Source organism: Mesorhizobium sp. M0106 (assembly GCF_040322715.1).
GTDB lineage: Bacteria > Pseudomonadota > Alphaproteobacteria > Rhizobiales > Rhizobiaceae > Mesorhizobium.
In genome coordinates, this window is sequence record NZ_JAMYUA010000004.1 from 224,973 (window position 1) to 282,643 (window position 57,671).

The following is a 57,671-nucleotide window of genomic DNA, read 5'->3' on the forward strand; positions in this document are numbered from 1 at the left end:
AAATCGATCGTTCCAGGAGTTGCTCTGCGTTCTTGGCTGGGGAGTCTTCGCCTTCCTTGCCGGACGGGGCCGTCTTGTCGGCGCGATCCTGCATGGCGGCCGTTTCAGCACTTGGGGAAGCGTTAGCCTGGCCAAGAGCCTTCTGGACCTGCTGCATGGTTCCTTCCAGCGACTTAACGGCAGAACCGAAAAGGGCCGATGGTTCCGTGAACACCCCACCTGCAGCGTTCTCCGTCTCGGCCATGTAGTCGAAGAGTTTGTGTTCGACGATCGGCTCGGTCTTCTCCGGTTTGGAAGTCTGTCCGCCGATTGCCGGATTGGCGCCGGGCGTCTGCGCCACCTGCTGACCAGCCGGCATCGCGACATCACTGCGCTCAGGCATATTGACCTTCGCGGCATCGTGCTTTTCTTGCTTGGCGCCCACCATTCGGTTACCGGGCTGCGCTGCCGCGGCGGCGGTGATTTGCTGTTGCGAACTTATGCTGGTGGTCAAGTTTGCAAGCGTAGCCTCTAGGGCTCCAATCGGCGCGATTTGCATGAATGTGCCCTCCAGTTCTTAGTTCGGTTTGGCGGAGGGGACAGTCTGCGCCTCCGCCTGCTTTCCGCGGAAAACGCGGACCGACACAGCTTTGCCGGTCTCCTGCTTCGTGCTCGGCGTGGCAGGAACCCCGAGCGTTTTCCTGACGAGTTCGATGTAGGATGGCGGCCCCGATACCGAGATGACATCGTCTTGCTTGGAAACCTTTATTGGAAACTTCGGGTCGTTGACGCCCAGCCGTGAAAGCCTGTCTTCGGCGTCAGCAGCCATGTTGGCATCAAGCGGGATCATTTCCGTCTGGACTTCCGCTTCGGTCGCGACGTTCATGACGATACCGTCGAAATGCCAGACCAGCCCGTATCGATTGCATATCTCTTCGAGGAACTCGCGGGCCGTTCCAACCGGCATGCCGGCGCTCAGGCGCCCCTTTACCAGCTTGCTGACACGCATGGGCACCCGCATGTTGCGGCCGAGCTCAACCAGCGCGTCTGTCACGGACTGATCGATCGTGATGTATTTGTAAGGGCCAGGGGGCCAGCGCGGTTCGGCAGCGGACGCACGCTGCCAATCAAAGCCGAGCGCCAGGATGACGGCAAGGCCGCAGGCGACAACGGTAGCCCTGCCTCCCGACAACCGATCCGCATGGTAGATACCGCGTCCCGTCACATTGGTCCTATCGCAAGCGACCCACGAGTGATGACCCGCCTCGCTTACTTCATAGCTTGTCCGCCGATGTCATCCTATCGCGCACACTCGAAAATTGGAAGTCCAATTGGATTATATATCAACGACCTGTGCCAAATGTTGCGAACGATCCGCAAGGCGATATGGTGCCGCGTTGGAATCGGTTACCACGGGGTTCGCAATCGTCGGTTCAATGTGGAAGGGAGTGGTCTCGGTGACGGCAAACAACAGGCTGCTCGCGAACTTGGACCTGCCCGCAGGCGTTGCTCGAAGCAAGAGGTTTGTGGCAACGCGTCTTGTCGAGGGATTGAGTGCATCGGTTCTGGTCGCCGTGGCGTCGCTTGCCGCCATCGCTTCGGCGCAGGCCCAATCGAACAGCGGTTATGACCCTAGAAGCTGGACATACGATCGGGCGAGAAATGTACTGGTCTCCCCTAGCGCTTCCGGCCTGACGTCGGACGGAGAAATCGTGCCCGGGCGGTCAGTGATTCCCAGGCAGGTCGTGACATTCAACGAGGCTCAGCCGAAGGGGTCGATCGTGATCAACACCACGGAGCGGAGCCTCTATTACATCCTGGGGGGCGGCAAAGCGCTGCGATACGCGGTGGGGGTTGGCAAGGAGGGGCTGGAGTGGTCCGGTCGCGACACGATTTCGAAAAAGAAGGACTGGCCAGATTGGCGGCCGCCGGCCGAAATGCGATCCAGAGAAGCATCAAAAGGCCGTATCTTGCCTGCGCACGTGGCCGGAGGACCGAACAATCCATTGGGCGCGCGCGCATTGTATATCGGCAACACGCTCTATCGCGTCCACGGCACCAACCAGCCATGGACCGTCGGACAGGCCAACTCCTCCGGTTGCATTCGCATGACCAACGAAGATGTGATCGATCTTTACGACCGAGTGAAGATCGGTACCCAGATCATTGTACGGCATTGATGGTTCGACGCCCCCTCCCCGGAAAGCCGCAGATGAGCGATCGACCGTAATGATACCTTTCAACATCAAGCAGCTCGAAACCTTTCTCCTGGTGGCGACTCTCGGAAGTTTTCGAAAGGCGGCGGAACGCCTGAATACCACGCAGCCGGCGGTATCCACACGAATTGCCGGGTTGGAGGAAGCGCTGGGTGCCAAGCTGTTCGAGCGGCAGAGCAGCACAGTCAGGCTGACCGCCGAAGGACAACGGCTGCTACCACCTGCCCAACGGGTCCTGCGCGTAGCGGAGCGGCTGCAACTGATGGCCAGCTCTCTTTCAGAGACTTCAGAGACGACGAGGGTGCTGAGGCTTGGGGTTGCCGAAACGATCGTGCACACCTGGCTCCCGGATTTCCTCAAGGCACTGAAGGCAAACTATCCGCTTGTCGAGACGGATATCGTCGTCGATGCAACGACGACCCTTCGCAATGAACTCATGTCACACCGGCTCGATCTTGCGGTGCTGATGGGCCCTGTCCTGGAGTACAGCATCGAGAATATCGGGATGCCGTCCTTTCCGCTTGTTTGGGTCTGCTCGCCGCAATTGGAATTGCCCAATCGACGCAAGGTGACGCTGAACGACTTGATGCAGTTTCCGATCATCAGCTACGCGCGAACCACGCGCCCCTATAGCGAACTCTACCGCAAGCTCAGCGGTGAATTCGAAGAGACGCCGCGCATATTTCCGGCCAATTCGCTGGCCGCTTCCATCAAGATGACACTCAACGGAATCGGAATAGCTTCCCTGCCCGCGGGAGTCGTCCAAGACTATATCGCAAACGGTAAACTGCGCATCGTCGAATGCGAATGGCACCCGTCCGACTTGCAGTTTACCGCCTCCTATTCTTCCGAACCATCCAATCCGATAGCGGAGCGGGCGGCAAAGCTGGCCGCCTCCGTAGCAAACGCCTATGCCGCGAGAACCGGCAAGGCGCAGGACCCAACGGACGACAGGCTTGGCCCCGCGGTTTCTCAGCCGGTCGAGGTGACCGGCAGATAGATACGGTCGCCTGAGAAGATCAGGTCCGGGCTCAGGATATGATCCATGTTGAGCACAACCGTGTCCGCCACATCCGCAGAATGGGTCTTGGCGATCAGGCGAATGCTGTCGCCGTCCTTGACCTCGACCCACTGATAGCCGTCTTTCTCCAGCGTTGGGTTCGTGCGGCCCTCAGGGTTGCTGCTGCCCTCGGCATGAGCCTCGACATAGTCGCCGGAAACCCAGCCGCTATGCGTTTCGCCGTCCGGTCCGAAACCTTGGACAGGTATCCAGGTCTCCCCTGACGGATCGGGCGACGGCTTCGCGGTCTGTTGGACGAATGTGCCGGATTGCAGAACGGTTCCCACGGTCGAATCCCCGTCGGGCCGGGTCCGCAAATTCAGGCCATCATCGGTGACCACGACCAGTTGCGGGAAATCTTCCACCGGGGTCTGCGGCCCACCTGGAACATCCGAAGGATCATCGGGTTGCTGGGACGAGGCATCGCCATCCGGTTTTTTCGGATCGGGTGGAGGGGGCGTCTTCGCGCCCTCCCAAGGCTCCGCGAGCAGGGCGTCCAGCGAGAAGAGAAGCATTCCAACGCCGAAGGTGATGCCCAGAGTCCACCGATCCCATGCAGCCCATCTCTTGTCGGACTTTTCCGCCGCCGCGATATCAGCATCGGTTCGCGGCACTGAACGGCGATTCATCCGGTCCGTCCTTATGGCCGACGCCCAGAATTCCGCGCAGCCGAAGGTGAACATGGTGCCGGCGACTGTGGCGATCGGCGCCGGCCAGGAGTGCACCGTGTAGACAGCGCAGCCAAGCACATAGCCGGGTCCAGCCAGATATTCGGCCAGGTTTCGGATCACCGGTCTGCCGGTGAACGACTGCAGCATCGACTTCGTGCCATAGACGATGTTGCCGAGCGTGAACGTGCTGTTGACGACAAGATCCTTACCCTGGATCATCCCGGTCGCGGCACCTGGTGCTGCGGCAATGAATGTGGCTCCGCCGAGCGCGTTGAGGAATCGCCCGAACGGCTTGTGACTTGCGGTTGCGTTGGGGAAGAGCGCCTGCGCGCCGAAAACCATGCCTCGCACGCCAAATGCCACCGATCCGGCGGTGGCGGTCCAGGTTGGCGGCAACGAACTCCACAACATGTAGGAGGTGGTCGACATGCCGCCAAAGGTGGCGAGCGCCTGAGCGTTTTCCCGCATCCTGGCATGGCTGAGGGCCAGATCGACGCTGGTGCCCTGATCCGGCGTCATCGCCTTTTTATGGGTCGCCCGATAGGTCGTTATCTGCAGCACGGAAAGCGCGTTTGTTTGCTCCGTCGACATCCAGGCAAACTGCTTGGGCGTGAACTTGCGCAACTGGCCGGGGCTTAGCTCGCCAAGCTGCTTCGGCGTCAGCGCCGCTATCTGTTGCTTCGTCAGCGCCTCGATCTGATGAATGGTCAGAGCGCCAAGCTGCTCCCGCATAAGCGCCGAGATGTGGTCCGGCGACAGCTTTGCCGTTGTCGCGGGATCGCGTGCTGCGACGAGATCAGGGTCCAACGCCGCGAACTGGGTCGCATCGAGATGGCCGAATTGGGCAGGTCTCATGGCGGCGACTTGTTCCGACGTAAGCGCATTGCGCTGCTCATCACTGAGCTTGGCGATCTGGTCGGGTGTCAGCTTGCGCACTTGCTCAATGGTCAAGGCAGCAAGCTGCTCGGGTGAAAAGGCAGCGACCTGATCCGGTCGCAAACCGCTGATACGGCCAGGGGCAACGGCCTGCAATCTGCTTGGCCTGATCGCCTGGAGCTGTTCGGCACTCAGCGCCCGCAACTGCTTCGGTCGAAGCGCCGCAAGTTGATCAAACGTCAGCTGCCCGATCTGCTCGGGGCTCAGTGCAGCAACCTGCTCGGGCGCCAGCTTGGCGATGTGCTCCGGCTTGATGGCGTGCAATTGCGTGCCGGTCAGTTCGGAAATCTGATCGGCTGAAAGCGCCCTGACCTCCGGCCCGGTCGGCGCTCGCACCGGTTCCGCATATCCTGGTTCCGCGGCGGAGCTCACCGGAAGCTCAAGGCTGACGATCTTTCCGCTGGCAGGGTCAAAAACCGCCCTGCCCCGGTCGGGCACCGGCGGCCATGTAGCGGCTGTCGGCGTTTCGGCAGCAATATTCACCGCCTGCGGCGTTTCGCCAGTCACAGCCGGGGCTTCGTTGCTGACCACCTCGGCCACTGGGGGCGGCGGCGCTTCGGTCGGCGCTGGCGTATTGACATCCCAGAACTCGTCGGCCGGCCGCAAGATGACCTGCGGGCGTTTTTGTGTCGAGGTGCCGGGCGCGACGGCATCTTCATTGCGCGTGAATTCACCGACGAAATTCCCGTCCGGATCCATGGTCCGCCAGCCATAGACCTCGCTCCATGGTATGCTGCCGTCGATTGCGGTCTCGTCTACGCGGGCCATCCTGTCGCCGACGGGTCGGCCCATTGCCTCGAATTCAGTCGGGACGTGGAGGCGCGGTCTGCTCGGATTCAGCGTGTAGAGATAAGTGTAACCTTGCTGCCGCGCGGCTCGTGACTCTTCCGAAACGAAAGCCTTGGCTCCCGAGATCGACTGGCTCGTGCCGACGAAACGGCCATGGGTATTGCCCATGACATAGCTGCTCAGGGCGATGCCTTGCGGATTGTCCACCCAGATTCCTGTCGGGGGCGGTGGTGAGAAGCCTCCCGCGTCCCTAATCTCGGTTGGCGAGCGGGTATCGGCCCGGAACACAAACGGGCCGACATTGCCGCGCAACGGTCTTGTAGGGTCGCCCGCGCCTTCGACAGGCTGATTGCCCTCATCGGGATGCCCAAGGCTCCCCGGCACATGGTCGTCAGAAGCACCACGTATCCATGGCAGAACATAGGGCTCTCCGGTTTCCGGATCCCGGAACAGGATATGCGATCTATGCACCAACTCCGGTTCGTCGCCATGCGCCCTGGACCCGTCGGCCGGCGGCACATAGATGTTCTCCACACTCTTTGGCAGCGGTCCGTAACGGGTTGCCGTCACGGACTGCCCGTTCTCGTCCCTTATCTGGATCGGTCCGCTTCGGCGGCTGCCCACCTGCGAGGAGAGGAACGTCAGCACGCCGTCGGCAACGTTCTGGCGCACGAAGCCGCCATCGACGATCGACGGGCCGAATTCCGTCCGGAATTGCTCTATCGCCGCGCGCTGGTCGGGTCTCGCCTTCTTTTCCAGTTCGCCGAGGAACTGCTCCAGGGAGGCCTTGCCACCCTTCGGAATGGCTGTCGCCGCGCCGTCACGCGAGGTTTCTAAGGCATGAGCAAGCCAGGCCGGGACCGTCAGCGTTTCATTCTGTCCATCGGCTCGATCGAAGGTCAGCGTCGCTGTTTCATCCTTGGCGATTGAAGGAGCGATCTTGGCAGCCTTGGACTTGTACTGGATTCTCACTTCAGCACTGAAAGCCACCGCCCCGGCAGGCAGAGGAGGTGTCGACAGTGAAAGCGTGTAGCGTGTCGCCGGCGTGCCGTGCGAACCGTACAGGTTCTGATAGATGTTGCCGGCGCTCGGCATATAACGGGGCTGCGGCGTCTCGTCGGGACTGAAGCGCGCCGGCAGCCATGACTGTACCGTCGATTTCACCTTATAGGCCGCGGAAGTTATCGTCAGGTCGGGATTGAAACCCAGCACACCGGGAAGCCTGTTGCGGTCGTTGAAGATGATGTCGACCAGCATCGCCTCGGGATTGACGACGCGTGCCTTCTCCCCGGTCAGCAAAACGATGTCTGCCGTGGGCGCCTTGCCCGGTACGGCCGAAAGCCGCAACCCGCTTAGCGTCGGTTCATCAACAAACGAAACTGTGTTCGACGGATCGATCTGACCAGATTTGACGAGGTCGCGGATCGACCGGATGCCATCACCCTGTCCGATCGCTGCGATGAGTTCGGACGCCTTCGCCGGATCCTCGACCGCGAACTGGATCTTCAGGCTTGTCGAGCCGAGAGCGGACTGGATCTGGTCGTAGGTCTGCTTCGACACGATGTCACCCGGCTGGAGCGTGTCCTTGACGGGCACTTCCGGGCGCTTCTCGAAGCCGACGCGTGGCATCTGGTCGACCGCCCCGACATGATTGGCCACGATCGGCAGCCGCAGTCCGACCTTTGTTTCGGTCATGACACGGTCGAACGGAAGCGCACCTTCCAGCTTGACGTGGCCAGCGCTGTTTTCCGCCGGCACGCCAAGGAAATCGTGCTGGCCGGGGGCGAGCGTGACCTCCTCGCCCTTGAGCGAAGGCGTATAGGTCATCTCGATCACGGTGCCTTCGCCGTCTGGCGTCACGCCGACGATGGCAGCATCCAGCGGCTTGGCGTTGTGGCCAGTCGCATCGCTGAATATCGCCTTGGTTGCCGCCGCCGAAAGATCGCTGCTGCGAACCGGGAAAGCCGTCTGATTGGACACCGGCCAGACACCGGCCTGAAGGCCGGTGATGTTCCTGTATTCCCGTGCCCGGTAGGATACGACGCCTTGAGTGCCGAGCGCATCCGTGAATGGTGTCAGGCTGCGCTGGCTGATGCTGTCGACGACCGACCACCCGATCATGCCGACATCGGTCTTTGTCCCAATACCGAAGCCCACGGCCGCGACCGTCGGCGAGCCGATGTCGAAGCCCTGGCCCGTATTCAAGCGCGTCCGGAATGTGACGCCGATGCGGAAGTCGGGCAGTATGTCGCGGAGCGGCGTGCGCGGTATCTGAACGCCATCCGGGCCGTAGCGCTCGGCCAACTCGCGGTTCGAATAATAGCTCTTTTCTGCCTCGTATCGCGCTACAAGCTGCTCGACGCTCAGCCCGTCAAGATAGGCTGAGGGAGTCTTGGCATCCTTGCCACTGGTGTAGATGTGCCCGCTTGTGTCGGGTTCCGGCATGCCGGTGAAGCTGCGCGTCTCCGGATCCCAGACGAGGCGCATCGTGTCGTCTTTTCCTGCCGGCTTGTTCGGCACAATGATGGGATCGCTATCAGCGGGATGCCCTGAATTGCGCCCGGTCGATCCATGCGGATCGCGGCCCGGCAGCATCGTCGGACCGTCACCGCTGGCATCGCTGGTCTTGATCACTTCTCCGGGTATGACAGGATGGTTGGGATCCTGGAAGACCCGCTCCCCCGTCGGCCTGTAAACGCCGTCGGCGCCAATTTCATAGACATTCATCGGACGTCCGGAGGGGCCGGGTTCCAGCGCCGGAGGCGGCTGGCGTGGTCCTCTGCCGTCGGACCATGGCGGCGGCTGGTGCGGTCCGCCGCTGCCCGGTGGCTGGTTGGCGCCGGGACCATTGGCGCTTGCCTGCGTGCCCGTTCCAGGTCGCAGTGTCCGCAGACCGTGAATGCCGAGGCCCGTGCCGGCAATGCCGGTGCCAAGGCCCGTAAGCGCGTTGGCAAGCTGAAGACCGTTCATCTGGTCTCCGTTGACGGCGAGATCGTAGGCCGATGTCGCCAGCAAAGGTGCACCGACAATCACGGAGCCGACATCCGCTCCCCACGCCAGCTTGTTCAGGCCGGCGGTCGACTGCATGTAGGTTCGGGTTTCGAGCGCCAGGGGCGAGCTGGACCGTGTTGCGCCTATGCTGCCACGGAAGGCCTGCAGGGCCGTCATTTCCTTTCCCGCCAATCCGGCGGCCGTCATTTCCCTTCCTGCTAATCCAATGGTGCGCAGACCGCTGGAAGCCATCGGCAGAACCGTGGTTGCCACGCTGGCGACATTCATCAGCGACTCGGTATCGTCCCACTCGCCGCCATGTTCCAGATGGTTGACCTGGTTTATGACCGCTCGGGTGCCGAGATAGGCAGCGCCCGTATAGGCCAAGGGTGCTGCAATCGGCGCGGCCGGCGTGAACGACAGAATGGTGGCTATACCCGTCCCGATGCCAACCAGCGGATCGACGACCTTGTCCCAAGCAGAAACATTGCGCGACTTGACGACTTCCAGTTCGATCCTGCCGTCATCGCCGGCCTTCATCTCCAGACCCTTGGGGACGACGAGCTTGCCATCTTCGCCGAACTGGTTGTTGTTGTCCTGGAAATCTCCGAGGTCGTCGAACTTTTTGCCGGTCACATCGACATAGCGAGTGTTGCCGTCTCCGTCACGCACAGCAAACAGCGCGACCTGCTGTGTCCCGACCTCATCGTCAACATAGAAAATCGGCACGCTGCGCACATAAGGATTGTCGCCGCCGATGTCGCGGATCTCTTCCGTCACATTCTCGATCGCCTCGCGACCTTCCTCGGTCGAACGATCTATGCCGAGCGTTCTGGCGACCGTCTCCTCAAGGACCGTGCCGCGCTGTTCACGGAACTCGTTGTCGTAGCCGCTGTCGAGCAGTTGCTGGAACTTCGGCTGATAGATGCCGTCAAGCGTCTGCTGCTCATGCTCGTCTAGATAGGTCTTATCCACCGTGCTGTTGCGGTCAACCAGCAACGAGGGATCGGTGGACCGAAGCTCATGATAGTCGCTGAAGCCTTGCACCAGCCCGCGCAGCTCCTCGGCCTGCGTTATCTGAAGCCTTGTCGCGTCCAGCTTGAGTTTGGCGACCGCTAGTTCGGGATCAACCCAGCGTCCACTGGCATCGTCATCTTTTGTATCCAGGTCGATCCAGACTGCCTTCCCGCTCTGGGTCAACGCATCGATCCCTATCTCGTTGTATGTCTGGGCAACCTCCGGCGCCACCTTGATTGTCTGTCCGCCGACGTTGATCTCGACAGGCTGCACGCCATTGGGCAGGGTGCCTTCAGGAGCATCGACTGTTCCTGGCCCGTGCTCCGTCAACGCATTGTTGAAGTTGGTCTGCAGCGTTGACAGCTCGGAGTTCAGGTCTTCAATGCTGTCGCCGAGCTGCCGATCCAGGACATCGTTGAGATTCTGCGCCGCCTGCGCCTCGCTGGCCCTCACCGCTTCCAGGCCATTTGCCGTGCACACCGGCCCGGTGGAACTGCTGCCGCCCAAAAGCTGCTGCCAGTCCTTGTTGAGTTGCCGATCGCGGTACTCATCCCTGATGTTCGTTTCGCTCAGATTGTAGGTGAGCTGCTGCTCGGTCGTGCCCTCTTCGAACTGGTTGACCACCCACAGCTGGCCGTCGCGGACCTCAAGTCTTTGCGATTGGAAGAGACCCAGATAATCGCCACTGACCCTTTGATGTTTCTTTCCCTGTTCGAACAGAAACTGGTGCTCGCTATTATATTCGGCGAGCAGTCTCTGCTCGAGGTCCGTCTGCTGCGCACCCACTTGCGTAGCATCGGCATGGGCGTTGAAGTAGCTTTGATAGGCTTCCGCCAATTCGAGCTGATTGCCTGCTGTCGTCTGCAGCGCCTTGAGGTCCTGATATTCCTTCGAGTCGGTCGGAATGCCGTCAAGCTCGGCTTGCCCCACCAGGAAGTCGATGGTGAGCTTGTCGCCCTTGCTCAGATGCAGGCCGACTTCGGAGAACAGCTGATCGACAGCCGCATGATCCGCGAGGCCTTGCGCGTACTGCGTTTGCCGATTGGGACCTGGCTGCCCTTGCGCGGATGCAACGTCTGCATTGGGATCAATCAGCGGGGCTAGTTCGCTCTGCTGGGTGATGGCGTCGGCGAGAATGCGCCCGGCAGTCTCATATTCGCCACGGGCATCCTGCGCGTTCTGCTGCAAGGTGTTGGCCTTGGTAAGCCGCTCCTGCGCATCGGCAAGCGTGCCTTCCGGTTTCTGCGGGGTCCATTGCAGACCATGGGGTGCCAACGCCTCGTTTATAACTGTCTGCGCCCCATCAACAGCATCCTTGTAGGCGGAGTCGAGCATATAGACGTTGAACTGTTCCTGCCGCTGACCGGCCAGAGCTCGCGTCTCTGTAATTTGGGACAGCGCGATGTTCTCAGCAATGATGGCCTGGGCCACCTCGGGATCGACCCAGGTCCAGACGCCATCGATCTTCATCGGCGTCCACTTTCCGCCGGAGGGTGCATTACCCTGCGGCGGATCGCCGAATGGATTGACAACCCTGTTCTCACCGTCCAGCTCGGGCGTGGCGACGGTACCTAGACCATATCTCTCGATCAGGTCCTGTTTGTTTTGTCCGGCTTCTTCTGCCGCGTCGATGAGACTGGGCAAGGCTTCACCCGCCAGCAGCCCTTCGACGAAGGTCTTTACGACCTCGCCCTCTTTTGCCTCCGTGGCATCACTGCTGTTTGGGTTCACCGCCAACAGCGTCCTGGCCAACGCCTCCTGCGTACTTCCTGCTTCGATCTTCAGGTCGGTCCCGGTGGTGTTGTTGTGCAGCGTCATGCTGCCATCAGGGCTCGTGGTCAGCGTATAACCGTTGAAGGTGACTTCCACGGTCGTGCGGGTACCGTTTTCGATGGTAACCTTTTCGCCCGGGTGAATGATGTCGGGGTCACGAGGGGAATTGAAGAGCTCGGGGTTCGTTCTCCTCAGATCGTCCAGCGACACGCCATATTGCTGCGCTATCAGGGTCAGGTTGTCGCCTGGCTTGACCTCGTACTCGACGGGCTCGCCGTCATTGATCTCCTCGGTAGTCGTTGTCGTCACCCGACCGTTCTTCTCGGTGACGATCGTGGTTTCAGTTCCGGCCTTCGGATCGACCATTGTGGTTGTGGTCTCGCCCGTTTCGGTGTTGCGAACACTGTTGCGCGTCCTGCCGTTCCCGTCCTCCGACACCGTCGTTTCCTTGCCGTCAGACGTCGTCACGACGGTGCGCTCATCATGCTGGTAGTCGTGATAGTAGACGGTCTTGTCGCCGGTGTGCGGATCGACGACTTCAACCGACTGCACGTCACCATTGTCGCTCGTCGGTTCGCGCGTCGTGACCTGATAGCCGGCGGCCTGCAGCTCGGCGATCACCTGCTCGTTGGTCAGACCCCTTTCCTGCGCGATTTGCTCGATGCTCTTGCCGTCCGCGAGATCATCCTTGATGCCCTGGGTGGGTGCCCCGCCCGGATCCTGAGATGCAGCGAGGACGGTCTTGCCACCATCTGGACCGTTGACGGTGGTGACCGGCAAGGCCGGCCCGTTCCCGGGTGTAACGGTTTCCACCGAAGCGCCGTTCGGCAAGGTGGTCCGCTCGGTGACGGTTCCGGTGCGCAGATCGTCTTCGTAACGCGTCGTGATGGCACCGGTGTCGGGATTATGGCTGCTGGTTTCCTTGCGCCCGAGCCCATCCCGGATCGGCGTAGTGGTTGCCGTGCCGTTGGGTTGCTCCACGCTCGTGTAGTAGCTGTCGTGCTGGTAGTCGTAATATTGCGTGATGGTGCGGCCGCTGGCATCCGTGATCTTCGTCGTCAGCACGTCGCCATTGCCGCTCGGGTCAGCGGTCGAAACGGTCATCCCGCCGGACCTGAGCGCGGCGATAACCTGTTCGCGCGTCACGCCCCGGGCAGATGCAATCTGGTCGATGCTTTTGCCGCCGGTAACGTCGCTGACAATGTTGCGCGCAGCCGTCGCTTCCGCGCCGTTGTCTTCGGGCGTGCTGCCATCCAGTTTCACCGGTGTCGCGGCCAGCGCGAGATCGGTCTGCGTGTAGAGAGCCGGCGTCACCGTCCTGCCATTGACGGATGTGCCGTTGCTGGCGTTGACGACGTTGACACTCGGCGCTGCCGAAGCCGCAACCGGCGGCGACTGAAGCGAATCCAGTTGCGTGCTCACATGGGCCAGTTCCTGGCGGGCCTGTGCCGCCCAATCACGCTCGCCCATCCTGTTGGCAAGCCTGATCTGCTCCCGCAGCTTGGCAGCCTGGGCCTCCAGCCGCGCTATCTGCGCGGCGTTTGCCTTGGCATTGACCTTTTGCGGCTGGACCGGCGGCTTGGTGGGCGTTATCGGGCGAACCATGAGGAAGATCTCCGGAAATTAACGTTGCCGGCAGCCTGGCTGCCGTCACGCCCGCCCGATCGCAACCTTTCGGATGTTATCGAGGGGGCTTCCAATAAATGCCGAAAGCAGCAAGCTGCTCTTCCGACTGTTTTACCCGTTCTGCGGCGTTCGTTTCAGACTGCGCTGCCGCCAGCGCCGCCAGAATCTCGACGGCGGCGAACGCCGGCGCCATGCTTCGGAAGAACGACTGCGAATTTGACGTAACGATAATTGTTTCCCGCGCGATCTGTGTCAGCGGCGACACGCTGCTGTCGGTGATCGCCACCACGCCGATGCCCTGCCGAGCCGACTGGCGCGCAACGTCGATCGTCGTGCGCTCGTAGGGCGATAGGCCCACCGCAAGAAGTACCGCGCCGCGTCCCGCGTGCTGGAGGGCATCCAGGCCCGGTCCGGCCATCTCGCCGACAAGCGTCACCTTGCAGTCGGTGCCAGCCAGCAAGGACATGATGTGAACGAAGTGGCTCGCGACCGGATAGGCGGCGCGCGAGCCGACAGCGAACAGATCGCGTGACCGGGCGAGCAGACCGGCTGCCGCGATGAACTGCATGGCGTTGCCGTATTCGCCAAGGCTTGAGATCTGGGCGGCGAGCGTGTCGGCAACGACGCCGGCAGTCGAATATCCCGGATCGCCATGCTGTCCGATACCCTGTCGCGCCGGCTCGCCCGCGATGGTCTCGCGCAGCGCGCGCGCATAAAGGCTGCGCATATCTTCGTAGCCTTCAAGGCCAATCCATCGCGCCAGCCGCATCATCGTGCTGTGCGAAACGCCGGCCTGGTGCGCCTGCTCGCGCATCGACATCAGTGCGACATCCTTGGGATGATCCAGCACGAAACGTGCGGCGACCCGCAACTGCGGTGGCATAGTCTCGAACCGTTCGACCAAAAGCTCGGCCAAAGGACCTTTTTCCATTCTGAAACCCCATTCACCCACCTGCCAAGGTACTCCTTGAACACAGGCGACGCAACAGTTGGAACCGAAGTGTCTCAAATATTCCAACTGGACTTTCATTTTCGGCCATGCTGCCTTAAGCTGCCTTCGCAACCCTCCGGACTGCAGCGATGTGAGTCCGGAGTTTGCAACTTGGATAGTCCCTCAAGGAGACAATGATGGCTGCTACCCCTCCCATTACCTCCGGCTCAGCAGGGTCGCCGGAACAGAACCTGGACAAGATGATCAAGCACCAGGAGCGCATGTTTGGCCTGGAGATCACGAAAGAGATCGCGAAATCCCAGCATGACATGCTGATGAGCACCGCCAGGACGCTCGGCCAGTCGGCTGAAAAGGCCTAAGGCGGCGGATTCCCGAACCATGCGCCGCCGCAAGCACCCGGCGGCGTACTTTGCACGGCGCAATTTTTTCAGCGCCGTCATCAGGCCGCATTTGAAATGGTCATCGGCGGGAGATGAAGTGGCATGACCGCTCGTCCTATCACCAAACATCTGGAACCAGCAGCGCCGGCGCGCCGACTCGGATCGATCATCGCCCCCTCTCCGGAAACCGGACATTCCATTGCGCTGAGCGTGACCCACGGATTTCACGCCGGCGCCGAAGTCAGTCTGGTCGAGCCACAATATACGATCGGCTCCAGCACTGAGTCGGACATTGTCCTGCGCGATGCCGGCATCGCACCGATTCACGCAAGGCTGCGGCGCAAGGGCAGCCAAGTTGAAATCGAAGCCGTCGGCGGCGATATCACGTTGGCCACGGGCGAGACCATCCATGAGGGACATGGCAGCCGCTGCAGGCTGCCGCTCACCATAAGTGTTGGCGAGGCGCGCATCAAGCTGGTCAGCCTGCAACGCGTACCCAATCGATGGTCCTTTGCCAATCGCCCGCTGCTGGTCGCGAGCAGCGTTCTCTGTGCGGTTCTCGCAATTTCCGTTGCCGCGAACGGGTTTTCTTTCGCCAAGCAAGAGATTGGCGCAAAGGCGTCCTCTCAAGACGGGCAACCAGTCAGAGTGGCTTTCGTCGGCCAGGCAGGGGAAAAAATCCTGGACGATTCATCGCCAGCGCAAATCCACACTGCCGCCGAAGCGGAAAGCCAGCTCAAGCTGCGCCTCGAGCAATCCGGCATAAGCACATTAACGGTTCTGCAATCGGAGGGACGCCTCGTGGTCTCGGGTATGATCCCGAATGACAAGAGTGATGTCTGGGCACAAACGCAATCCTGGTTCGATCAGTCGTTCGGCGCTTACCTTCCCCTCATCTCAAACGTCATGGTTGGCAATGCGCAGCAGGCCCCGCGCCTGAGGCTGCAGGCGATCTGGTATGGCGAGCGGCCCTACGTCATCGCAGCCGATGGGGCGCGCTATCACGAAGGTGCATTCACCGATGACGGCTGGGCCGTCAAACACATCGGCGAAACCGAACTTTTCCTGACCAAGGGCGGCGCCACGGTCGCGCTGAAATATCCGTGAACCGGCGGCTTGAAGCGGCACGATTCGACACGGCACGGGTTGACACGGCGGGCCGCGAGGGGCGGCAGGCGGAAGGTGTGCGGGGCCAGGCCATCAGCCGGCGGCGGATGAATGGGGTCGACAAAGCAGCAAACCGTGCTCAGGGGACGAAATCAGCCGCCGGTGCAGAAAGGCCGGAAACGGCGGAATTCCAGGCTTCTCAAGGTGCGGCCGGCGAGTCGCTCGACGAGATACTCGCCAATTTCGTCATGCCCAATATTCCCGAACCAGCCATCCTGCGTCGCTCCGTGCCTATTCTCCAGCATCTTGTAACGCACCTGGTCCCAAGCCTGGAGGGCGGGGAGCAACTCAAGACGCTCGCCAGAACGCTGATGGAGGATGAAATCGAGCGTCATCGCGATCTGCTTGGTCGCATGCAGGAAGGATAGAACTCTGACCGAGCCGCGTGACACCGTGCATCTTTTGCATGTCCTAGGCTATCTCTACGGGTGTCACGGGCAGGCAAAGCGGGGCGCGGCCTACCTGCTTATTGCTGCACAGCTCTCGCCGGGAAATGCCGGCGTCCTCAGAACGTTGGCGCACCTTCTCATACTCGATGGCGAGGCGGAAAAGGCGCTTGCCACGATTGCCAGGCTGGAGACCTTGGAAGGAATGGATCACCCGGTGCTTACATTGCTGAAGAGCCGCGCCTTGCTCGTGGCGGGGCGCAAGACGGAGGCGCGCAGTGCCTTGCTTAACTTCCTGTCGCAACGAGGCGTCGGATGACCGTCTCGGAACGACTGATGCAATTTCTTGCCAGGCTGTCACGCCGCAGCGATCTGGTCATTGCCATCCTGATGCTCGTCGCGGTGGTGATGATGCTCATTCCATTGCCGACGTTTCTCGTCGACATTCTCATCACCGCAAACATCGCCATCAGCGTGCTTATCCTGCTGGCCTCGTTCTACGTTTCTCATCCACTCCAGTTTTCGTCACTGCCGTCGGTCATCCTCATCGCCACTTTGTTCCGGCTGGCGATCACGATCACGACCACGCGACTCATCCTGCTCCAGGCCGACGCAGGCGAGATCATTGCCGCCTTCGGCACCTTCGTCGTCGGTGGCAGCATTGCGGTGGGCCTCGTCATCTTCCTGATCATCACTGTTGCGCAGTTCATCGTTGTTGCGCGGGGTGCCGAACGCGTCGCCGAGGTGGCCGCGCGCTTCACGCTCGATGCGCTGCCGGGCAAGCAGATGAGCATCGATGCCGAGTTGCGCAACGGCGACATCGATCAGGCGGAGGCACGCCAACTGCGCCAGCAGCTAGAGCGCGAGAGCCAGCTGTTTGGCGCAATGGATGGCGCCATGAAATTCGTCAAGGGGGACGTGATCGCAGGCATTGTGATCATTCTGGTCAACCTGATCGGTGGTTTCGCAGTCGGTACGCTGCAGCACGATATGTCGATCGGCGACGCGGCTGCGACCTACACGCTGCTCACCGTGGGCGACGGCCTGGTGGCGCAGATACCTGCACTGCTCGTCGCTCTGGCCGCCGGCACAATGGTGACGCGCGTCGGCAGCGCGGACGGAACGGGCGATCTTGGCCGGCAAATAACCAGCCAGCTGCTGCGCGACTCCCGCGCGCTCGCGCTCGCCGCGGTGATCATGGTCGGCCTTGCCATGGTGCCAGGCTTCCCCTCCATCGCCTTCCTAGTCCTTGGTGCCTGCTGCGGAGCCGGCGCCTATGCAATCAATCGCCGCACCGCCCAGGAATCCGAGGCTCAAGATATCGGCCATATCGCCGCGCCTGCACAGCGGGGGAATTCCGCGTCGCTTTCGGCAATCTCCACCGCAACACTGTCTCCGTCCTACCGCGTCGTCGTGCGCTTCGGAACCGAGCTCGGACGCTTGGTCCCGGAGCTCGAATTTGCCGCGCTCGCCGACGGCGTGCGCCGCGACCTCTTCGGTGATCTCGGTGTCGACGTTCCGGCCATCGGTATGCACGTCGACGAGATGCTTTCGCCACGAAGCGTCCGTGTCGATCTGGAAGGTGCGCCCATCTTGGATGCCGAAATTCGTGCCAACCGTGTTCTTGTCGAAGCGGACACGACGCATCTCGATCTGCTCGAAATACCCTACGAAAAAGGTTCTCCGATTGCCGGTCAGCGCAAATTCGTGTGGGCCAATGACAGCCACCTGTCGGCATTGAAGGAGGCCGGCTTCGTCTTCTCAACGCCGGTGCAAACAGCGGCCAAATGGACCGGCAATGCACTTCGTCTATATGCCGGCCATTTCGTCGGGATTCAGGAGACACGCAGGCTGCTCTCGGACATGGAACCGGACTATGCCGATCTGGTCAGGCAGGCGCAGGAGATCGTGCCGCTCCAGAAGATCGCGGAAGTGCTTCGCCGGCTCGTCGGCGAAAACGTGCCGATCCGCAATCTGCGCCTTATCCTCGAGGCCCTGATCGAATGGGGACAACGCGAACAGGACGTCGTCTTGCTGACGGAATATGTCCGCACATCCTTGAAGCGTCAGATCAGCTTCCGCTGCGCCGGCCGCAACAACATCATCGCCGCCTATGTGCTGCAGCGGTCGGCCGAGGATATCCTGCGAAACGCAGTGCAAAGCACATCGACCGGCACCTTCCTGAACCTTTCGGACGATGATGCGCAGGCTTTGATCACCGAAATCGAGCGAGCCCTGTCGCAGAACACCACCGACGTCTCGCCGGTCGTCCTCGCCGCGATGGATGTGCGCCGTCACATGCGCAGCCTGCTCACACACAATGCCATCGAGCTTCCGGTTCTGTCCTTCCAGGAGCTCGCACAGGAATTCAATGTCCAGCCGCTGGCCACGATCGCCGGCCGCTCCGGCAAAGCCAGCGCGCGCATCGTCTCCCAGCCGCTCCCGTCGGCTCAGGCGAAAGCCGCGCAGGAGGCACCCTCCTGACGCCAGCCGGACGGATGGGGACATCGGGGATTCAGGAGAGGAACGGCATGACATTCCACAGTACCGCGGCAGGCGTTGGATCAGCCGCTTTCGCCAGGCGGGCAGATTTAGGCCGGCTCGCTATCGCGACGATTGGCGTTCTGCTGGCGTTGTTGCTCATAGGGGCCGACGCGACAGCACAGAACATATCGCCCTTGCCGAGCAAACCAACGATCGGCTTGCCGGTCGGGCAAGGACGCCTGTTGCGGTTCAATGACCCGGTCGAATCCGTGCTGATCGCCGATACCACGATCGCGGACCTTCAGGTCGTGTCGCCGAGCATGGTCTATGTGTTCGGCCTCAAACCCGGCCTGACCAACCTCATTGCGGTCACGGCCGATGAGCGGATCGAGGCAACGGCCCAGTTCCGCGTCACCCCCGATGTCACGCCTGCTACCGAAGCCAAGCAAGCAATGCAGCCGAGCTCGGCGACAAATCTCCACATTTTTGGCACCCGCATCGTTGCCACAGGCGAGGCGCGAGGCGTCGATGAGGCAACGGATCTGGACAATGTCGCCCGGACCTTCTCGCCGCCGGAACAGCCGCCGCTGAACAACATGACCGTGCAGGGCTCACAGCAAGTCAACATCCGGGTTCGCTTCGCCGAAGTCTCGCGCACGGAGCTGCAGTCGTACGGCGTCGACTGGTCTGTCGGCTACAGGAGCGGCGGCTTCGAATTCAACATGTTCCAGGACAATGGCGTGCCCTCTGGGAACGGCAATTTCGGTTTGAACATGGACCAGGCGCATGGCCTCAACTTCGACATTCTGATCGAAGCCCTGCAACGCAACGGCATCGTCAAGATACTGGCCGAACCGAACCTGACGGCCATGACCGGTCAGACGGCAAGCTTTCTCGCCGGTGGCGAAATTCCGGTTCCGATCCCGCAAGGAACCGACGTCGTCACCGTCCAATACAAGCCCTTCGGCGTGTCCCTCGGCTTCACCCCGACGCTGATCGGCCGCAATCGCATCGCGCTCCATGTCCAGCCGGAAGTCAGTTCTCTATCTGAGACCGGATCCGTAAGCGCCAACGGTTTCGCCATGCCGAGTTTCGTCGTGCGCAAGGCCGACACCACGGTCGAAGTGGCGAGCGGTCAGACATTTGCGATCGCCGGCCTTTTCCAGCAGCGGACTTCGCGCAATCTGGAAAAGTTTCCGGTGCTGGGCGATGTACCGGTGCTTGGCCCGCTTTTTCAATCACAGCGTTTCCAGCACGAAGAGACCGAACTGGTCATTTTGATTACGCCCTATCTGGTGGAACCGGTGCGCGACAGCCTCGCCACGCCGCTTGATCGTCCGGCAGCCAAGCACCGCAGCCGCAAGCACGCCAATGACGCATCGGCGACGGGTCTGATCATCAAGTAACGAGGACCGGATATGACATCCCCCATCGCATTTTTCTGCGTTGTTCCAGCGCTGGTTCTGGCCGGCTGCGCGAGCAGCCCGCAACAGCGGCAGGATTATTCGCCTGGCTACAACTATGTTTCGACGGATGCAGGCGGCTCCGAGAAAGGTGTCGGCGGCTCAGTTCTTGCTCCCGATGCCTGTCTGGCCGAGCCAGCCGACGACGACAACTCTGCTGCCAAGACGAATCTGACGATCGTCTCCGGCGTCGGCTCCCATCTGCCGCCCGGTTGCGCCAATGCCTTCAATCTTCAGCGGATGTCCGAAAGCCAGCGTGACCTCGTAGAAGGCCGCCGCATGGGCCCGGCGGCGGCGGCACCGACCGCGCGCGCGGCCCGTCGCTACCTCGATGGCGAGGAGGCTCCGATAGGCGGCGCCAACAGCGCGCCGTCGGTGCCGCAAACAACGCTCCCAGTCGAGTGAGCCGGCGCGGTATTCGCCCGCGTAGTGTCACCCTACGCGTCGCGCTTGGCGGAAGATCGCTTCAGGCCCTCCGGCCCGATTCGCTAGCCGAGGATGGAGCCGAGCGCCTTCGCTTTGGCCTGAGTGCTGCCCTTCAGCCGAATGGTTCTTGCGCGGGCAAGCAGGGTGGCCACCTCCTTGGTCGTCAGCCCGATTGGCGGCGAGGCCTTGACCTGGTCGGCCTGGCCAAGAAGCCCGTACACCACCACAATGTTGCGCTTGTGGTGCAATTGCGCATTGGGAGCGGCGGCAATTTTCTGCACCAGCGGCAGCGCCGCAGCGGAATTGTCTTCGAGGGCTGCCGCCAATGCCATGTTGGTCTCGACGTCAAGATCGCCCGGCGCAAGTCTCAACGCCTGGGCGAAAGTCTCCTGCGCCTGCCCTGTCTGCCCGGCGAAAGTCTGCGCAACGCCCAATCGGTTGTAGGCGCCGCTGGTGTTGACCAGCGGCGCTGCCTGCGCAAGCGCGCGCATGCCTGCATCGATATCGCCTACCTCCATCATCGCCGAGCCAAGCCCAAGCATTGCTCCCCCGTCATTGGGAGCTTTGGCCAGCGCGGCCCGATAAGCTTTGGCGGCATCGGCAGGATAGCCTGCCCGCATGTAAGCGTCGCCTGTCTTGACGAACGCGCTCGCCTTGGCGCCCGGCATTGCTGCGGCGCGCTGGTAGAGCGCGATGGCGGTATCACTTTCTCCGCGCGCATCAATATCGTCGGCAAGCTTGATCAGGCGCTCGGATTGAGACGATGGGCCCTGCGCCTTGGCCTGCACGGAGCCGGTTTGGGTCGTCTGGCAACCGCTCAGCGCCAGCGCGACGACGACTGGCATGAATACGACACGCAACCGCAAATCCACCTCTCCGTATTCAAGCCTGTCCCACCTTACACAGGGCATCGGCCGACTGGAACCACGATAGTGCGGTAAGATTGCAACATGGCCGAAGAAGCTGAGGAAAAGAAATTACCGGCGTCCGACAAGAAGCTTCGTGACGCCCGCCGCAAGGGCCAGGTTTCGCAAAGCCGCGACCTGGTATCCGGCTTCACTCTTTTCGCAGCGCTTGGCTATCTCTATTTTTGCTGGCCGCTGCTCTTCAAATATCTTTCGGAACTCGTGCAGACTGTGACGGTGCCCGGCGGCTCTTTCGAGGAGGTCAGCCTGCGTGCCATCCACCACTCGTTCTCATTGCTGATGCTTGCCACATTGCCGCTAGTCGGCATCGTTGTGGTTCTCACCGTAGCCTTCGGCATGCTGGCCACGTTCGGGCCGGTCTTCTCGTTCGAGCCGCTCAAGCCGCAGTTCGATCGCATAAACCCGGCGAAGGGCCTTCAGAAGATCCTGTCGCTCCGCAATGTCATCGAGTTCGCCAAGGGCCTCGTCAAGGTGGTGTTCCTGGCAAGCCTTTTCGTATTCATCCTGATCGCCTGGCTACAGCCTCTCTTCGATGCGCCAGGCTGTGGTCAGACATGCCTGGAGCCGACCATCAAGGCGGTGATGACACCTCTCGGGACTGCCGCCGCCCTGGCCTTTATCGTCATCGGCTTGATCGATGTTCCTATTCAGCGCTGGCTGTTCCTACGGGACATGCGCATGACAACAACCGAATACAAGCGCGAACACAAAGATCTCGAAGGCGATCCATTGATCCGCCGTGAACAGCAGCGACAGCGGCGCGAAGCAGTGATGCAGCCTGCGAAGCTAGGTGTGAAAAACGCGGTCATCGTCTTGGTGTCAGGCGACCGCGCCGTGGCCTTGCGCTACGTCAAGGGCGAAACGCCTGTGCCGACAATTGTCGGCAAGGGTCAGGGCCGTGCGGCCGAAGATATGATGGCTCAGGCGCGCGAGGCAGGTATCCCCATAGTCGAGGATGCCGTTACCGCCCAAGCGATCTTCGAAAATGCGAACATCGGGTCTTATATCGGCCAGCAGATGTTTTCCCCGGTCGTTCGCCACCTCGTCCGGCACGGGCTCACTTGAGCCAAAATCCTGCGATTGTCGTTCTATGCCAGTTTAGCCCTGTCGGCTGGTGGAAGCGAAGCGGAAGTCCGCTGGTCGCGCATCCGTCAGTGTCAAGGCGGCACGGCGGAAGACCGACCAGGCCGATTCAATGAGGGCGTTTCGGAGGACCTGTCATGCCGCCCGATCCGCAGCTTGCGTTCATTCGCGTTGAATAACAATGCGTCCTCAGCCCCGGCTGGCCAGCAGCCTTGTCAGCCAATCCGGATCCATTTCCGGCACGGAGGATAAAAGCCGTTCGGTATAGGGGGCATGCGGCGGCGTGAGAATTTCGCTCTTTAATCCCTGCTCAACGACTTTCCCCTGGTGCATGACCACAATCTCGTCGGCGATCGCCCGCACGGTGGCAATGTCATGGGTGATGAAAATGTAGCTCATGCCGAGCTCGCGCTGAAGCCGCATTAACAGCTTGAGGATTTCCTCCTGCACAATCTGGTCGAGCGCAGACGTGATTTCGTCGCAGATGATCAGTTCCGGATCGGCGGCCAACGCTCGGGCGATGCAAACGCGCTGCTTCTGGCCCCCCGACAGTTCGGCCGGCACACGATCCAAGTACGTTTCGCTCATCTCGACCATGTGCATGAGTTCGCCGATCCGCCGATCCCGCTGCGCTCCCTTGAGGCCAAGATAGAATTCAAGCGGCCGAGCTATGACTTCTTCGACCGTCTGGCGCGGATTTAGCGCGTTGTCGGGCATTTGATAAATCATCTGTATGCGACGCAGAATCTCTTTTGGGCGGGTCTCCAGGGTCTTGGAAAGGGCCTGGCCGGCAAAGGAAATCGACCCCGAAAGCCGCGGCAACAGGCCGGTAACGACGCGAGCGAGCGTCGATTTCCCGGAACCGGATTCGCCGACCACAGCCACTGTTCGTCCACGTGGAACTTTGATGGAGACATCCTGGAGCACCTTGACCCTCCGCGCGTAAGCCGCGGTGACGTTGTCTATCGTAAGCAGATATTCATCGGCCGGAACTTCGGGCTTGGCGAGCTTGCGCACGGCCCAGAGCGTTTTGGTATATTCCTGGCTGGGCGAGGCGAGCATCTGGCGTGTTTCAGCCTCCTCCACGGTAAGTCCATCGCGCAAAACCATGATGCGGTCCGCCATTTGCGCCACCACCGCCAGATCATGCGTCACATAAATTGCAGCCGTGTTGAATTCCTCCACGACATTGCGAATGGAGGCGAGAACTTCGACCTGCGTCGTCACATCGAGCGCCGTCGTTGGCTCGTCGAAGACGATGAGGTCCGGACGACAGGCCATCGCCATCGCGGTCATTGCCCGTTGCAACTGTCCGCCGGAAACCTGATGAGGATAGCGAAAGCCGATGGTCTCCGGGTCTGGAAGCTGAAGACGCCGATAAAGATCGACGGCACTCCGGTTCGCTTTCTCTCGGCTGGCAATCCCATGCGCCACCACAGTTTCGACAGTCTGGTCGAGGAGCCGGTGGGCCGGATTGAAAGAGGCCGCGGCGCTTTGTGCGACATAGGCGATACGGGAGCCTCTGAGGCGACGCCGCCCTGTTTCGCTGAGTGCCAGAAGATCGAGCCCGTCGAACAGGATCGAGCCCTGTGTGATACGGCAGCCCGGCTTGGCGTAACCCATCGCGGCGAGGCCAATGGTGGATTTGCCGGCGCCTGACTCGCCGATCAGGCCAAGAACCTCCCCCCGCTTCAGCGCCAGATCGACCCCGCGGACAATGGGATGCCATCGCTCGTCCGAGAAGCCCTCCACATGGAGATTGCGGATCTGAAGTAGATCCTTACCTTTTTCGCGCGAGGCCGGACCGCTACCTTTCATCCCGCAACCCGCTTGTTGCGTGCAGGAACCAGTCGACGACGAAATTCACGGATACCGTGAGGAGGGCAATCGCGCCGGCCGGCAGCAGCGGCGTGACATCGCCGTAGGTGATCAGGGTTGCATTCTCGCGCACCATCGATCCCCAATCGGCGGTCGGCGGCTGAATGCCGACGCCCAGGAAGGACAGTGCCGCGATCGTGAGGAATACGAAGCAAAATCGCAAGCCGAACTCCGCGACCAGCGGCGGCATGACATTGGGAAGGATTTCCTTGGCGATGATCCATTTCGGGCCTTCGCCGCGCAATCGCGCCACCTCGACATATTCCATCACTGCTACGTTAAGCCCGACGGCGCGTGCGAGCCGAAAGACGCGGGTGGAATCGAGCAGCGCAATGATGATTATCAGGCTGGTGATCGACGACCCGAAGATCGAAAGCAGCACCAGGGCGAAGATCAGGCTTGGGATCGACATCAACACGTCCACCGCACGCGACAGTATCTGGTCGAGCCATCCCCTGTACAATGCGGCAAGAAGGCCGAGCGAGACGCCGACGGCGAAGGACAGCAGTGTGGTCGCGACGGCGATACCGATGGTGTTGCGCGCACCGTAAATCAAGCGTGTGAGCATATCGCGGCCGAGCTGGTCGGTTCCCAGTTTGAACTGCTGGCTCCACGGTGCGAAGGCTTCGCTGAAGACCTGCGTTTCGCCGTATGGGGCGATCCAGTGCGCGAACACCGCAACGATGACATAGCCGATGATGACGAGGATGCCGAACCAGGCACTGAAGGGTGCCTTCTTCAGCGCCGTTTTGGCCCGGGTGGCGCGCGAGCGCCTCAGCCTGTGAACCTGAGCGATGGGTTCGTAGCTGGTCATCGTGGATGCAAGAGCCTTGGATTGGTGGCGATCGAAATGATGTCGGCAGTCAGATTGAGCAGGATGTAGGTCGCCGCGAAAATCAGGGCGCAGGCCTGGACAACCGGAACATCCCTGGATTTGACCGCATCAACCATCAGCTGACCGATGCCGGGATAGACGAACACCACTTCGACAACGACCACTCCGACGACCAGATAAGCAAGATTGAACGCCACCACCGTGACGATCGGAGCCCATGCGTTGGGCAAGGCATGCCTGAGTACGATGGCCATGGGCGACATTCCCTTCAGCCGCGCCATGTCGATATAGGGGCTTGCCAGCATGTTGATGATCGCCGCTCGTGTCATGCGCATCATGTGGGCGACGATGACGAGCGTAAGCGTGGTTGCCGGCAAAGCTACTCTCCAGACGTGATTCCAGAATGGCGTCTGGTCGTTCACGTTGGACAAGGTCGGGAACTTGGGAACTGCGTTGAGTATCCAGTTCAGTGACACTGCGAGCCAGTGCGGCAGGGATTGTGCGAACTCGGATCCGATGAACGTGTCGCGCGAGATGACCAGGTAGGCAAGCATATAGGCGACGAAAAACTCCGGGAACGAAATGGTTGTCAGCGTCACTGCGTTCACCAGCCGGTCGAACCAGCCATTGCGGTAGAGCGCAGCGAGGATGCCAAGTCCCAGGGCCAGCGGAACTGCGATCAGCGCGGTCATCGACGCGAGGAACATCGTATTGTAGAGGCGCGGCGCGATGATCTCGGCCACGGTGCGCCGATACCCGGTGCGGCTCGCGAACGAAGAGCCGAAATCCCCGTGGAGCATCTGCCCGACCCAGACGAAGTAGCGCTCGACAGGCGGACGGTCGATGCCAATTTCTCGCTGGAAGGCGGCGACCGTTTCGGGTGTCGCGGATTGCCCGAGCGTCGCCTTGGCGAAGTCGCCCGGCAGCATTGCGATCGCCGAGAAGATAATGATGGACACGATGAACAGCGTGACCAGGCCGAGGCCAAGGCGCTGCAGAACCGTTCTTGCGACGGGGTTCATGGGTACGCATTTCCCGTTGCGGCCGCTGCCCTCCCACATCCGGCAGGGCACACCGGGGCCAACCGGACCCTCGCAACCATCGCGGGTCCGGCCCGCACTCTCACGCAGTGGCGATCCACCAGCGTTCGGCCATCTTCAGTCCATCGTTCTCCCAGTTCGGCGCCACTTCGCCATGTGCGAGCTTATTGGATTTGGCGCTGACGAAATTGTTGAAGACCAGTACGATGCTGCCGCCATCATCATGGGTCAGTTGCTGCATCTCAGCATACATTGCCGCCCGCTTGGCCTCGTCGGTCTCGGCGCGCGCCTGGACAAGCAACTCGTTGAAGCGGGGATTTTTCCAGAACGACTCGTTCCAGCTGGAGTCCGCGGCGAAGGCTTGCGTGAACATCCAGTCGGCCGTCGCGCGACCGCTCCAATAAGAAGCGCACCAAGGTTTCTTGAGCCAGACATTGTCCCAATAGGCGTCCTCGGCCTCGCGCACCACGTTTACGTCGATGCCGCACTGGGCGGCCGTTTCGCGGATGAGCGCAGCCGCGTCCACAGCGCCTGCAAAAGCGGCATCGGCGATCGAGAGGTCCACCTTCAGTTTTTCCATTCCGGCCTTTTTCAGATAATGCTTGGCTTTCTCCGGATCGAAACTGTGTTGCGGCTGCGGATTCGTGGCGAATTTGATTGCCGGCGCGATCGGGTTGTCGTTGGCCACGGTGGCGTGGCCGAGAAAAATCTTGTCGACGATCTCCTGACGGTTGATCGCCCATTTCAAGGCCATTAGGACGTCCGGATTGTCGAACGGCGCCATCGTGACATTCATCGGCAACGTATAATGGCCATAGCCGGTGACCTCGACGATCTCCACCTTGGGGTTGCGTTTCAACATGCCTAGGGTCTTGAGGTCGGCGCGGCCAATATAGTCCACCTCCCCTGTCGATAACGCGGCCATGCGAGCGGCGAGATCGGTGATGGCGATGAACTCCACCTCGTCGAGATAGGGCTTGCCGTTTTTGAAGTAGTTCGGATTGCGCTTGAGCTTGGCCGATACACCGGGCTGGAAATTCTCGAGCACGAAAGCACCGGTGCGAACGCCTGATCCCCAATCCGCCTTGCCGTCCTTGGCCGGCATGATGACCAGATGGTAGTCACTCATGATGTAGGGGAAGTCGGCGTTGCCGCTCTTGAGCGTGAAGACAACCGTCTCCGGGCCGTCCGCCTTGATGCTGGCTACGGGCTCAAGCAGCGGCTTCGCCGCCGATTTGGTTTCGTCGCCCATATGATAGCGCAGCGAAGCCACGACGTCGTCCGCCGTGACATTCTTGCCGTTGTGGAAGGTTGCGCCCTTGCGCAGCTTGAAGACCCAGGTTTTGGCCCCGTCCGATGATTCAAAGCTCTCGGCAAGGTCCGGCTGGACGTTGCCTTTCGCGTCGACCTCGGTGAGGCTGTTGGACATCGAGCCCGAGAACGCGGTTTGTGTGAATGTGTCCGGGTAGCCGGCTGGATCGATCGAATCCGTCGTCGCGCCATGTGCCATGCCGAGCTTGGCGAAGCCGCCCTGCAGCGGTTCGGCCCGGGCCGTGCTGACGAAGAGCTTGTCCGCAGCGGTGACCGTCAGCCCAGCGGCCAGCCCAAGATGAATGAAGTCGCGACGGGAAATCTTGCCGCGACCAATCAGGCTTTGAGCGATACCAAGCTTGTATTCAGATTCTGACATTTGACTCTCCCGTTGCGGATTTTCCGCGTTATTGTTCGTCAAGCACCTGTGAAGAAATCTGCTCGTCAGCCGCGATCACCCTTTCTTCTGACCGCTCAAAATCCGCACCTCGATCAGGCTGTCACATAGATGCTGCCCGCCTCGACGGTGACTGGAAATGTGCGCGCGCGAACGGACGGATCGACCAGGGCCGCGCCTGATTTGATGTCGAATTCCCAGCCATGCCAGGCGCAGCGCACGATCTCGTTTTCGCGGTGATAGATGAATTGCGCCCCTTCGACCGGTGCAGTTGTTCCGCATTGCGGCCCCTCGCAAAGCGGAGCGCCGCGGTGCGGACAAACATTCAGCAGGGCGTGGAATGAATCTCCGATGCGGAAAACGCCGACCGAAAGGCTGCGGATCTTAGCGATGAAGGGAGATCCGGTTTCGATCTCGTCGACGCGGCAGATGTATGTCTTCTCGGGCATCGTCTGCTTCCTCAGGCGGCATTCGCCGCTTGCGCGCGGGGAATGCGTTTGTAGACCTCCAACGCATTCAGCCCCATGATCTTGCTCTTCCAGGCGGGAGGGATTTGCAGCGTGTTGGCGTCGTCGTAATCCCAATGCGGATAATCGGAGGCAAACATCAGCGTATTTTCGCCGTCCATCGCCTCGAGAGTGGACCAGAGATGCTGAATATTTGCGGGCTGCTCCAGCGGCTGCGTGGAAAAGCGGATGTTGCGCCGGCAATATTCGGACGGCAGCATTTTCAGCCATGGCGTCTCTTTGCGTAGGGCTTTGTAGTCGGCGTCCAGGCGCCACAATACAGATGGCACCCAGGCGACGCCGCATTCGATGACGACGAAGTAGAGGTCCGGCCATTTTTCGAAGACGCCATGCGCAATCATGCTTGCGACATGCGAAATGGCCGACATGTGCAGGATGGCATGGGTCTCCCAGAAGAATGTCGTCGGGGCCGGAGCAATCGCGGTCGAGTTCACGCCGCCATGGCCGCCCAGATGAATGGCAAAGGGCAGCCCGACCTCGGCGCAAGCCTCATAAATTGGATGGTAAAACGGATCGCCATAGGGCTTGACGGAGCCTTGCGAGGCAAGAACCTGAACCATCCGCGGATGATTGCCCAAGCGGCGTATCTCGGTGGCCGCGAGCTTCGGATCCTGTGGCGCAATGATGATCGAGCCCACGAAGCGATCGTCCTTCGGCAGCCAGTGGTCGATCTGGTAGTCATTGTAGGCGCTGACGAGAGCGCTGGCATAATAGGGGTTGGCGAGGGTAGACGCCTCGATCGGCTCATCGCCGGTCAGGATCGCCACGTCGACCTTGTACTTGTCGAGGTGTTTTTCCTTCATGATGAGATAGTTGTCGGCTTCAGTTTTCGGACGGACGTCCTTGCGGGAGAAGTCCTGCGGATGAAACCAGGGACGATGGCCATGCGGGAAGGCGCCAACGGGACCTGTCTTCTCGCCTTCGACGAACATGTCCTTCCACAGGCCGGAAAGGTAGGGCTCCAGTACAGTGGCGCTTGACCAGTAATTGTGACAATCGCAGTCGACTATGAACACGTTGCTCAGCTCCGTAGCTTCAGCCTGGTCGATCTGCCGGCCGATTTCACCGCGTGAAGCTTCCGCCTTGAGTATTGTTTGATCAAGCTTATGATCCAGCGCAATATGATCGACTTTTTCGATTGGAGGTAACGTGCAGCTAGATCACATCGAAACCTTTCTCGACATCATCGAGTCGCGAAACTTCAATCGCACCGCCGATCGGCTGGGATTGACCCAGTCGACGATCAGCACCCGGATCAAGAATCTGGAGAGCGCGATCGGGTCCGAGCTCTTCCAGCGCGGGCGCGCCGGTGCTGAGCCCACAGCCGCCGGACGGCGGTTCGAAGCTTACGCCAGGTCCCTGCTGTCGACCTGGTCGCAAGCTCGACACGACGTGCGAGCGTTCAACCGGTTCGAGGGCACCTTGCGCATCGCCGCACAGGTAGGCATGACCCGCTCGGTTCTGCCGGGATGGGTCGAGACACTGTGCCAGGCCCTTCCAAAATCCTCGATCCATGTCGAGTCGGATTATTCGAACCAGATGGTCAGCGACCTAAGCATGGGAAATCTCGATATCGCCGTGCTTTATGCACCTCGTTACCTGCCTGAGATCGCCTACGAACATCTGATGGTCGAGGAATATGTAATGGTTTCGACGGCTGCCAGAACGCTGCCCGACGTCGACCCTGAAACCTACATTCGCCCAGGCTACACCGCCGTGCTGGAAAAGACGCACGCAGAGCTGCTGGCCGAGTTGGCGATCTGTCGGCTTTCGACGGGATCAGAAACTCTGGCGGAGATCATGCTGCGGCGAACGGGCGGCACCTGCTATATGCGTAGCGACGATGCGCGCAGGTTCACTGCCGAGCTCCCATCGTTTCTCGTCGAGGGAGCGCCGACGCTGCACCAGCCAGTCCACACCGCGATACTCGCGCGCCGCAAACATGAACCAATTATTCGCAAAGGCATCCGAGCTCTCCAGGTTGCTGTGATGTCACTGGAAGTCTAATCGAAATTACCGATCATAAAGGCAGGATTGCGCGGCTGTTCAGCGGGGTTTGAAGTGGCATCTTGGCTCGACTTCAAACCCGAGTTGACTGATGAATGCATACGCGGCCTTTGCAGCCTCCGGCTTCGTCCCAACAAAGCGTCACCGGCATTGGGCACAGACCACACCGCAGCTTGTGCTCTGCCGGCGCGTGATCGACGAAACGCACGATGTGAAAACATTCGTTCTCACACCCACTTCAGATCGGATGTTCTGCTTCAGCGCTGGCCAGTATGTTCTGGTGCACCTTAGGATCAACGGTGCCGCGGTGACGCGCTCCTACTCCGTTTCGTCACCGCCGACGCGACCGCTCGACCTACAGATCACCGTGAAACGCACGCCGGGCGGGCTCGTTTCGAATTGGCTCCATGACAACTTGAAGCCGGGCGACGGGATCGAGATCGAAGGGCCGCTCGGCTCGTTCAATCTCGACGATCTGCCGCATGCAAAGTCCCTCTTCCTCTCAGGTGGCAGCGGGATAACTCCCGTCATGTCAATGCTGCGCGCATTTACCGACCGCGCAGCCGACCAGGATATCCACTTCATTCATAGTGCGAGAACGCCGGACGACATCATTTTTCGGCTCGAACTGGACGCACATGCCGCTCGCTTTCCCAATGTTCATGTGACGTGCATTTGCAGTCACGGAGACCCGGCCTGGACGGGTCCAACCGGGCGAATTAACAGTGAGATGCTCCTGACCTTGGTTCCCGATCTCCACAGCCGCACGATTTTTGCCTGTGGGCCGGAATCCTACATGAAGGCTGCACGCAGCTGCCTCGATGCAATCGGGCTCGCCCCTTCACAGTATCATGAGGAGAGCTTCGGGGGCGGCAACATTTCGCGTTCGCTATCGGATTCAAAGGTTTCGTCTTCGGTCCGCTTCGCCCGCTCCGGCCTTGCATATCACTGCGCGCCCGGAGAGACCCTGCTGGAAGCGGCGCGCCAATGTGGCGTCTATGTCCCAACCGCTTGCCAGCAGGGAGTTTGCGGTACGTGCCGGATCGCCAAGCTGTCCGGCGAAGTCGTCATGGATGACCTAGGCGGACTGACCTTGGAGGACAAATCGGCAGGCTATATCCTGGCGTGCTGCAGCCGCCCACAAGGCGACATTTTGCTTGATCTCTAATTCTACCCATCGCGGAACGAAATCGGGCAGCCTATGCGTTCAACGACCGAGCCATACTACTGCGACCGCAAGTGATTAGGTTTCGGAACCCGGATGGGCTCGCCCGATTTCTGGCGCAGCTCACGCTGGGCATCGCAAGCGACAAAAGTCCTACCCAGCAATACGCTTGAGCTATCATTCAGCCGTTGCATGGGATCGACCTCGGCACAAAGAGGCGCGGCAATTCGGCTCCAGCTACACCGTCGCGGCCGGATCAGGGGCGTTGCGGTTGAGATGAACCGCAATCGAATTACGGTTCACCAGGCGACCCGCGAGGACACGGTGTTCAAACGGTGCGGTGTCGCCAGCCAGCCTCTTCAAGAGAAGCTCGGCTGCCGTCGCCCCGATCAGATGCGCCGGCTGCGCGATGGCTGTGATACCTTGGGCCACGAACTGCATCCAGTCGAGATCGTCGAAGCAAAGCAGCGAAACCTCTCCCGGAATCGCAAGCTTCAGTGCGGATGTCGCCTCCAGAACGCCTGTCGACATCACACCGTCCGCGGTAAACAGGGCGGACGGCGCATTGCGCATTGTCAGTAGATCGAGTGCCTCCTTTCGTGCTGCCTCGCTGGAATAGACCGCCACGCGGCGGATCAACTGCGGATCCGGCGAAATGCCCGCAGCGCGATGGGCTTCGAGATAACCCAACAATCGTTGCCAGCTTGGATGATGGTAGCGAACGTCGGAGCTGGAGAGATCAGCGTTCGTCACAAAGGAGCCAACATCATCGCGTTGGTCCGGCCCGAGTTCCGCCAATATTCCGATGCGGCTGTGTCCGGCGGCGATGATCGCCGCTATGCTGCTACGCGTTACAGAAACGTTATCGACCACGACCGAATCGGTTTCCATGCCCGCCACGATGCGATCGAACTGCACGACGGGACAGCCGGCCGCGACTGCGTCACGAAGATGATCCGGCTTGTCCAAGAAGGTCGATGAGACGACTAAACCATCGACCTGCTTTTCCAACAGCAGCTGCACCGCCTCTCGCTCGAGTTCGGCATTTTCGTCACTATTCGTAACGATAACCCCGAAGCCGCCACGGCGCGCGACGTCCCCTATTCCGCGCAGCACGCTTGCATAGAATGGGCTTTCGATGTCGCCCACGACAACGCCGATAGTCTGGGTCTTACCGGTGATCAGACCTTTGGCCAGGCGATTGGGTCGATAACCCAGCGCAGATGCTGCGGCGCGCACCTTCTCCTGAACCTCGGGGCTGCTGTAGCCGTAGTCACCAAGCACGCGCCCAGCCGTGGCAGAGCTCACTCCAGCCCGGCGAGCGACTTCGATGATAGTTGCGTTTTTGGATCTTTGAGTCACCCAGCAAGTCCCGCCGACCATGCAACGTCGTGGCGACGAACTAGCGGCAGTTAGGCACGCCCCGCAAGGCCGAACACCGTAGAACCCGCCGCTGCGCACACCATTTGAATCACAGCACCTCCGACAGAAAGCGTCGAAGACGAGGGCTCTGCGGATTGTCGAATAGGTCTTCTGGTCGGCCTGCCTCGACGATCCGCCCCTCGTCCATGAACACGACCTGGTTCGCGACCTTGCGAGCGAAATTCATCTCGTGTGTAACGACCACCATCGTCATCCCGCCCCGCCCGAGGTCGGCCATCAAGTTCAGGACACCTTTGACCAATTCTGGATCGAGGGCGCTGGTGACTTCGTCGAACAGCATAATTTCGGGTTCGAGGGCGAGCGCACGCGCGATGGCCACCCGCTGCTGTTGCCCGCCCGAGAGATTGGCCGGCCGATGGTCCTTACGCTCCAGCAGTCCGACTTCATTTAGCCTCGCCAAGGCCGCGTCATTAGCCTCCTCGCGCGACATGCGTTTAACTTTGCGCAGCGCCAAGGTGATGTTGGCGAGCGCGCTACGGTCGGGGAATAGATTGAACTGCTGGAAAACCATGCCCACGCGCCGCCGGAGTTGGTCAGGGGTCTGCTTGTAGATGCTTTCGCCATCGAGCAGAATGTCACCGGCTCGACACTCTACGAGACGGTTGAGGCAGCGCAGCAAGGTCGACTTGCCCGATCCGGACGGACCGATGAGGCAGGTGACGGTCCCGGGCTCCACTTTCAGACTGACGTCATGCAGCACCTGGACGGCGCCGTAGGCCATGTCGATATTCTTGACCTCGATGCCGCCACCCTTGAAGCGTGTGGGCGCTGCTGCAGGCAACGTCGCTGCTCCCGGCACGACGGCTTCGGCAAGCTCGGCGACCTCCTTGAGGCCACTCTGCACGGCGGTTATTCGTTTGCCGACGCGCATGCGCGCGTCGATGTAGTTGACGAGATGGGTCAGCGGCACCGTGATCACGAGATAAAACACGCCGGCCAGCAACAGCGGCGACAAGTTGCCGGTCAGCACAGCCTGGTCCTGGCCGACGCGGAACAGTTCGCGTTCGGAGGCGAGCAGACCAAGGAAATAGACCAGGCTGGAGTCTTTGACATTGCCGATGAACTGGTTGACCAGTGCAGGTAGGACGCGACGGATGCCTTGCGGGATCACCACCAGGCGCATGCCTTGGCCATACGTCATACCGAGAGTGCGCGTGGCGTCGATCTGACCCCGCTCGACGCTCTGAATGCCGGCGCGGAAAATCTCCCCGATGTAGGCGCCGGCGATCAGGCTGAGCGCCAGAATGCCCAGCGGATAAGGCGATGGACCGAACAGATCTCGGCCCAACCGCGCGAAGCCTTGGCCAATGATCAGGATTGTGACAATGGCAGGAAGCCCACGGAAGATATCGGTGTAGACTCGGGCCAGGAGTTTCAGCGGCCGGTTCTCGGAAATCCCCATGACTGCGAGGACGATACCGATCAGCGTCCCGAAAAACGTCGAGGCAAGGGCCAGGATCAAAGTGTTCTTGAGGCCGACCATCACCATGTTTGGCAGAACTTCTGCCATCGCCTGGAAATCAAGGAAGCTGCGGGCGAAGGTATCGAACCAGCTCATATCAAGGCCATCTATAACTCGGCCGGGCACCGTTGCTGACGGGCCCGGCCGGAAACGAAAATGAATACGCGCGAATTTACTTCTTGGGCAGATATTGATCCGGCATCGGAGTGCCCGGGAACCATTTCTCATGCAGCCGTTTCCAGGTGCCATCGTCCATGGCCTCGCGCAGCGCCTTGTTGAGCGCCTCGCGGAAGGCATCGTTGCCTTTCTTGACCACGAACCCGGCCGGCGCATCGAAGGACGGCACGTTCATTGTTATCTTCAGGTTCTTATAGCGCTCCACATACTGCTTGGCGGACTCATAGTCAGTGAAATGGCCATCAATCGTGCCGTTATTCAGCGCCGCCACCGCCGTGTTGTTGTCGGGAAATTTGACAATGTCGCCCTTGAGGTTCTTCTCGGCATAGATTTCCTGCAGCGTTCCCTGGATCACGCCGATGCGCTTTCCGGCGGTGCTCTCATTGCTCGTCAGTGCCGGATCCGCCGAAATGATCGACAGGTAGCCGGCGAGATAGCCGTCGCCAAAATCCACGGTCTTCTTGCGCTGCGCCGTTGTGCCGATGGCGGCGACAGCGACGTCGAAGCGGCCGTTGGCAACGGACGGCAGCAGCGCCGAGAATTCCTGGCCGGTGAAAACGACCTGCTCCTCCTTGAACCCGAGCCGGCGCGCCACATCACGGAAGAGTTCGGCGTCGAAGCCGGTGAAGTTACCGTTGGCGTCGGTGAAGACATAGGGTTTCGCATCGCCCATGGTTCCGACGCTGATCACCGTCGGGTCGATGAGGTTGTAGGGGTTGTCCGCCGCGTTTGCCTGAGTTGACGAGGCCAACGTGCCAAGTCCTGTCAACAGCGCGATCGTCAGCGCCAAACCGGATTTCAAAAGTAGGCGCCTGCTCGAATTCGTGTGCATGTCTTCTCCTCTTACGATTGGCCGAACTCGGCCTTGCGATCCCACTGACGTCTCATCTATCAAAACGCTCTTAGACGGCGTTCGGTCAGGAAGGTGAGAACGTTATCATTTTCTCTAGCATTGTCCATTTCTCGCGTCAATTGTTTCGGAGAGTTTCGCAGCTAGATGGTTTTCCCGTCTTAAGCGTGGGGGATCTCCGGCGTCATCTTTCCTAAGTCGATTGCTGTCGCATGGCCGATTGCCCCGTAGTACCGGCAGGTAGCAGCCGCCGCGTCCGCGGCATGGCCGAGGATGTCTTGAGGCGCCTCTTTCTTAAGCAGGCCGAATAGCGTTCTTGCGATGAAGGTGTCGCCCGCGCCCAGGGTGTCGACGGGTTTGACCAACCGCGCCGGGGTGCGGTAAGAGACGGTGTCGCCGTGAAGCACCGCGCCGGCTCGACCACGAGTCACAAGAACCCACTTTGAACCACATGCAAGCAATTCGGCCGCGATTGCGGCCAATTCCTTGTCGTCGAGACCGTCACCCGAGACACAAGCCAGATAGCAATGGGGTCCAATCTCGCGTCGATGTCCCGGTTCCCGTCGCGTGGAAAAATCATAAGACAACAGTGACTTACTTGATACAGTGGCAACCCACGGGTCCAAACCGCTGGACTGGCCGATGTGGACGGCCTGAAAGCCCGAGAGAAAATCCAGATCTTCTTGCGTCGGCGTAAACACCGAAACTCCGAGATCGAAGTCCAGGAAAATCCGATCGGCGTTGCGGTGACCTATGAGGCAGTAAGCGGTCGGTCCCTCGAGGCGCCGTAATCGGGTGATGTCCACGCGCTCCGACGCCAGTGCAGTGCAGATAAGGTCCCCCGCCCGGTCTTTGCCGATCGCTCCGACATAGGCCGATCGCCCGCCGAAGCGGCTGACATAGACCGAGACATTGAGGCAATTTCCACCAGGATACATCTCGCCGCGAGCAAGATAACAATCGACCACGTTATCGCCTATCGCGGCAATCTTGACCATTGCAGGACTTTCAGTTTAAAGGGTGTGATAACGTTCGCACAATGGCTGCCCACCTGTCAATGTGGGCCGGCCAACGAGACGAGGAAGCTCATGATTTCCGCCCTGCCCGCCGACGTGGAACGCGCTCTGATCGCTACGGCGGGCACGCAGTTTTCGCACCTATTCCTCGTGGCATGCGGCGGTTCGCTCTCGATCATGATGGCAGGCAAATACTTCGTCGACCGTCACAGCGGCACATTCGCCTGCGACATCTACAACGCGGATGAGTTCGTCTGCCGAGCTCCGCGACGGTTGGGACCTGACGCGCTCGTTGTCCTTTGCTCGCAGACCGGCACCACCCGCGAAACTGTGCGAGCGGCCAATTATGCAAAGGATCGAGGCGCAACGACAATCGCCATGACACTCGACCAGATATCGCCCCTCGCGCTGGCGGTCGACCACGCAGTCGCCTACCAGGCCTCCTACACGACGGGCAAAGCAGTCGATTCAGCCTGCAGCAACTACGGCGTGCTCTACATGTTGCTCGCCGGCCTGATCGATGCTCGGGAGGATGCCGGGCTAACTGCCGATCTGCTGAGGAGCCTGAGCCATCTTCAGCCGGCGATCGAGCGTGCGCACCGGACCTATGCCGACCGGTTTCAGGCCTTCGCCCCCCGTTTCGCGCCGCGCAATGCGATCTACACTCTGGCCAGCGGTGCCAGCTATGGTGCGGCCTATTCGTACGCCATCTGCGTGTTGATGGAGATGCAGTGGTACGACTCGCAGGCCATACACGCCAACGAGTTCTTTCACGGCCCATTTGAGGTGGTCGACCGGGACGCTTGCTTCGTGGTCTTAGTGGGTTTGGACGAAACGCGGAGCCTTTCCGAACGGGCCCGCGATTTCCTTTTCAAGTACGGCAGCCGGGAAAACATCCTGGTGCTCGATGGAGCGGAACTCGACCTTCGCGGTATGTCCGAACACATCAAACCTTATCTCGTGCCCTTGGTCTTCTTCGACACGCTTTGGCGTTTTGCCTACGAGCTGGCCGCCCTGCGCGGCCGGCCAATGCTTGATGGCCGGCGCTACATGAAGAAGCTCACCGACTATTAGTTCCGCCGCGCTCTGCAGCCATCCAACAACTCCCAGCCCGGCTTCTGCGAAGAAGGATTTCCCTATGACTGCATCTGCAAAACCGCGCCAAGTCGTCGTTGTCGGCGCAGGCATCTTCGGCACCTCTTCCGCGCTGCACCTCGCTCGTCTTGGCTTTGATGTAACCATTGTCAATGACGGCGCGCCGGCCAACGGTGCATCCGGCCGTTCACTTTCCTGGCTGAACTCAGCGCGACGTGCCGACACTGCCTATCACCGCTTGAGGCTTGCAGGCATCGACCGTTATCGGACCCTGGCGGCCACAAGACCGGAAACCGCGTCGTGGCTTCGCTTTGACGGCGGCCTCACCTGGGATGCGGATGATGAGGCGAACCAGATCGCGTCCATCTGCCAGCTGGAGCAGGAAATTGGTTATGACGCGCTTCTGCTCGGCCCTGCCGAAGTTGGTGCAATGACGCCCGGCGTCAATGCCAATGCAATCACCCCGCAGGGCGCAATCTTCAATCCTGGCGAAGGATGGGTCGACCTGCCCTCCCTGATCGATCTACTACTCAATGAATTCCGCTCCCGCGGCGGCAAGCTTATCCAGGACGCTGGACGCGTGCGGATAGATGCCACAGGTGGTCGCGCGCGTGGCGTCATCACTGCCGATGGTGCGCCGATAAAGGCGGATGCAATGGTCCTTGCCGTTGGGCCAGCGACGCCTGTCATGCTTGCGGAGATCGGCGTCCGTGTCCCCGACGCCACGCCGATTTCACTTCTTTTGAAGACCAAGCCGACCAAGACCGAGCTCCGTGCCGTGCTGAATACGCCGCGCGTGGCAGTGCGGCCGACGCCGGATGGCGCATTTGTTTTGGATTCGGCATGGTCGGAGGAAGAAGTCGTGGTCAACCCGGACGGCACCTACACCGTGCACGACAAGACCATCAAAGGACTACTCGACGAGGCCAGTGCCGTGCTCGACGGCAATCCGCGGCTCCAACTCGCTACCTATGCTGTCGGCCCGAAGCCTATCCCCGGCGACGGCGAGCCGGTGCTTGGCTCAGTCGAGACCGTCGCCGGTCTTCACGTCGCCTTTAGCCACAGCGGCGCCACGCTTGGACTCATCGTCGGCGAATTGCTTGCCAAAGAAATCGCCTCCGGCAATCCGCACCCGATGCTTGCAACCTTCCGCGCCAACCGTTTCAGCTGACAGGGCATCGCGGCCGAGGTCGAACTGGCCAGATGGGCCGCGGGCCTGGGGAATCCTGGCAAGGTCGCTAAACAGCGAATTTCTGCCTCTTGCAGCTTCAACGTTGGACCGAGGGTGGTCAAGGCCAAGAAGCTGAGGTGCCCGGAGGAGCATCTCCAACCCGAATCCGAGCGTGAACTCGGCCGCGCCAGCCATCGAGATGAACACGCCCCGCGGCATACCGAAGGTCAGAAACGGCTTATCTTCGACCAGCGGGTAGAACCACTCCGGATAGGCTCGATGTCGCGAGGTCCTAGAGGTGGTAAGGTGGGACACGAACGTGCGGCGCGTCTGTCTGGCGCCAGTCTCGAAAGTATTGGCGACTACACCGCCAGCGCCCCTGAGCACCGATGTCTTGCAATGGATCACCCAGCAAACATTCGTCGCCAAGAAACAACAGCTTCGCTTCGTAAGCGGACGCATTGTACCAGTCGCAGGCAGCCGCGCAACGGTTCAAGCCCGACCTTGACTGGAAGCTGGAGAACGAACCATCCAAGAGGGGCGGCATGTTGAGACACTCGTGGCCTTGGACGAACGGTAGCGCATTGCGCCTGAGCGCACCGGCCTGATGGTGCTGCGCGGCTATGCCTATCTCAACCTGCGCGGTTCGGCGATGCAGAACAGACAAAAAGAGCCCGGCCGGTCTACCTTGTGGGAATCAGGTGCAGTGCAGACCTCCCGCCCTTCACGGCCGCGACTGACAGCTTGCGGTCAAAGCTCGCAAGTTGGCCGCCACGCGCCTTGGCGAGCGCGAGAAGATACGTATCCGTGACCTGTGCCGAGGTCAGGATTTTCGCTGCATCGATGTCGCCCGAGCCAACCAGGCTCACATCGTCGGGCCAGAAGCTGTGCCCGTGCAGAGCCCGCAACTTGGTAACGATTTGCGCAACGACGGCGGGCGAGCCGGGAGAATTGGGATATCTTTGGTTGCCGACGATGCGCAGGACGCCGTTTTCGGTGATGGGACACGTAGCCCATGCGGCGTTGCCGGCCTGTTCGAACCAGTCATGCGCGTCGTCATGGGCGACGTGGCCAGGATCGATCAGTGCGATCAGCACATTGACATCGAGCAGGAACGTCAAGGCAGTTCGTCTCGCAGGGCATTGACCGTCTCAAGCGTGACAGGCGGTGCATCCGGCCGAGGCGACAGTAGAGGAATCCCGTTGCGCTCGCCGCCGGCTTGAGGCCGGCGCAGCGAGCGCCGGGCGAGATCGGTGATGACCTCGCCGAGGCTGCGATCCTGCTGCCGGGCGATGGCCTTGGCCGCAACCAGGACGTCGTCATCGATCGCCAGTGTGGTTCTCATGTCGCCCTCCTGGTGCGCATCAATCATCACGCATCATATAGAGCAGCAACGTCGGGCACTCAAGCGGTGCGACTTCCGACAGCGGTGCGACTTCGTAGCGTCGTAAGCAGATGAGTTGTCCGGATTAGGTAGCACACGAGTTGTCCGATCACTCGTAAGCGAGTTTGGTTTCCCTCACCCTTTGACTACCGACAAAGTTGCGCAGGGCCGAGGGGACCGTTATGGCCGCGCTACCTAAGGGACGTGCCTTCCGGAAGCTTATCAGCTCGGGAGACTATCGGCAGAAGCTACGGAGGCTGCAGCAAGGACCGACGCACCCTTTTGGATGCGTCGGAGCAAAGGTCTACGCGTGGCGGATTTCCGTTCCCAGCACCTTCAAACATTCGCGAATGAACGCTGCAAGGGCCGTCCAGCCCTTTGCCGAAACCATCGTGCCATCCACATATGCCTCCGTTGGAGACAGGTCGATATAGGTGCCGCCCGCAAGCGTCACTTCGGGCTCGCAAGCCGCCAGTGCGCCGACCTTCTTGCCACGCACGACGCCGTCCACCGCAATCAGGATCTGCACGCCGTGGCAGATCGTGAAGATCGGCTTCTTGGTTTCGTGGAAGTGGCGCACCATCGCCTGTACGCGCTTGTCGGTGCGGATGTATTCGGGGCCACGGCCGCCGGCGCAGTAAACAGCGTGGTATTGGTCGAGCTGTTTTTCAGCGTCGGAGAACGTCTTGTTGATCAGTGCATAGTGGCCGAGCTTTTCGGTGTAGGTCTGATCGCCCTCGAAATCGTGCAGCGATGTTTTGATCAGGTCTCCGGCGCTTTTGTCTGGGCACACGACGTGAACGGTGTGGCCCACCGCTTCCATCGCCTGCTGGTAGACGAAGATTTCGTATTCCTCGGTGAATTCACCGGTCAGCATCAGGATCTTTTTGCCTGGCATAGTACTTCCTTTCCTGTGACAACGGCCGGGCGAGACCTGTACTCGCCTGGTAGGTTTGAGTTTCTAGAAGGGTGAATCGGGGAAGTAGTCTTCGTTGGCACTGGCCTGCGTGATGACCGTCAACGGCGGGTACGGGGACATCGGGACAGTCTCAGTCGAACGCCAGCAACAAACGGTCGCGGGAATGCTCGATATGGCGACGCATCGCCTGCTCGGCAGCGGCAGGATCGGCCGCAGCGAAAGCAGCCAGGATGGCCTCATGCTCGTCAAGCGCCTCTTCGGTGACGCGCGAGTGGAACATCAGGCGAAATATGTGGAAGTGGGTATGCTGGTGCGCCAGCGTCTCGCGCACGAGTTCGTTATTGGCGAATTCCATGACCTTGTCATGGAAAATGGCATCCTGGCGGGCGAAGTTGGAATACCGCAGCCGCTCGTCCTTGCCCTCACGGCGCGCCATGACGCCGGCCGATTTCTGAAGCTGTGCGAGCTTTGCCTCGTCCATGAGCACCGCTGCCTTGGCTGCACCATGAGGCTCGAGCAGCAGGCGAAGCTCGTAGAGTTCATCGAACCGTCGTTTCGTGATCTGCGGCGCAGCGCGGTAACCGATCAGATGCGTCTTCAGCACCAGGCCTTCGCCTTCGAGCCGGCCGAGCGCCTCGCGGATCGGCGTGTGGGATACGTTGAATTCCTTGACCAGGCTGTCGACGGTGATGCGCGAGCCCGGCGCAATCTTCAGGGACATGAGTTGCGCAAAGACCGCTTCGTAGACGTCCTCAACCAAGCTGCTGGAGCGCTGGATACGTCCGCCGGCGAGGTTCGCTTCGTCTACACTGGGTAAGTTCATGGCCTGCATGCATTGCCTCTTGACACATTGAGTTGGTAACACGATGCTCCGGCCAATGCAATCCTATATCCTATACGATTTTATAGAGGATATCATTTGCGGCAGCTAGGAGACAAAGCAATTGAATTTGCAGTGGCCCTGCTGGAACAGCGTGCCGCCTTGGCAGCCCGTGCTTCCTCACCTGCTGAACGGACAGCCAGCGTTGCGGGCGATGGTTCGGCACGTCGATACGCAACCGCGTTGCGAGACGCGTTTTACATAGAACCCGGCCTTTGGGCCGAGTTGAACGCCATCTCGCATTCCAATCCAGTCATCATCACAGGATGCAGGTCATGAGCCTTTTCGCTGCCCTAAGGCTGCCGCGCGAAATCCTCTTCGGGAACGGCCAACGCCACGTCATTCCGGTTGTCGCGGCGAGGCTCGGGCGTCGCGCACTCGTCTGCACCGATGAACGTTTTGCCGCAACGGGCCCGTTCGCAGAGATTGTCACGGGGCTGCGAGCCGCCTCGATAGACGTACTGGTGCATGATCGTGTGCTGCCCGACGTTCCTCGGGACACCGTTGCCGTCTGCGTCGAGGAAGCACGGAAGTTCGCGCCCGACGTGGTGATCGGCATTGGCGGCGGCAGTTGTCTCGACATGGCCAAATGCGCCGCGCTGCTCATCAGTCACGGCGGTCGGCTCCAGGATTACTACGGCGAGTTCAAGGTGCCCGGCCCGACGCTGCCGCTGATCGCGGTGCCGACGACAGCCGGCACCGGCTCTGAAGTCACCCCGGTTGCCGTGATCTCGGATCCGGATCGCACGCTGAAGGTCGGCATCTCCAGCCCGTATCTGATCGCGGCCGCGGCCATCTGCGACCCTGAGCTGACGATGACATGCCCGCCGGGATTGACGGCGATCGCAGGCGCCGATGCGCTGACGCACGCGATCGAGGCCTTCACCGCCGCCAGGCGGGGGACCGATCCCGGCCTTCCGCAGAAACATGTCTTTATCGGCAAAACCGCTTTGACCGATCATTTCGCCCTGCTGGCGATCAAGCTGCTTGGCCGAAGCCTTGAAACGGCATACCGCCGGCCCTCTGACGAGGACGCCCGGGCCGACGTGATGATGGGTGCACTTGCAGCCGGCTGCGCGTTCGGAACGGCCGGCACAGCGGCAGCGCACGCCGTACAATACCCGGTCGGCGCGATAACCCACACCGCTCACGGATTGGGTGTCGCCACCATCCTGCCATTCGTCATGAAGTACAACAGAACAGCCGCAGCGGCCGAGATGGCCGAGATCGCCAACGCGCTCTGCCTCGATGGAAAAGGCCGGACGCCCGAAGAGTTGGCCGACGCGACCATTGGCGAGGTCAGTCGGCTGTTTGGGGCAATCGGGATCACCCCCACGTTGGCCGAGCTGGGGCTGCCTGCCGACAAGCTCGATTGGACGGCGGAACAGGCGATCGGTATCGAGCGCCTCATCAAGAACAATCCGCGGCCATTCGATTTGAGGTCCATGCGACGTCTGGTCCAGGCCGCCTTTGATGGCGACCTCGCCAGCTGCGTCATGTAAACAATCGGGAATATCGAGATGAACACGTTTTCACAGGTTCTGTCGGATGATCAGGGGGTCAGCGACTTTCACACAATTTCGCACCGGCTGTATATTGGCGGCCAATGGCGGCAGTCCGCGGATGGCAGGGTAATTCCGGTCATTGATCCGTCGACGGAAGCCATCATCGCGGCCGTACCCGATGCGACCTTGGAGGACGCGGCCGCCGCCGTTGACGCCGCTGCCAAAGCAGCCCATGGCTGGCGGACAACGTCGCCGCGAAAGCGCTCCGAGATCCTCAGACGCTGCTTTGAGCTGATGACGGAACGATCGGAGGCACTGGCTACTCTCATCGCACTGGAAAACGGCAAGGCCCTGCGGGATGCCCGAGGCGAGATCGCTTATGCCGCGGAATTTTTCCGTTGGAATGCCGAGGAGGCCGTTCGCATTACCGGTGAATTCGGTACTGCGCCTTCCGGCACCAATCGCATTGTGGTCGACTACGAACCGATCGGCATCTGCATCCTGATCACGCCCTGGAATTTTCCTGCCGCGATGGCGACGCGCAAGATCGCGCCGGCACTTGCCGCGGGATGCACGGTGATCCTGAAACCGGCCAGTGAGACACCCCTCACCGCCTATGCGCTCGCCGCGCTCTACCAGGACGCGGGCGTTCCACCGGGGGTGGTCAACGTCCTGACAACCTCCAGTCCCGGGCCTTTGACAGCCGCCATGCTGGCCGATCCGCGGGTGCGCAAACTCTCCTTCACCGGTTCGACGAGTGTGGGCCGCGCTCTGCTGGCAGAGGCTGCCAGGCATGTGATCTCGTGTTCCATGGAACTCGGCGGCAACGCACCGTTCATTGTGTTCGACGACGCCGATCTCGAAGCGGCGCTCGATGGCGCAATGGTGGCCAAGATGCGCAACGCCGGCGAGGCCTGCACGGCCGCAAACCGCCTCTACGTCCAATCTGGCATCTACGAAGCCTTCTGCGAGGGCCTCGAGAAGCGGATGTCGTCGCTCAAGGTCGGCGCCGGCACCGACCCGGACACGGAATGCGGGCCTATGATCACGAAAAAGGCGATCGAGAAGATAGACCGCCTTGTCGTCGACGCGGTCACACGCGGCGCGCGGGTCTTGTGCGGCGGCTCAGTCCTGTCCGGACGTGGTTTCTTCTACCCTCCGACAGTGCTTCGCGACGTGCCGGGCGACGCAAAGATGGCGCATGAGGAGATATTCGGGCCGGTGGCGCCAATCTCCAGCTTCGAAACAGAGGCCGAGGTCATCGCGCGCGCCAATGACACCGAATATGGGCTTGCTGCCTACATCTACACGCGCGATCTGGCGCGCGGCATGCGGGTGGCCTCCCGGATTGAGGCCGGGATGATTGCTCTCAACCGCGGGCTGATGTCCGATCCGGCAGCCCCTTTCGGCGGCGTCAAGCAGAGCGGGCTTGGCCGCGAGGGAGGGCAGCATCACGGCATTGCCGAGTTCATGGAGGCGAAATACCTCGCCATCAGCATGTGAGCAGAAGAATGCAAGGCGATCCCTTTCGCATCCGCGACCACGTCGCGGATTTTGACGAAATCGTGCAGGACTTCGTTGATCGCAGCGAGGTCGCCCGCGCCACCATTGCGATGACCGCTGACGTGGCCTACGGACCGGATCCGACCGAGACCATGGACCTGTTCTTTCCCGCGGGCAAAAGAACGGCGCTTCCGGTGCACATCTTTGTCCATGGCGGCTACTGGAGAATGTTCTCCAAGCGCGACTATTCATATATGGCGACGACGATTACCCAGGCCGGGGCCATTGCCGTCATCCTTGATTATGCTCTGATGCCCAAGGTCCGAATGGCGAGGATCGTCGACCAGGTGCGCCGGGCCAAGCAGTGGGTGCTCGCCAACATCGCCGATCATGGCGGAAACCCGGCGGCCCTGACCGTCAGTGGTCATTCGGCAGGAGCCCATCTTGCAACGTTCCTGTTCGATGGGGCGCACACCCCCTCGAATGTAAGGGCAGCCCTTCTGTTGAGCGGGCTCTACGATTTGGAGCCGCTCCAGGATTCCTTTCTCGCCAACGAGATTGGAATAACCGACGAGGAAGTCGCCATGTTCACGCCGCTCGCCTGTCGGCATGATCCTCAAACCAAGGCGGTGGTTCTGGTCGGAGCCAATGAGACGCCACCCTTCCACCAGCAAGCCGATCGATTCAAAGCAAGCTTGCTGCGGCAGGGATCGTTGGTAACGTCGCATGTGCTCCCGAACCGCAACCACATGGACAGTGTCAGAGATCTCGGCCTGCCGGGGACCGGGGCTGCCGATTGCCTGGCAAAACTGATCGCCAAGGCCTGCTGACTAACTCGGGTTCTCGGGGCGGTTTGTTTTGCGCCACTCCTCGTACTCCCCGCGGGCATCGTCATGCAGCGGATAGTAACGTTGCAACGGGCCGCCCTCCATGAGCTTCACTCGTGAGAATTCCTCCCAATCATGATGCTTTTGTGATTCTTCGATCACCTTCGGGGCCATCACGACGGGAAGCACCACCACCCCGTCGTCGTCGGCGACGATGATATCGCCGGGGATCACCGTGACACCGCCGCAGGCAATCGGAACGTTGACGGCATTGGGATAGATGCTGGTCTGCACATGATAGTTTGGCGTCCAGCCGCGCAGCCATAGGGGCAGGTCGAGCTTTTCGACATTGGGCCGGTCGCGCATGCACCCATCGATGACGATACCGGCCCCGCCCCTGCCCTTGAAATACGTCGACATCATATCGCCGAAGACGCCCGAGCTCATGTCGCCGCGCGCGTCGACCACGACCACATCGCCCTCCTGCGCGTGATAGAGCACGTGCCGGTGCAGCTGTGTCTCCGGATCGGCATATTCTCCTTCGGTGAAGAGGTCCGGCCGCTGCGGCAGGAACTGCAGCGTCAGCGCCGGCCCGACGATCGACTTCCCGTGGTTTTGCGCCACCGGACCGACCATGTGCGGATTGCGGAAACCCATGTGGCCAAGCGTGCCGGCAACCGTCGCGGCGCCGATCTCCCTTAGCGCGTCGATCAGGTCTTTAGGCGGTCGCATGATGTCGGAAGTATGCGTCATTGTGGACTCCGATTGAATGGAACTACCAGTTCGTAACAGAACCGTCGCGGCGCTTAAGGTGAGGCGCTTCCCAGAAACGCAAACTCTGCGCCTGGACCGCAACTTCGTTGACCTCGACGCCGAGCCCCGGCAGATCGCCGACCGGGTAATCGGTCCCGTCGAGCCGTGGTTGCACGGGGAAGAAGTCGGAATTGTCGAAGCCCAGCTTTGTTTCGGGTGCCCTGGTCTCGAGCCACGCGAAGTTGGGTACCGCGGCAGCGAGATGCACAGTCGCGGCCGTGCACACTGGACCAAGGGGATTGTGCGGCATCAGGTCCACATAATGCGCCTCGCTCCAGCCAGCGATTTTCATCGCCTCGGTGAGCCCGCCGACATTGCAAACATCGATCCGGTTGAACTGATGGATGCCGCGCTCGATGTAGGGCAGGAACTGCCACTTGCTGGCAAATTCCTCGCCTATGGCAAAGGGGATTTCGGTCATCGTGCGCAGCGATTCATAGGCCTCCGGCGTTTCGGCCCGTATCGGCTCCTCGAGGAAATCAAGCACGCCGCGACCGAGCTTGTTGCAGAAGCTCGCCGCCTCTGCCACCGACAGCCGATGATGATAGTCGAGGCCGAGGACCACGTCGTCGCCCAGCGCCTCGCGCGCCTTGTTCAGCATACCCGCGGTAGCGCCGATGGACTCGCGCGGCTCGAAGATGTCCTTGCTGTTTTGCCCGAAGGGGAAGAAGCGGATCGCCTGCCACCCCTGCGCGCGAAGTTCGCGGGCCCGTTCGATGGCAACGTCGCCCTCGGCCTCGTCGCCGGTCGAGGCAAAGGTGGGAATGCGGTCGCGCTGCTTGCCGCCCAGCAGCTCGTAGACCGGCACGCCCAGCGCCTTGCCCTTGATGTCGTGAAGGGCGATGTCGATGGCGGAAATCGCCGCCTGAAGGACTCGCCCGCCTTCGAAGTACTGGCTGCGGTAAATCTCCTGCCAGATCCGCCCGATCTGCATCGGGTCGCGGCCGATGAGAAACTCGCGATAGTGCTCGACCGCGCCTGCCACGGCCCTCTCGCGACCGCTCAAGCCGCTCTCGCCCCAGCCGAAGATGCCCTGGTCGGTCTCGACCTTGACGAGCATCTGGTTGCGCGTTCCTACCCACACCGGATAGGGCTTGATCGCGGTGATCTTAAGCTTCTCAGTCATCCACGCCCACGTTTCACGCGCATTCGCCCTATCTCAGTTGGCCTTGAGGGCCATTTCAGTTTCGCCATCGAACAGATGCATCCGCTCCTGGTCGAACTCGAGCCAGATCTGCTCGTCGGGCGCGACGGCAATGTTCGGCGGCACGCTGACGTTGACGATGGCGCCGGACAGGAACGCCTGAACGAAGGTGACGTCGCCGGTCGGCTCCACCGTATAGGCTTTGGCCGGGACGCTGCCTGGCACCGCACTCTTGTGGAGCTTGATCGTCGAGTGACGTGCGCCGAGCACGACTTTCCGGGTCGTCGCTTTCGCCACCATCTGGGCATTGCGCGGTGAGAGCTCAAGGCGCCAGCCCTCGGCGCCGGTCAACACCGTGTTGCCGTTTGCCATCGATGCCTCTAACGGAATAAGGCTCATCGCCGGGCTGCCGAGGAAGCTGGCCACGAACATGTTCACCGGATGGGCAAAGACCTGCGCCGGTGAATCGTATTGCTGCAGGTAGCCGCCATTCATCACCGCCATCTTGTCAGCCATGGTCACGGCTTCGAGCTGGTCGTGCGTCACATAGATGATCGTCGCCTTGAGGTCCTGGTGGAAACGCTTGATCTCCGACCGCATCTGCACGCGCAGTTTGGCATCGAGGTTGGACAGTGGCTCGTCCATGAGGAACACGGCGGGGTCGCGAACGAGGGCACGGCCAAGGGCCACACGCTGCTGCTGCCCGCCCGAAAGTTCGCGCGGCTTGCGCTCGAGCAGATGCGTCATGTCGAGCACTCGCGCCGCTTCCTTGACCTTCTTGTCGATCTCGTCCCTGGGGAGTTTGCGCATCTGAAGCGGGAACGCCAGGTTCTTGTAGACCGATTTCTGCGGGTAGAGCGCGTAGTTCTGGAACACCATTGCGATGTCCCGGTCCTTGGGGTCGAGGTCGTTGACCACCCGCTCGCCGATGATGATGTCGCCCGCTGTGATCGGGGTCAGCCCCGCGACGAGATTGAGCGTGGTTGTCTTGCCGCAGCCTGAAGGCCCGACGAGCGCAACGAACTCGCCGTCATTGACCGTCAGCGAGACGTGGTTGACAGCTTTGAAGCTGCCATAGCTCTTGACGAGATCTTGGAGGACCACGTGGGCCATCGGCAACTCCCTAGTGCTTGACCGCGCCCTCCGTAAGGGCGCGTACAAAGTATCGTTGCAGGACCAGGAACAGCACCACCACGGGCACGCTCATCATAAAGCTGGCCGCCATCAGGCCCGGAAAGTCCGTCGTATTTTCCGAGAAGAAGCGTTGGATGCCGACCGGCAGGGTCAACTGCTCGTTCTTGGAGAGGAAGGTGTAGGCGTAGATGTACTCGTTCCACGCGCCGATGAAGGAATAGATTGCGGTGGCGATGATCCCCGGCGTCGAGAGCGGCATCACGATCATGATGAAGGCCTGGAACCGTGTTGCGCCATCGATGCGCGCCGCCTGCTCAAGCTGCACCGGGATATTGTCGTAAAAGCCCTTGAGCAGCCAGATCGCCAGCGGCAGGCCAAAGGTGAGATAGGTGAGTATCAGTGAGCCATGCGTGTTTATCAGACCGATCGCGCGCATCAGGATGAAGAGTGGCACGAGAAAGATCACCGCCGGGAACATATTGCGCAGCAGCACGGCAAAGAACAGGAAATTCCGGCCGGGGAAACTGAAGCGCGAAAACGCGTAGGCCGCTGGGACAGCCACGATCACCGAAAGGATTGTCGTGACGGTCGACACGAAAAGGCTGTTCCAGAAGAAGCGGAGGAAGTCCTGGCCGACGCTGTTCTGCGGATCGAGCAGTTTCTGATAGCTGGCGAGGGTAGGTTCGTCCGGCCACCATTGCGGCGGGAATTGCGTCGCCGCGAATCCGGACTTGATCGAGGTGATCAGCATCCAGATCATCGGCAACGCGGTATAAAGCAGCATGAACACGAGGAATATGCGCCCGGCCCACCGCCATCCGTCGACGCGCATGCGGCGACGGGTCTGGGCTCGAGGGGCTGTCTCGGCAATCGTGCTCATGCGCTCCCCTCTTTCCGCTCGTTGCCGCTTAACGCACGGACGTAGAAGTAGCCCAGCGTCATCAGCGTGAGGAACAGGAGCACCGAATAGGCCGATGCCACGCCCCAGCGCTGCCTTCCGAAGGCGAGCTCATAAATGTGGGTTATCCAGATATGCGATGCGTTCGACGGCCCGCCGCCCGTCATGATCCAGGGGATGATGAAGGAATTGAAGTTGGCCACCGCGAGCAGCAGCATCGTCACCACCGAGACGTTGCGCAAGTGCGGGAAGGTGACGTGCCAAAAGCGCTGCCATGCATTGGCACCATCGACTTTTGCGGCACGCAGCAATTGGTCGGGGACTGTCTGCAGGCCGGCCATCATCATGATCATGGCAAACGGAAACTCGCGCCAGATATTGACGACGATCAGGGAGGGCAGCACCGTGCTGACATTGTCGATGAAATTCGGCGGCTGGGCGGCCAATCCGAGGCCGACCAGCACCGCGCCGATGATCCCGAAGTCCGAATGGTAGATCCACTTCCAGATGTAGGAGGCGGCGACGGCGCTGATGACCCAAGGGATGATCAGGACGGCGCGCAGGACACCACGGCCGATGAAGTCGCGGTGGAGCGCCAGCGCTGTGGCAAACCCCAGGACAAAGGAGATGAAAGTTGACCCCAGAGTCCAGATCAGTGTGTTCCAGGTGACTTTCCAGAACACCTGACTGGTGAGGATGGTCGTGTAGTTGTCGAAGCCGATGAAGGTCTTGTCGCGGAGTTGCAGGCCAGGCGGTGTCTTAAAGAACGACAGCTCGACCGTGTAGTAGATCGGATAGGCGATGACGATGAGCATCACGGCGATCGCTGGGAGCACGTACGCGTAGTCCGCGCGATGTTCCCAGATCTTCCGCAGCGCGCCGGACCAACCGGGTTGCAATCTTCGGCGAGCCTCGGCCTTGCCGGTCACGATCGTCACTTATGGCGTGCCCTTTTTCTTCGGAACGAGGCGGCTGCGCCAGCGGCGCAGCCGGTCTAGGTCGTAGGTGTGGCCTGGACTAGAGTCCGCCCATCAGGTCTTTTACCTTCTTGGCCGCGTCGTCCGCTGCCTCGTCGACGGTCATCGCTCCGGTCAGGGCATTCTGCAGCATGTCCGGGATGATGATGTTCATGATCTCGGGGGCCTGCGGCAGAGCTGGGAACGGGATGCCGTATGGCAGCATCGAGGTGGTGACGTCGAGGAACTTGATGTTGTCCAGACGTTCCTTCATCCACTTGGTCTTGAAGCCGTTGAGGTTGCCCGGGTTTGATCCGGCGTAGGCCATCTTCAGCGACCATTCAGGGCTCGTCCACATGCAGATGATAGCTTTCGCAGCCGGCTCGTCTACCTTGCCGCCCTCGACATATTCGGGCTTCAGGATGTGAATGTTCGAGCCGCCGAACACGACGGCGCGCTTGCCGTCGGGGCCAGTTGGAATCAGGCCGTAGCGCATGTTGTCGATGACCGTCTGCGCCTTGTCCTTGTCGGTGCCCGTCGCCTTTTTCTGCAGGTCGAGCATGACGTTGTAATCGGACGGGTGCGAGATCATCATGCCGAGCTGGCCGGCGACGAACAGGGGCTGGTTATCGGCCTGCTGGTTGGTGAGCGCCGAAACCGGAACCGACTTGTCGCGAACATACATGTCGTAGGAGGCTTGCAGCGCCGCCTTGCTCTGCGGGCTATCGAGCTGGACCTGCTCATAGGTCGGGTTTGCCGTCGCTTCGTCGAAGACGCCGCCGCCATAGGCCCATAGCTGTGGCATGAAGCGGTACGGCGTATTGCCGGCATTCTTGCGCGCCACGAGGCCGTAGCCGGCAATGCCGAGCTTGTCGTGGATCTGCTTGGAATATTTGACGACGTCGTCCCAGGTTGCCGGAGCCTTGTCTGGATCGAGGCCCGCACGCTTGAAGATGTCGGCGTTCCAGATGAACGCCATCGTCTCGTTGTTGGTCGGAATGCCGTAGGTCACGCCCTCCCAGGTCACTGCCTTCATGGCGCCGGGCCAGAAATCCTCGGTCGAATACCCCACATCCTCTGGCTTGAGCGGCTGCAGATAGCCCTTTGAGGCGAACTCGGTACCGCCCAGGATCTGCAGGCGGACCGCCATAGGCGCGGCATTGCCCAGGAGCGCCGTGCGGAACTTGTCGAGAAGGTCGTTATAGGTGAGGGCTTGTTCCTCGAGTTGGATGTTCGGATAGGTTTTGCGGAAGGTCTCGAAGAAATCCTTGTAGTACTGGCGCAGGAGGTCGGGGTCGCCCTCGAACACGCCCTGATACGAGAAAGTCAGTCGCCCCTTGTAGTCGAGCGGGGTAACCTTGGCGCAATCGGCAGCCGTGTCAAAGTCCTGTGTGCCGGCGATGGAGCGCACATATTCCGGCGACCACTTGCTCAGATCGACCGGTGGCGCACCCAGCGCCGATGTAGACGTCAGGGATGCCATCAAAGCAGTGGCGACAGTGCCGCGCAGGACGGCACTGCCGAGCGCAATTCTCGTCATAGGTATCCTCCCTGGTTCTCCCATGCCGCCCTAGAGCGGTCCTTGCTCGTTTCGATCGCGAGGATGCTTCTGTCAGCTCAGTGTATCCTCTCGATCACTTGGTACGTTTTCAGATCATGGATTGCCTGTCAACGCGCAGAATCGTACATTGTTTGCGAAAGCCGTGTGTGATATCGGGCAAGGTATGTATTAAATTGGGGAGCCCGGCCTTGGCCGAAATAAGCGATTTCAAAGCGATGCCGCCGGTGGGGACCGATCCCATCGGGGCCTCCAGCGAGGGCACCTCGCTTTATGAATTGATCAGGGAAGATATCATCGAGGGACGGCTCGCTGCCAACGAACGGCTTGTCGTCACCGATCTCGCCCGGCGTCACGGCACTTCGACCAATCCTGTGCGCGAGGCCCTGCAGTTGTTGCGCGGCGAAGGGTTTGTCACCTTTGTCGCCAACCGCGGGGCGCGCGTGCGACCCATTGATCAGGATTTTGTCCGGGATATCTACGAGATCGGTGTTCTGATCGAGCCAGCCCTGACACGATGGTTTGTGAATATGGCTACCGGCGAGGACATCGCCGAACTCGAACGTCTCCAAGGCCTGATCGAAGAGAACAATTTCGCCGACACATTCAGGCATAGTGAGCTGGATACCGCTTTCCACACCGTGATGTACCAGCGGCACTACAACCGCCACGCCGCCGAGCTTTGGTGGAAGCATCGCGAAGTGCTGCGAGCCGTGAGCCGTCGTTTCAATTTCACGCTGGCGCGACGTGCCGCGATCATGCGCGAGCACCGCGAACTCATCGCGCTTGTGAAGGCGGGAGAGGCCGACAAGGCGGCCGAACTCGTTTCCCGCCATGTCGAGGGTTCGGGCCGGCATATTCTCGAACAGATGCGAGCGCGCAACGCCGCTCGGGCCGGATAGAATGTCCAGTCCAGAACATCGTTAGCTGACCATTTTCAGGCAAAGGCAGTTGAGATGAAAATCACGAGCATTCGGCCGTGGCTGATCAAGTCCGATGCTTCTTACTGGGGAGAGTTCCTGTTCGTCGAAGTGACGACCGACGAGGGAGTGAGTGGCTGGGGAGAGATCACCACCACGACAAGGCTCGCCAACCGCGCTCTCTGCACGATCCTGCGGCAGATCGGCGTCGCCGTGACAGGCGAGGATCCGGCGCGTATCGAGCATCTCTGGCACAAGATCTTCCGCAGCTTCACCTACATGGGAAGCCGCGGCGCCGCCGTCGAATGCGTGAGCGCCATCGATATTGCCCTCTGGGACATCCGGGGCAAAGTCCTCGGCAAGCCGATTTACGAGCTGCTTGGCGGGCCGGTACGCGATGAAATCGCGCTCTACACCCATCCCAACCAGGCCAAATTCACCAGCAAGGAGGCTGTGGTCCGCGAAATTCTAGACATTGTCGAGTCCGGACACACTGCGCTCAAGTTCGATCCCTACCCGCACCAGGGCCGCAGCGCCGATGGCCTGCCCCGCGAACAGCGAGACGGCTACCTCGATGGCAGCATGACCCGCAAGGACGAGCGCGAAGCCGCCGAACTCACGGCTCTGATCCGCGAAACGGCAGGACCCGATGTCGACATTCTCATCGATGCGCACGGCCGCTTCGACGTCCCCACCGCCATTCGCCTCTGTCGAAGCCTCGAGGAGGCCGGCCAGATCGACTGGTTTGAGGAGCCCTGCCCGCCCGAGAGCCTTAACGCCCTCAAGCAGGTGCGTGAGAAGGTCAATACCGCCATCTCGTGGGGCGAGCGCGGCCACACGAAGTGGGATTTCGTGCCGGTACTCGAGAACAGGCTCGCCGACTACATCATGCCCGACGTTACCTGGACCGGCGGCATTACCGAACTCAAGAAGATTTCCGCGCTGTGCGAAGCCTACTACGTGCCGGTCTCGCCACATGACGCCGCGGGACCGATCAACGTGGTTGCGGGAGCGCAGGTGATGATGACCGTTCCCAACTTCTACAAACTCGAAACATCGGAGTGGAACCTTGGCAAATACGATCACCTGATCGACAGACCACTCGACATTTCGAACGGCAGCCTCAAGCTGACGTCGAAGCCTGGTCTCGGTATTGAGATGGACCGCGACTACTTGCAGGCCCACGAGATTGAGCTGGGCTAGCAACACTCTATGCCGGCCCAGGGTGCGGGACGACAAGCCGAAAACGAGGATAAGTCATGGCAAAGACAGGTGGCGCCGACGAAGCGCTCAATCGGGTAAACGCGAACTCCAAGCCATCCCAGCTTCGCATCACCGACATGCGGGTAGCCGAAATCGTCGGCGCGCCGTTCACCTCAACCCTGCTTAAGATTTACACCAACCAGGGCATCGTCGGGCTTGGCGAGGTGCGCGACGGCGCCAGTGCCACCTACGCGCTGATGCTGAAGAGCCGGCTACTTGGCGAGAACCCTTGCGACATCGACCGCCTGTTTCGCCGGATCAAGCAGTTCGGTGGCCATGGCCGGCAAGGCGGTGGCGTCTCGGCGGTCGAGATCGCGTTGTGGGATCTCGCCGGCAAGGCCTATGGCGTTCCCATCTACCAGATGCTCGGCGGCCGGTTTCGGGAGAAGGTGCGCGTCTATTGCGACACCGACGCTACCGTGCCGAGCGGCACCGAGACCGGCAAGCGCCTCAAGCAGCGCATGGCGCTCGGCTTCACCTTCCTCAAGATGGATCTGGGGCTGATGCAGATCGCGGATGTACCCGGTGCGGTCGTCTCCCCTGCCGGTTCACTTGAAGGGTACCGCATCCATCCAGGCCGCGGCCCGGTCAAGACCATGGAGGAGCGGCGCGCCCGCAATGCCGCTTACGATTTGCATAACGTCCCCCATCCGTTTACCGGCCTCCACTTTTCCGACAAGGGCCTCGACCTGCTTGAACAGTACATTGCCGAGGTTCGCGATGTTATCGGCACGGATATTCCGCTCGCCATTGACCATGTCGGCCACATCTCGCTGCAGAACGGCATTCGGCTCGCCAGGCGGATTGAAAAATACGTGCCGGCCTGGCTCGAGGATGTGATCCCGTGGCAGTACACCGAGCAGTTCCGGCAACTGCAGGCCGCCACCACGGTGCCGATCTGCACCGGCGAGGACATCTACCTTAAGGAAGGCTTCGAGCCTCTGCTCAAGAGCGGCGGCCTCTCCATTATCCACCCGGACCTGCTCACCAGCGGGGGCATCCTCGAGACCAAGAAGATCGGCGACATGGCCCAGGACCACGGCGTCGCAATGGCCATCCATATGGCCGAAAGTCCGATCGCCGCAATGGCCGCGGCACATGTCGCGACCGCGACCGAAAACTTCATGGCGCTCGAATACCACTCTGCCGATGTCGACTGGTGGGACGATATCGTCACCGGCGTTCCCAAGCCGCTCGTGAAGGACGGCTTTATCACTGTTCCGGACAAACCTGGCCTGGGGATTGACGACGTCGTCGACGAGGTGATCTCGCAGCATCTGCAGCCGGGTGTCACCGGCATCTGGCAGCCCACGGATCACTGGGACAATGAGTATTCCTGGGACCGTATCTGGAGCTGAGGCGAAAAGAACCGAAGATGAAGATTACCGATCTCCGCTGCGCCGTCATCGGCAAACATCCCATCGTCCGCATCGTTACCGACGAGGGCCTCTATGGCCTTGGCGAAGTCGAGTTCACCAAGACCTATCTCAAGCCTTGGGTGCTGCATTTCCGTGAGGCGCTGATCGGCGAGGACCCTACCGACGTCGAGCGGGTGATGCTGAAGATCCGCCAACGCGGCTCTTTCAAGCCCTATGGCGCGGCGGTAAGCGCTATCGAGCATGCGCTGTGGGACATAGCCGGCAAGGCCGCAGGCGTGCCGGCCTACAAACTGCTCGGCGGCAAGGTGCGCGACAAGGTGCGCGTCTATAACGGCTCGATCCGCCAGAAACGAACGGGGGACCGGCCGGAGGATTACGCCGCTGACGTGAAATGGATGATGGAGCAGCCGCAGAATTTCTTCATGATCAAGCAAGGGATCTCGTTCCACTCCAACATGAAGGACACCATCGAGGGCTTCCATTACGGCGTGACGCAGAAGAAGGCTGGCTATCACGGTGCCATGGATCAGGGCGTGATCAGCGAGCGCGGTTTCAACCACATGCTCGACTGCGTGATCGCGATGAAGGAAGTGCTGGGCGACAAGGTCAGCCTGGCGCTCGACTGCGGCCCGGGCTGGATGCTGCCCGATGCAATCAAGTTCGCTCGCGCGGTCGAGAAGTACAATTTGATGTGGCTCGAGGACATGCTGACCGGCGACTATGTGCCGTGGGTCAATCCGCAGGCCTATCGGGAACTGACCACCTCAACCTCGACGCCAAATCATACCGGCGAGCAGATATACCTGCGGCACAATTTCAAGGAGCTGATCGAAACGCAAGCGGTGCGCGTCATCGGCCCCGATCCGGCCGATATTGGCGGCATTGCCGAGCTCAAATGGGTCGCCGAGCACGCCTGTATGCACTCGATCCTGATGGCACCGCACGGCACCGCGAACGGCCTTCTCGGCCTCGGCGCGCTGATCAATGTCTGCGCCACCCTGCCCGCCAACTTCATTGCCTTCGAATACCCGAGCGCCTCCGACCCCTGGTGGGAGGACCTCGTAATCGGCCTGCCGTCGCAGATCGTGAAGGACAGCATGGTGGACCTGCTGGAAGCGCCGGGGCTGGGCCTCGATATCGACGCCGAAGCAGCCAGGAAGTATCTCCGGGAAGAGGATGCAGGCTTCTTCGACTGAACCATGCTTGCGCCACCCTGCACCATGCGGGACCGCTTCACGCAAATTGGCATCCAGAATGACCGTTTCGGGGCTGGACGCGGACTGGCAGCTTTTCAGCAGCGGAGGTCCAAAGCTGACATTCAAAGCGGTGCATCCTGAAAGCAACTAACGACGCGGGGAAGGATACTGCTCGCCTGTACTCCGGCTTCCAACCGAACTACTTCGTTGGCAGTCCCGCAGCGACGAGGTCGGCTACCTGTCGATCAATCACTGCAGAATTGATATGGAACGTCATATCGCGCCACCGCGTGGCCTTAAGCCACGGCTGCATGGCAAGCGCCTTGAGGACTTCACTGCGTGCATCGTCAGTTTTTCCAAGATGGACATCGTTGATGGCACGTAGCAGCGGAACGGTGAGCAGGAAGTCTGACGCCTTCGTGATCAGTGCAGCAGATTCGGCGTACTTTTCGATATCCGTCAGGGCATTTGCCTTCATCACGAGATAGTAATCGGCGAAGTTTGGATCGTTCCTGAGCCCGTATTCTGCTCGCTCAATGGCCTTGTCTGTCAGGCCGCTGAAGCGGGCTGCTGATGAAAGGTCGCCGATGAGAAACGCGTCTCCGGGCGAAAGCGCAATCACCTCGTCGGCCCTGCGCAGAGACAGATCGAAGTTGCCCTCATGAGCGCTGACGTAGACGTTTGACCACAAAC

Annotated in this window: 47 protein-coding genes (2 of these 47 cut by a window edge); 21 read left to right on the forward strand and 26 right to left on the reverse strand. The window is 60.8% G+C overall.

All coding sequences use genetic code 11. The annotated features are described in order from the left end of the window. Together NKJ55_RS06335 and NKJ55_RS06340 are read right to left on the reverse strand one after the other, a co-directional pair. Window positions 1-538, reverse strand: the 5' portion of a protein-coding gene (locus tag NKJ55_RS06335) for a hypothetical protein (RefSeq protein WP_352449134.1). The gene continues 92 nt to the left of window position 1, outside the view; 538 of the gene's 630 nt are visible here — the first part of the coding sequence; its start codon is at window positions 536-538; its stop codon lies beyond the left edge, outside the window. Window positions 539-556: 18 nt separating this feature from the next. Beyond that, window positions 557-1,204, reverse strand: a complete 648-nt coding sequence (locus NKJ55_RS06340) for a type III secretion protein (RefSeq protein ID WP_352449135.1) — start codon at window positions 1,202-1,204, stop codon at window positions 557-559. Between the two features lie 232 nt (window positions 1,205-1,436). Between NKJ55_RS06340 and NKJ55_RS06345 the strand changes: the two genes are divergently transcribed. Then, the gene (locus NKJ55_RS06345) at window positions 1,437-2,159 is read left to right on the forward strand and encodes a L,D-transpeptidase (RefSeq protein WP_352449136.1); all 723 of its coding nucleotides are present in this window, start codon (window positions 1,437-1,439) and stop codon (window positions 2,157-2,159) included. Then, entirely contained in the window at window positions 2,146-3,195 is a 1,050-nt protein-coding gene (locus tag NKJ55_RS06350; RefSeq protein WP_352449137.1) for a LysR family transcriptional regulator, read from the forward strand. Before NKJ55_RS06345 ends, NKJ55_RS06350 begins: the two co-directional genes overlap by 14 nt. Here NKJ55_RS06350 and NKJ55_RS06355 read toward each other — a convergent pair. Together NKJ55_RS06355 and NKJ55_RS06360 are read right to left on the reverse strand one after the other, a co-directional pair. Continuing rightward, window positions 3,168-13,037: a LysM peptidoglycan-binding domain-containing protein gene (locus NKJ55_RS06355; RefSeq protein WP_352449138.1), complete on the reverse strand. Its 9,870-nt coding sequence runs from the start codon at window positions 13,035-13,037 to the stop codon at window positions 3,168-3,170. The two genes, NKJ55_RS06350 and NKJ55_RS06355, sit on opposite strands and share 28 nt — an antisense overlap. A gap of 76 nt (window positions 13,038-13,113) precedes the next feature. Continuing rightward, complete coding sequence (locus NKJ55_RS06360) at window positions 13,114-13,989, reverse strand: MurR/RpiR family transcriptional regulator (protein ID WP_352449139.1); 876 nt, start codon at window positions 13,987-13,989, stop codon at window positions 13,114-13,116. 197 nt (window positions 13,990-14,186) lie between these two features. On the opposite strand from NKJ55_RS06360, the gene NKJ55_RS06365 reads away from it, so the two are divergent. From NKJ55_RS06365 to NKJ55_RS06395, 7 genes are all read left to right on the forward strand, one after another. Next, entirely contained in the window at window positions 14,187-14,369 is a 183-nt protein-coding gene (locus tag NKJ55_RS06365; RefSeq protein WP_126092905.1) for a hypothetical protein, read from the forward strand. A 123-nt stretch (window positions 14,370-14,492) separates the two neighbouring features. Continuing rightward, a complete protein-coding gene (locus NKJ55_RS06370; protein ID WP_352449140.1) occupies window positions 14,493-15,497 on the forward strand; it encodes a SctD/MshK family protein in 1,005 nt (334 codons plus the stop codon). Beyond that, on the forward strand, window positions 15,494-15,925 hold the full coding sequence (locus tag NKJ55_RS06375) for a hypothetical protein (protein ID WP_352449141.1): 432 nt from the start codon (window positions 15,494-15,496) through the stop codon (window positions 15,923-15,925). Before NKJ55_RS06370 ends, NKJ55_RS06375 begins: the two co-directional genes overlap by 4 nt. 25 nt (window positions 15,926-15,950) lie before the next feature. Continuing rightward, a complete protein-coding gene (locus NKJ55_RS06380; protein ID WP_352449142.1) occupies window positions 15,951-16,262 on the forward strand; it encodes a tetratricopeptide repeat protein in 312 nt (103 codons plus the stop codon). Then, window positions 16,259-18,427 (forward strand): type III secretion system export apparatus subunit SctV, encoded by a 2,169-nt coding sequence (sctV, locus tag NKJ55_RS06385; protein WP_352449143.1) that lies wholly within the window; start codon window positions 16,259-16,261, stop codon window positions 18,425-18,427. Before NKJ55_RS06380 ends, sctV begins: the two co-directional genes overlap by 4 nt. 47 nt (window positions 18,428-18,474) lie before the next feature. Beyond that, on the forward strand, window positions 18,475-19,833 hold the full coding sequence (locus NKJ55_RS06390) for a type II and III secretion system protein family protein (RefSeq protein ID WP_352449144.1): 1,359 nt from the start codon (window positions 18,475-18,477) through the stop codon (window positions 19,831-19,833). Window positions 19,834-19,845: 12 nt separating this feature from the next. Next, window positions 19,846-20,295, forward strand: coding sequence for a hypothetical protein (locus NKJ55_RS06395; protein WP_352449145.1), 450 nt, complete (start codon window positions 19,846-19,848; stop codon window positions 20,293-20,295). An 83-nt stretch (window positions 20,296-20,378) separates the two neighbouring features. Here NKJ55_RS06395 and NKJ55_RS06400 read toward each other — a convergent pair whose 3' ends face one another. Continuing rightward, window positions 20,379-21,176: a tetratricopeptide repeat protein gene (locus tag NKJ55_RS06400; protein ID WP_352449146.1), complete on the reverse strand. Its 798-nt coding sequence runs from the start codon at window positions 21,174-21,176 to the stop codon at window positions 20,379-20,381. A 90-nt stretch (window positions 21,177-21,266) separates the two neighbouring features. Here NKJ55_RS06400 and NKJ55_RS06405 point away from each other — a divergent pair, with 90 nt between their 5' ends. Further along, a complete protein-coding gene (locus NKJ55_RS06405) occupies window positions 21,267-22,307 on the forward strand; it encodes an EscU/YscU/HrcU family type III secretion system export apparatus switch protein (protein ID WP_352449147.1) in 1,041 nt (346 codons plus the stop codon). 207 nt (window positions 22,308-22,514) lie between these two features. On the opposite strand, the gene NKJ55_RS06410 is transcribed toward NKJ55_RS06405, so the two are convergent. The 6 genes from NKJ55_RS06410 to NKJ55_RS06435 all read right to left on the reverse strand — a co-directional run bounded on the left by NKJ55_RS06410 (window position 22,515) and on the right by NKJ55_RS06435 (window position 29,329). Continuing rightward, a complete protein-coding gene (locus NKJ55_RS06410) occupies window positions 22,515-24,143 on the reverse strand; it encodes an ABC transporter ATP-binding protein (protein ID WP_352449148.1) in 1,629 nt (542 codons plus the stop codon). Further along, window positions 24,133-25,017 (reverse strand): ABC transporter permease, encoded by an 885-nt coding sequence (locus tag NKJ55_RS06415; RefSeq protein ID WP_352449149.1) that lies wholly within the window; start codon window positions 25,015-25,017, stop codon window positions 24,133-24,135. The genes NKJ55_RS06410 and NKJ55_RS06415 overlap by 11 nt, the downstream gene beginning before the upstream one ends. After that, on the reverse strand, window positions 25,014-26,060 hold the full coding sequence (locus NKJ55_RS06420) for an ABC transporter permease (RefSeq protein WP_352449150.1): 1,047 nt from the start codon (window positions 26,058-26,060) through the stop codon (window positions 25,014-25,016). Before NKJ55_RS06420 ends, NKJ55_RS06415 begins: the two co-directional genes overlap by 4 nt. 100 nt (window positions 26,061-26,160) lie before the next feature. Then, on the reverse strand, window positions 26,161-27,768 hold the full coding sequence (locus tag NKJ55_RS06425) for an ABC transporter substrate-binding protein (RefSeq protein WP_352449151.1): 1,608 nt from the start codon (window positions 27,766-27,768) through the stop codon (window positions 26,161-26,163). A gap of 113 nt (window positions 27,769-27,881) precedes the next feature. Then, a complete protein-coding gene (locus NKJ55_RS06430) occupies window positions 27,882-28,235 on the reverse strand; it encodes a Rieske (2Fe-2S) protein (RefSeq protein WP_352449152.1) in 354 nt (117 codons plus the stop codon). An 11-nt stretch (window positions 28,236-28,246) separates the two neighbouring features. Continuing rightward, entirely contained in the window at window positions 28,247-29,329 is a 1,083-nt protein-coding gene (locus NKJ55_RS06435; RefSeq protein WP_352449153.1) for an amidohydrolase family protein, read from the reverse strand. A gap of 133 nt (window positions 29,330-29,462) precedes the next feature. On the opposite strand from NKJ55_RS06435, the gene NKJ55_RS06440 reads away from it, so the two are divergent. After that, window positions 29,463-30,320 carry a LysR family transcriptional regulator gene (locus NKJ55_RS06440; RefSeq protein ID WP_352449154.1) on the forward strand — a complete coding sequence of 286 codons (858 nt, stop codon included), beginning with the start codon at window positions 29,463-29,465 and terminating at the stop codon, window positions 30,318-30,320. A 91-nt stretch (window positions 30,321-30,411) separates the two neighbouring features. After that, window positions 30,412-31,488, forward strand: a complete 1,077-nt coding sequence (locus tag NKJ55_RS06445) for an FAD-binding oxidoreductase (protein WP_352449155.1) — start codon at window positions 30,412-30,414, stop codon at window positions 31,486-31,488. Between the two features lie 234 nt (window positions 31,489-31,722). On the opposite strand, the gene NKJ55_RS06450 is transcribed toward NKJ55_RS06445, so the two are convergent. The 4 genes from NKJ55_RS06450 to NKJ55_RS06465 form a co-directional block, all read right to left on the reverse strand. After that, window positions 31,723-32,868, reverse strand: coding sequence for a LacI family DNA-binding transcriptional regulator (locus NKJ55_RS06450; protein ID WP_352449156.1), 1,146 nt, complete (start codon window positions 32,866-32,868; stop codon window positions 31,723-31,725). A gap of 88 nt (window positions 32,869-32,956) precedes the next feature. Beyond that, window positions 32,957-34,486, reverse strand: a complete 1,530-nt coding sequence (locus tag NKJ55_RS06455; RefSeq protein WP_352449227.1) for an amino acid ABC transporter permease/ATP-binding protein — start codon at window positions 34,484-34,486, stop codon at window positions 32,957-32,959. A gap of 76 nt (window positions 34,487-34,562) precedes the next feature. Continuing rightward, window positions 34,563-35,399, reverse strand: coding sequence for an ABC transporter substrate-binding protein (locus NKJ55_RS06460; RefSeq protein WP_352449157.1), 837 nt, complete (start codon window positions 35,397-35,399; stop codon window positions 34,563-34,565). A gap of 179 nt (window positions 35,400-35,578) precedes the next feature. Next, the gene (locus NKJ55_RS06465) at window positions 35,579-36,415 is read right to left on the reverse strand and encodes a PfkB family carbohydrate kinase (protein WP_352449158.1); all 837 of its coding nucleotides are present in this window, start codon (window positions 36,413-36,415) and stop codon (window positions 35,579-35,581) included. A 90-nt stretch (window positions 36,416-36,505) separates the two neighbouring features. Here NKJ55_RS06465 and NKJ55_RS06470 point away from each other — a divergent pair, with 90 nt between their 5' ends. After that, entirely contained in the window at window positions 36,506-37,507 is a 1,002-nt protein-coding gene (locus tag NKJ55_RS06470; RefSeq protein ID WP_352449159.1) for an SIS domain-containing protein, read from the forward strand. 64 nt (window positions 37,508-37,571) lie between these two features. Next, window positions 37,572-38,699 carry an NAD(P)/FAD-dependent oxidoreductase gene (locus tag NKJ55_RS06475; protein WP_352449160.1) on the forward strand — a complete coding sequence of 376 codons (1,128 nt, stop codon included), beginning with the start codon at window positions 37,572-37,574 and terminating at the stop codon, window positions 38,697-38,699. 683 nt (window positions 38,700-39,382) lie between these two features. Here NKJ55_RS06475 and NKJ55_RS06480 read toward each other — a convergent pair. The 4 genes from NKJ55_RS06480 to NKJ55_RS06495 form a co-directional block, all read right to left on the reverse strand. Then, the gene (locus tag NKJ55_RS06480; RefSeq protein WP_352449161.1) at window positions 39,383-39,820 is read right to left on the reverse strand and encodes a TA system VapC family ribonuclease toxin; all 438 of its coding nucleotides are present in this window, start codon (window positions 39,818-39,820) and stop codon (window positions 39,383-39,385) included. After that, the gene (locus tag NKJ55_RS06485; protein WP_023679266.1) at window positions 39,817-40,044 is read right to left on the reverse strand and encodes a hypothetical protein; all 228 of its coding nucleotides are present in this window, start codon (window positions 40,042-40,044) and stop codon (window positions 39,817-39,819) included. Before NKJ55_RS06485 ends, NKJ55_RS06480 begins: the two co-directional genes overlap by 4 nt. 343 nt (window positions 40,045-40,387) lie before the next feature. Further along, complete coding sequence (locus tag NKJ55_RS06490; protein WP_352449162.1) at window positions 40,388-40,981, reverse strand: DJ-1/PfpI family protein; 594 nt, start codon at window positions 40,979-40,981, stop codon at window positions 40,388-40,390. Window positions 40,982-41,132: 151 nt separating this feature from the next. Then, window positions 41,133-41,834, reverse strand: coding sequence for a GntR family transcriptional regulator (locus NKJ55_RS06495; protein ID WP_352449163.1), 702 nt, complete (start codon window positions 41,832-41,834; stop codon window positions 41,133-41,135). Between the two features lie 323 nt (window positions 41,835-42,157). Between NKJ55_RS06495 and NKJ55_RS06500 the strand changes: the two genes are divergently transcribed. From NKJ55_RS06500 to NKJ55_RS06510, 3 genes are read left to right on the forward strand one after another with little or no spacing between them, the layout of a single operon-like run. Continuing rightward, window positions 42,158-43,384, forward strand: coding sequence for an iron-containing alcohol dehydrogenase (locus tag NKJ55_RS06500; RefSeq protein ID WP_352449164.1), 1,227 nt, complete (start codon window positions 42,158-42,160; stop codon window positions 43,382-43,384). Window positions 43,385-43,402: 18 nt separating this feature from the next. Continuing rightward, entirely contained in the window at window positions 43,403-44,890 is a 1,488-nt protein-coding gene (locus NKJ55_RS06505) for an NAD-dependent succinate-semialdehyde dehydrogenase (protein ID WP_352449165.1), read from the forward strand. An 8-nt stretch (window positions 44,891-44,898) separates the two neighbouring features. After that, on the forward strand, window positions 44,899-45,720 hold the full coding sequence (locus tag NKJ55_RS06510) for an alpha/beta hydrolase (protein WP_352449166.1): 822 nt from the start codon (window positions 44,899-44,901) through the stop codon (window positions 45,718-45,720). On the opposite strand, the gene NKJ55_RS06515 is transcribed toward NKJ55_RS06510, so the two are convergent. The 6 genes from NKJ55_RS06515 to NKJ55_RS06540 form a co-directional block, all read right to left on the reverse strand. Beyond that, window positions 45,721-46,470 carry a ribonuclease activity regulator RraA gene (locus NKJ55_RS06515; RefSeq protein ID WP_352449167.1) on the reverse strand — a complete coding sequence of 250 codons (750 nt, stop codon included), beginning with the start codon at window positions 46,468-46,470 and terminating at the stop codon, window positions 45,721-45,723. 22 nt (window positions 46,471-46,492) lie between these two features. Further along, window positions 46,493-47,656, reverse strand: coding sequence for a mandelate racemase/muconate lactonizing enzyme family protein (locus tag NKJ55_RS06520; protein WP_352449168.1), 1,164 nt, complete (start codon window positions 47,654-47,656; stop codon window positions 46,493-46,495). Window positions 47,657-47,689: 33 nt separating this feature from the next. Continuing rightward, window positions 47,690-48,787, reverse strand: coding sequence for an ABC transporter ATP-binding protein (locus NKJ55_RS06525; RefSeq protein ID WP_352449169.1), 1,098 nt, complete (start codon window positions 48,785-48,787; stop codon window positions 47,690-47,692). A gap of 10 nt (window positions 48,788-48,797) precedes the next feature. Then, on the reverse strand, window positions 48,798-49,688 hold the full coding sequence (locus tag NKJ55_RS06530; RefSeq protein WP_023679256.1) for a carbohydrate ABC transporter permease: 891 nt from the start codon (window positions 49,686-49,688) through the stop codon (window positions 48,798-48,800). Then, window positions 49,685-50,644 carry a carbohydrate ABC transporter permease gene (locus NKJ55_RS06535; protein ID WP_352449170.1) on the reverse strand — a complete coding sequence of 320 codons (960 nt, stop codon included), beginning with the start codon at window positions 50,642-50,644 and terminating at the stop codon, window positions 49,685-49,687. The genes NKJ55_RS06530 and NKJ55_RS06535 overlap by 4 nt, the downstream gene beginning before the upstream one ends. Window positions 50,645-50,723: 79 nt before the next feature. After that, window positions 50,724-52,202: an ABC transporter substrate-binding protein gene (locus NKJ55_RS06540; RefSeq protein ID WP_352449171.1), complete on the reverse strand. Its 1,479-nt coding sequence runs from the start codon at window positions 52,200-52,202 to the stop codon at window positions 50,724-50,726. Between the two features lie 209 nt (window positions 52,203-52,411). Here NKJ55_RS06540 and NKJ55_RS06545 point away from each other — a divergent pair, with 209 nt between their 5' ends. The 4 genes from NKJ55_RS06545 to NKJ55_RS06560 are packed head-to-tail and all read left to right on the forward strand — an operon-like array spanning window position 52,412 to window position 56,978. Continuing rightward, the gene (locus tag NKJ55_RS06545) at window positions 52,412-53,122 is read left to right on the forward strand and encodes a GntR family transcriptional regulator (protein WP_352449228.1); all 711 of its coding nucleotides are present in this window, start codon (window positions 52,412-52,414) and stop codon (window positions 53,120-53,122) included. A gap of 54 nt (window positions 53,123-53,176) precedes the next feature. Beyond that, window positions 53,177-54,343, forward strand: coding sequence for a mandelate racemase/muconate lactonizing enzyme family protein (locus NKJ55_RS06550; protein WP_352449172.1), 1,167 nt, complete (start codon window positions 53,177-53,179; stop codon window positions 54,341-54,343). 56 nt (window positions 54,344-54,399) lie between these two features. Continuing rightward, window positions 54,400-55,761 carry a mandelate racemase/muconate lactonizing enzyme family protein gene (locus NKJ55_RS06555; RefSeq protein WP_352449173.1) on the forward strand — a complete coding sequence of 454 codons (1,362 nt, stop codon included), beginning with the start codon at window positions 54,400-54,402 and terminating at the stop codon, window positions 55,759-55,761. A 17-nt stretch (window positions 55,762-55,778) separates the two neighbouring features. Beyond that, the gene (locus NKJ55_RS06560; protein WP_352449174.1) at window positions 55,779-56,978 is read left to right on the forward strand and encodes a mandelate racemase/muconate lactonizing enzyme family protein; all 1,200 of its coding nucleotides are present in this window, start codon (window positions 55,779-55,781) and stop codon (window positions 56,976-56,978) included. 199 nt (window positions 56,979-57,177) lie between these two features. Here NKJ55_RS06560 and NKJ55_RS06565 read toward each other — a convergent pair whose 3' ends face one another. Next, window positions 57,178-57,671 carry the 3' portion of an adenylate/guanylate cyclase domain-containing protein gene (locus tag NKJ55_RS06565; RefSeq protein WP_352449175.1) on the reverse strand. It continues 1,360 nt past the right edge of the window, so 494 of the gene's 1,854 nt are visible here — the last part of the coding sequence; its start codon lies beyond the right edge, outside the window — the gene reads right to left on this strand; it ends in the stop codon at window positions 57,178-57,180.

Coding starts and splice junctions, on each gene's coding strand:
- NKJ55_RS06410 (WP_352449148.1), bottom strand. CDS start 24,143: ATGAAAGGTAGCGGTCCGGCCTCGCGCGAAAAAGGTAAGGATCTACTT.
- NKJ55_RS06430 (WP_352449152.1), bottom strand. CDS start 28,235: ATGCCCGAGAAGACATACATCTGCCGCGTCGACGAGATCGAAACCGGA.
- NKJ55_RS06530 (WP_023679256.1), bottom strand. CDS start 49,688: ATGAGCACGATTGCCGAGACAGCCCCTCGAGCCCAGACCCGTCGCCGC.
- NKJ55_RS06390 (WP_352449144.1), top strand. CDS start 18,475: ATGACATTCCACAGTACCGCGGCAGGCGTTGGATCAGCCGCTTTCGCC.
- NKJ55_RS06475 (WP_352449160.1), top strand. CDS start 37,572: ATGACTGCATCTGCAAAACCGCGCCAAGTCGTCGTTGTCGGCGCAGGC.
- NKJ55_RS06495 (WP_352449163.1), bottom strand. CDS start 41,834: ATGCAGGCCATGAACTTACCCAGTGTAGACGAAGCGAACCTCGCCGGC.
- NKJ55_RS06510 (WP_352449166.1), top strand. CDS start 44,899: ATGCAAGGCGATCCCTTTCGCATCCGCGACCACGTCGCGGATTTTGAC.
- NKJ55_RS06470 (WP_352449159.1), top strand. CDS start 36,506: ATGATTTCCGCCCTGCCCGCCGACGTGGAACGCGCTCTGATCGCTACG.
- NKJ55_RS06560 (WP_352449174.1), top strand. CDS start 55,779: ATGAAGATTACCGATCTCCGCTGCGCCGTCATCGGCAAACATCCCATC.
- NKJ55_RS06365 (WP_126092905.1), top strand. CDS start 14,187: ATGGCTGCTACCCCTCCCATTACCTCCGGCTCAGCAGGGTCGCCGGAA.
- NKJ55_RS06420 (WP_352449150.1), bottom strand. CDS start 26,060: ATGAACCCCGTCGCAAGAACGGTTCTGCAGCGCCTTGGCCTCGGCCTG.
- NKJ55_RS06445 (WP_352449155.1), top strand. CDS start 30,412: ATGAATGCATACGCGGCCTTTGCAGCCTCCGGCTTCGTCCCAACAAAG.
- NKJ55_RS06405 (WP_352449147.1), top strand. CDS start 21,267: ATGGCCGAAGAAGCTGAGGAAAAGAAATTACCGGCGTCCGACAAGAAG.
- NKJ55_RS06395 (WP_352449145.1), top strand. CDS start 19,846: ATGACATCCCCCATCGCATTTTTCTGCGTTGTTCCAGCGCTGGTTCTG.
- NKJ55_RS06415 (WP_352449149.1), bottom strand. CDS start 25,017: ATGACCAGCTACGAACCCATCGCTCAGGTTCACAGGCTGAGGCGCTCG.
- sctV (WP_352449143.1), top strand. CDS start 16,259: ATGACCGTCTCGGAACGACTGATGCAATTTCTTGCCAGGCTGTCACGC.
- NKJ55_RS06455 (WP_352449227.1), bottom strand. CDS start 34,486: ATGAGCTGGTTCGATACCTTCGCCCGCAGCTTCCTTGATTTCCAGGCG.
- NKJ55_RS06360 (WP_352449139.1), bottom strand. CDS start 13,989: ATGGAAAAAGGTCCTTTGGCCGAGCTTTTGGTCGAACGGTTCGAGACT.
- NKJ55_RS06555 (WP_352449173.1), top strand. CDS start 54,400: ATGGCAAAGACAGGTGGCGCCGACGAAGCGCTCAATCGGGTAAACGCG.
- NKJ55_RS06465 (WP_352449158.1), bottom strand. CDS start 36,415: ATGGTCAAGATTGCCGCGATAGGCGATAACGTGGTCGATTGTTATCTT.
- NKJ55_RS06525 (WP_352449169.1), bottom strand. CDS start 48,787: ATGGCCCACGTGGTCCTCCAAGATCTCGTCAAGAGCTATGGCAGCTTC.
- NKJ55_RS06490 (WP_352449162.1), bottom strand. CDS start 40,981: ATGCCAGGCAAAAAGATCCTGATGCTGACCGGTGAATTCACCGAGGAA.
- NKJ55_RS06355 (WP_352449138.1), bottom strand. CDS start 13,037: ATGGTTCGCCCGATAACGCCCACCAAGCCGCCGGTCCAGCCGCAAAAG.
- NKJ55_RS06540 (WP_352449171.1), bottom strand. CDS start 52,202: ATGACGAGAATTGCGCTCGGCAGTGCCGTCCTGCGCGGCACTGTCGCC.
- NKJ55_RS06485 (WP_023679266.1), bottom strand. CDS start 40,044: ATGAGAACCACACTGGCGATCGATGACGACGTCCTGGTTGCGGCCAAG.
- NKJ55_RS06425 (WP_352449151.1), bottom strand. CDS start 27,768: ATGTCAGAATCTGAATACAAGCTTGGTATCGCTCAAAGCCTGATTGGT.
- NKJ55_RS06450 (WP_352449156.1), bottom strand. CDS start 32,868: ATGGTCGGCGGGACTTGCTGGGTGACTCAAAGATCCAAAAACGCAACT.
- NKJ55_RS06515 (WP_352449167.1), bottom strand. CDS start 46,470: ATGACGCATACTTCCGACATCATGCGACCGCCTAAAGACCTGATCGAC.
- NKJ55_RS06460 (WP_352449157.1), bottom strand. CDS start 35,399: ATGCACACGAATTCGAGCAGGCGCCTACTTTTGAAATCCGGTTTGGCG.
- NKJ55_RS06370 (WP_352449140.1), top strand. CDS start 14,493: ATGACCGCTCGTCCTATCACCAAACATCTGGAACCAGCAGCGCCGGCG.
- NKJ55_RS06505 (WP_352449165.1), top strand. CDS start 43,403: ATGAACACGTTTTCACAGGTTCTGTCGGATGATCAGGGGGTCAGCGAC.
- NKJ55_RS06500 (WP_352449164.1), top strand. CDS start 42,158: ATGAGCCTTTTCGCTGCCCTAAGGCTGCCGCGCGAAATCCTCTTCGGG.
- NKJ55_RS06550 (WP_352449172.1), top strand. CDS start 53,177: ATGAAAATCACGAGCATTCGGCCGTGGCTGATCAAGTCCGATGCTTCT.
- NKJ55_RS06520 (WP_352449168.1), bottom strand. CDS start 47,656: ATGACTGAGAAGCTTAAGATCACCGCGATCAAGCCCTATCCGGTGTGG.